58 protein-coding genes and 1 pseudogene (1 of these 59 running past the window's edge) are annotated in these 57671 nt (G+C 44.9%); 18 read left to right on the forward strand and 41 right to left on the reverse strand.

Annotated elements, in window-relative coordinates; all coding sequences use genetic code 11:
* A partial coding sequence (locus QMN38_RS21540) for a 3'-5' exonuclease (RefSeq protein WP_274597327.1) occupies positions 1-465 on the forward strand: 465 nt, incomplete at its 5' end.
* A gap of 2 nt (positions 466-467) precedes the next feature.
* Here the strand turns inward: QMN38_RS21540 and QMN38_RS21545 are convergent.
* On the reverse strand, positions 468-722 hold the full coding sequence (locus QMN38_RS21545; protein ID WP_000880375.1) for a hypothetical protein: 255 nt from the start codon (positions 720-722) through the stop codon (positions 468-470).
* Positions 723-862: 140 nt separating this feature from the next.
* Positions 863-1083 (reverse strand): annotated as a pseudogene (locus tag QMN38_RS21550) (type I restriction-modification system subunit M N-terminal domain-containing protein); the annotation flags it as partial.
* A gap of 625 nt (positions 1084-1708) precedes the next feature.
* Here QMN38_RS21550 and QMN38_RS21555 point away from each other — a divergent pair.
* Together QMN38_RS21555 and QMN38_RS21560 are read left to right on the forward strand one after the other, a co-directional pair.
* Positions 1709-2050: a hypothetical protein gene (locus QMN38_RS21555; RefSeq protein ID WP_001151572.1), complete on the forward strand. Its 342-nt coding sequence runs from the start codon at positions 1709-1711 to the stop codon at positions 2048-2050.
* 91 nt (positions 2051-2141) lie between these two features.
* Positions 2142-2333, forward strand: coding sequence for a DUF7706 family protein (locus tag QMN38_RS21560; protein ID WP_000398479.1), 192 nt, complete (start codon positions 2142-2144; stop codon positions 2331-2333).
* Between the two features lie 240 nt (positions 2334-2573).
* Here QMN38_RS21560 and QMN38_RS21565 read toward each other — a convergent pair whose 3' ends face one another.
* From QMN38_RS21565 to QMN38_RS21600, 8 genes are all read right to left on the reverse strand, one after another.
* Positions 2574-3029 (reverse strand): hypothetical protein, encoded by a 456-nt coding sequence (locus QMN38_RS21565; RefSeq protein ID WP_000374058.1) that lies wholly within the window; start codon positions 3027-3029, stop codon positions 2574-2576.
* A gap of 90 nt (positions 3030-3119) precedes the next feature.
* Positions 3120-4361 carry a vWA domain-containing protein gene (locus QMN38_RS21570; protein ID WP_001053340.1) on the reverse strand — a complete coding sequence of 414 codons (1242 nt, stop codon included), beginning with the start codon at positions 4359-4361 and terminating at the stop codon, positions 3120-3122.
* A 428-nt stretch (positions 4362-4789) separates the two neighbouring features.
* On the reverse strand, positions 4790-5365 hold the full coding sequence (locus QMN38_RS21575; RefSeq protein ID WP_000301247.1) for a TerD family protein: 576 nt from the start codon (positions 5363-5365) through the stop codon (positions 4790-4792).
* A 68-nt stretch (positions 5366-5433) separates the two neighbouring features.
* Positions 5434-6012 (reverse strand): tellurium resistance membrane protein TerD, encoded by a 579-nt coding sequence (gene terD, locus QMN38_RS21580; RefSeq protein ID WP_000116680.1) that lies wholly within the window; start codon positions 6010-6012, stop codon positions 5434-5436.
* A gap of 48 nt (positions 6013-6060) precedes the next feature.
* On the reverse strand, positions 6061-7101 hold the full coding sequence (terC, locus tag QMN38_RS21585) for a tellurium resistance membrane protein TerC (RefSeq protein WP_000255079.1): 1041 nt from the start codon (positions 7099-7101) through the stop codon (positions 6061-6063).
* Positions 7102-7123: 22 nt separating this feature from the next.
* Positions 7124-7579: a tellurite resistance TerB family protein gene (locus tag QMN38_RS21590; RefSeq protein WP_000007449.1), complete on the reverse strand. Its 456-nt coding sequence runs from the start codon at positions 7577-7579 to the stop codon at positions 7124-7126.
* Between the two features lie 22 nt (positions 7580-7601).
* A complete protein-coding gene (locus tag QMN38_RS21595) occupies positions 7602-8759 on the reverse strand; it encodes a TerD family protein (RefSeq protein ID WP_001054786.1) in 1158 nt (385 codons plus the stop codon).
* Positions 8759-9340, reverse strand: a complete 582-nt coding sequence (locus QMN38_RS21600) for a tellurium resistance-associated protein TerZ (protein WP_000254137.1) — start codon at positions 9338-9340, stop codon at positions 8759-8761. Before QMN38_RS21600 ends, QMN38_RS21595 begins: the two co-directional genes overlap by 1 nt.
* Before the next feature lie 320 nt (positions 9341-9660).
* Here QMN38_RS21600 and QMN38_RS21605 point away from each other — a divergent pair, with 320 nt between their 5' ends.
* The 13 genes from QMN38_RS21605 to QMN38_RS21665 all read left to right on the forward strand — a co-directional run bounded on the left by QMN38_RS21605 (position 9661) and on the right by QMN38_RS21665 (position 23068).
* Positions 9661-10719, forward strand: a complete 1059-nt coding sequence (locus QMN38_RS21605) for an ATP-grasp domain-containing protein (RefSeq protein ID WP_012695441.1) — start codon at positions 9661-9663, stop codon at positions 10717-10719.
* Positions 10720-10728: 9 nt separating this feature from the next.
* Complete coding sequence (locus QMN38_RS21610) at positions 10729-11871, forward strand: phosphoribosyltransferase domain-containing protein (RefSeq protein WP_001280115.1); 1143 nt, start codon at positions 10729-10731, stop codon at positions 11869-11871.
* Positions 11864-12637 carry an HAD family hydrolase gene (locus QMN38_RS21615; RefSeq protein ID WP_001040058.1) on the forward strand — a complete coding sequence of 258 codons (774 nt, stop codon included), beginning with the start codon at positions 11864-11866 and terminating at the stop codon, positions 12635-12637. Before QMN38_RS21610 ends, QMN38_RS21615 begins: the two co-directional genes overlap by 8 nt.
* Before the next feature lies 1 nt (position 12638).
* Positions 12639-13718, forward strand: a complete 1080-nt coding sequence (locus tag QMN38_RS21620; RefSeq protein ID WP_001585166.1) for a cysteine protease StiP family protein — start codon at positions 12639-12641, stop codon at positions 13716-13718.
* Complete coding sequence (locus QMN38_RS21625) at positions 13718-14674, forward strand: HpcH/HpaI aldolase/citrate lyase family protein (RefSeq protein ID WP_011152965.1); 957 nt, start codon at positions 13718-13720, stop codon at positions 14672-14674. Before QMN38_RS21620 ends, QMN38_RS21625 begins: the two co-directional genes overlap by 1 nt.
* A gap of 10 nt (positions 14675-14684) precedes the next feature.
* Complete coding sequence (locus QMN38_RS21630; protein WP_011152964.1) at positions 14685-15893, forward strand: DUF4236 domain-containing protein; 1209 nt, start codon at positions 14685-14687, stop codon at positions 15891-15893.
* 17 nt (positions 15894-15910) lie between these two features.
* A complete protein-coding gene (gene terW / locus QMN38_RS21635) occupies positions 15911-16378 on the forward strand; it encodes a tellurium resistance protein TerW (RefSeq protein ID WP_001176767.1) in 468 nt (155 codons plus the stop codon).
* A 462-nt stretch (positions 16379-16840) separates the two neighbouring features.
* A complete protein-coding gene (locus QMN38_RS21640; protein WP_001253657.1) occupies positions 16841-17479 on the forward strand; it encodes a vWA domain-containing protein in 639 nt (212 codons plus the stop codon).
* A gap of 22 nt (positions 17480-17501) precedes the next feature.
* Positions 17502-18143 carry a TerD family protein gene (locus tag QMN38_RS21645; protein WP_000116681.1) on the forward strand — a complete coding sequence of 214 codons (642 nt, stop codon included), beginning with the start codon at positions 17502-17504 and terminating at the stop codon, positions 18141-18143.
* The gene (locus tag QMN38_RS21650; protein ID WP_001253658.1) at positions 18143-18781 is read left to right on the forward strand and encodes a vWA domain-containing protein; all 639 of its coding nucleotides are present in this window, start codon (positions 18143-18145) and stop codon (positions 18779-18781) included. The genes QMN38_RS21645 and QMN38_RS21650 overlap by 1 nt, the downstream gene beginning before the upstream one ends.
* An 84-nt stretch (positions 18782-18865) precedes the next feature.
* The gene (locus tag QMN38_RS21655; RefSeq protein WP_001253656.1) at positions 18866-19906 is read left to right on the forward strand and encodes a TerY-C metal binding domain-containing protein; all 1041 of its coding nucleotides are present in this window, start codon (positions 18866-18868) and stop codon (positions 19904-19906) included.
* Positions 19906-21543, forward strand: a complete 1638-nt coding sequence (locus QMN38_RS21660) for a PP2C family serine/threonine-protein phosphatase (RefSeq protein ID WP_000081060.1) — start codon at positions 19906-19908, stop codon at positions 21541-21543. The genes QMN38_RS21655 and QMN38_RS21660 overlap by 1 nt, the downstream gene beginning before the upstream one ends.
* Positions 21544-21568: 25 nt before the next feature.
* Entirely contained in the window at positions 21569-23068 is a 1500-nt protein-coding gene (locus QMN38_RS21665) for a helix-hairpin-helix domain-containing protein (protein ID WP_001284318.1), read from the forward strand.
* 165 nt (positions 23069-23233) lie between these two features.
* Here QMN38_RS21665 and QMN38_RS21670 read toward each other — a convergent pair whose 3' ends face one another.
* Both QMN38_RS21670 and QMN38_RS21675 read right to left on the reverse strand, forming a co-directional pair.
* Positions 23234-24316 carry a competence protein CoiA family protein gene (locus tag QMN38_RS21670; RefSeq protein ID WP_001232447.1) on the reverse strand — a complete coding sequence of 361 codons (1083 nt, stop codon included), beginning with the start codon at positions 24314-24316 and terminating at the stop codon, positions 23234-23236.
* A gap of 360 nt (positions 24317-24676) precedes the next feature.
* Entirely contained in the window at positions 24677-24889 is a 213-nt protein-coding gene (locus tag QMN38_RS21675) for an Hha/YmoA family nucleoid-associated regulatory protein (protein WP_001285422.1), read from the reverse strand.
* A 169-nt stretch (positions 24890-25058) separates the two neighbouring features.
* Between QMN38_RS21675 and QMN38_RS21680 the strand changes: the two genes are divergently transcribed.
* The gene (locus tag QMN38_RS21680; RefSeq protein WP_000795949.1) at positions 25059-26234 is read left to right on the forward strand and encodes a tyrosine-type recombinase/integrase; all 1176 of its coding nucleotides are present in this window, start codon (positions 25059-25061) and stop codon (positions 26232-26234) included.
* 21 nt (positions 26235-26255) lie between these two features.
* Here the strand turns inward: QMN38_RS21680 and QMN38_RS21685 are convergent, their stop codons facing one another.
* From QMN38_RS21685 to trhI, 24 genes are all read right to left on the reverse strand, one after another.
* Complete coding sequence (locus QMN38_RS21685; RefSeq protein ID WP_001805195.1) at positions 26256-26600, reverse strand: hypothetical protein; 345 nt, start codon at positions 26598-26600, stop codon at positions 26256-26258.
* Positions 26536-27441, reverse strand: coding sequence for a hypothetical protein (locus tag QMN38_RS21690; RefSeq protein WP_001198595.1), 906 nt, complete (start codon positions 27439-27441; stop codon positions 26536-26538). The genes QMN38_RS21685 and QMN38_RS21690 overlap by 65 nt, the downstream gene beginning before the upstream one ends.
* A gap of 9 nt (positions 27442-27450) precedes the next feature.
* A complete protein-coding gene (locus QMN38_RS21695; RefSeq protein WP_000119428.1) occupies positions 27451-28413 on the reverse strand; it encodes a DNA replication terminus site-binding protein in 963 nt (320 codons plus the stop codon).
* A gap of 90 nt (positions 28414-28503) precedes the next feature.
* Complete coding sequence (locus QMN38_RS21700; protein ID WP_000549069.1) at positions 28504-28950, reverse strand: hypothetical protein; 447 nt, start codon at positions 28948-28950, stop codon at positions 28504-28506.
* 16 nt (positions 28951-28966) lie between these two features.
* The gene (locus QMN38_RS21705; RefSeq protein ID WP_000107167.1) at positions 28967-29503 is read right to left on the reverse strand and encodes a hypothetical protein; all 537 of its coding nucleotides are present in this window, start codon (positions 29501-29503) and stop codon (positions 28967-28969) included.
* Between the two features lie 73 nt (positions 29504-29576).
* Entirely contained in the window at positions 29577-29834 is a 258-nt protein-coding gene (locus QMN38_RS21710; protein WP_001371933.1) for a hypothetical protein, read from the reverse strand.
* A gap of 7 nt (positions 29835-29841) precedes the next feature.
* Positions 29842-30432 (reverse strand): hypothetical protein, encoded by a 591-nt coding sequence (locus QMN38_RS21715; RefSeq protein ID WP_000578891.1) that lies wholly within the window; start codon positions 30430-30432, stop codon positions 29842-29844.
* Positions 30433-30476: 44 nt separating this feature from the next.
* The gene (locus tag QMN38_RS21720) at positions 30477-30752 is read right to left on the reverse strand and encodes a hypothetical protein (RefSeq protein ID WP_001004201.1); all 276 of its coding nucleotides are present in this window, start codon (positions 30750-30752) and stop codon (positions 30477-30479) included.
* A 263-nt stretch (positions 30753-31015) separates the two neighbouring features.
* Positions 31016-31972: a hypothetical protein gene (locus QMN38_RS21725; RefSeq protein ID WP_000149830.1), complete on the reverse strand. Its 957-nt coding sequence runs from the start codon at positions 31970-31972 to the stop codon at positions 31016-31018.
* Positions 31973-32143: 171 nt separating this feature from the next.
* Positions 32144-33082 (reverse strand): hypothetical protein, encoded by a 939-nt coding sequence (locus tag QMN38_RS21730; RefSeq protein WP_000472041.1) that lies wholly within the window; start codon positions 33080-33082, stop codon positions 32144-32146.
* 66 nt (positions 33083-33148) lie between these two features.
* Complete coding sequence (locus tag QMN38_RS21735; protein WP_000991697.1) at positions 33149-34069, reverse strand: hypothetical protein; 921 nt, start codon at positions 34067-34069, stop codon at positions 33149-33151.
* A gap of 68 nt (positions 34070-34137) precedes the next feature.
* The gene (locus QMN38_RS21740) at positions 34138-35073 is read right to left on the reverse strand and encodes a hypothetical protein (RefSeq protein ID WP_000691119.1); all 936 of its coding nucleotides are present in this window, start codon (positions 35071-35073) and stop codon (positions 34138-34140) included.
* Positions 35074-35142: 69 nt separating this feature from the next.
* Positions 35143-36021 carry a hypothetical protein gene (locus QMN38_RS21745; RefSeq protein ID WP_000762003.1) on the reverse strand — a complete coding sequence of 293 codons (879 nt, stop codon included), beginning with the start codon at positions 36019-36021 and terminating at the stop codon, positions 35143-35145.
* A 78-nt stretch (positions 36022-36099) separates the two neighbouring features.
* Positions 36100-36621, reverse strand: coding sequence for a hypothetical protein (locus tag QMN38_RS21750; RefSeq protein WP_001011130.1), 522 nt, complete (start codon positions 36619-36621; stop codon positions 36100-36102).
* 269 nt (positions 36622-36890) lie between these two features.
* The gene (locus QMN38_RS21755) at positions 36891-38123 is read right to left on the reverse strand and encodes a DUF7146 domain-containing protein (RefSeq protein ID WP_000220379.1); all 1233 of its coding nucleotides are present in this window, start codon (positions 38121-38123) and stop codon (positions 36891-36893) included.
* 113 nt (positions 38124-38236) lie between these two features.
* Positions 38237-38458, reverse strand: a complete 222-nt coding sequence (locus QMN38_RS21760) for a hypothetical protein (protein ID WP_000192120.1) — start codon at positions 38456-38458, stop codon at positions 38237-38239.
* 72 nt (positions 38459-38530) lie between these two features.
* The gene (locus QMN38_RS21765) at positions 38531-40537 is read right to left on the reverse strand and encodes a VWA domain-containing protein (RefSeq protein WP_000762700.1); all 2007 of its coding nucleotides are present in this window, start codon (positions 40535-40537) and stop codon (positions 38531-38533) included.
* Between the two features lie 77 nt (positions 40538-40614).
* The gene (locus tag QMN38_RS21770; protein WP_000174396.1) at positions 40615-41742 is read right to left on the reverse strand and encodes a DUF3150 domain-containing protein; all 1128 of its coding nucleotides are present in this window, start codon (positions 41740-41742) and stop codon (positions 40615-40617) included.
* Between the two features lie 63 nt (positions 41743-41805).
* On the reverse strand, positions 41806-41979 hold the full coding sequence (locus QMN38_RS21775) for a hypothetical protein (RefSeq protein WP_001176645.1): 174 nt from the start codon (positions 41977-41979) through the stop codon (positions 41806-41808).
* Between the two features lie 131 nt (positions 41980-42110).
* Complete coding sequence (locus QMN38_RS21780; RefSeq protein ID WP_000063335.1) at positions 42111-43169, reverse strand: ATP-binding protein; 1059 nt, start codon at positions 43167-43169, stop codon at positions 42111-42113.
* Positions 43170-43226: 57 nt separating this feature from the next.
* On the reverse strand, positions 43227-44204 hold the full coding sequence (locus QMN38_RS21785; RefSeq protein ID WP_000810361.1) for a hypothetical protein: 978 nt from the start codon (positions 44202-44204) through the stop codon (positions 43227-43229).
* A 60-nt stretch (positions 44205-44264) separates the two neighbouring features.
* On the reverse strand, positions 44265-44642 hold the full coding sequence (locus QMN38_RS21790; protein ID WP_000120822.1) for a hypothetical protein: 378 nt from the start codon (positions 44640-44642) through the stop codon (positions 44265-44267).
* A gap of 57 nt (positions 44643-44699) precedes the next feature.
* Positions 44700-45572, reverse strand: a complete 873-nt coding sequence (locus QMN38_RS21795; RefSeq protein WP_000041927.1) for a hypothetical protein — start codon at positions 45570-45572, stop codon at positions 44700-44702.
* Between the two features lie 394 nt (positions 45573-45966).
* Positions 45967-47751, reverse strand: a complete 1785-nt coding sequence (gene trhI / locus QMN38_RS21800) for an IncHI-type conjugal transfer helicase TrhI (RefSeq protein ID WP_000517885.1) — start codon at positions 47749-47751, stop codon at positions 45967-45969.
* A 179-nt stretch (positions 47752-47930) separates the two neighbouring features.
* Here trhI and QMN38_RS21805 point away from each other — a divergent pair, with 179 nt between their 5' ends.
* Complete coding sequence (locus tag QMN38_RS21805; RefSeq protein WP_000771834.1) at positions 47931-48803, forward strand: hypothetical protein; 873 nt, start codon at positions 47931-47933, stop codon at positions 48801-48803.
* A 28-nt stretch (positions 48804-48831) separates the two neighbouring features.
* Here QMN38_RS21805 and trhN read toward each other — a convergent pair whose 3' ends face one another.
* From trhN to rsp, 5 genes are all read right to left on the reverse strand, one after another.
* Positions 48832-52020 (reverse strand): IncHI-type conjugal transfer protein TrhN, encoded by a 3189-nt coding sequence (gene trhN / locus QMN38_RS21810; protein ID WP_000776701.1) that lies wholly within the window; start codon positions 52018-52020, stop codon positions 48832-48834.
* An 18-nt stretch (positions 52021-52038) separates the two neighbouring features.
* Positions 52039-53094 (reverse strand): IncHI-type conjugal transfer protein TrhU, encoded by a 1056-nt coding sequence (trhU, locus tag QMN38_RS21815; RefSeq protein ID WP_181231580.1) that lies wholly within the window; start codon positions 53092-53094, stop codon positions 52039-52041.
* A gap of 144 nt (positions 53095-53238) precedes the next feature.
* Positions 53239-54750 carry a TrbC family F-type conjugative pilus assembly protein gene (locus tag QMN38_RS21820; protein WP_001256132.1) on the reverse strand — a complete coding sequence of 504 codons (1512 nt, stop codon included), beginning with the start codon at positions 54748-54750 and terminating at the stop codon, positions 53239-53241.
* Positions 54737-55249, reverse strand: a complete 513-nt coding sequence (gene trhF, locus QMN38_RS21825) for an IncHI-type conjugal transfer protein TrhF (RefSeq protein ID WP_001286760.1) — start codon at positions 55247-55249, stop codon at positions 54737-54739. Before trhF ends, QMN38_RS21820 begins: the two co-directional genes overlap by 14 nt.
* Positions 55250-55526: 277 nt before the next feature.
* A protein-coding gene (gene rsp, locus QMN38_RS21830; protein ID WP_001232109.1) for an IncHI-type conjugal transfer protein RSP crosses the window boundary here: on the reverse strand, positions 55527-57671 show its 3' portion. The gene runs 2160 nt beyond the window's last position; 2145 of the gene's 4305 nt are visible here — the last part of the coding sequence; the start codon falls outside the window, past its right edge — the gene reads right to left on this strand; its stop codon occupies positions 55527-55529.

A 57671-nucleotide genomic window follows, 5' to 3' on the forward strand; every position in this document is an offset into this window, starting at 1 on the left:
ATAGATTCAAGCAAGCCAACTTGTCGTCAAAATCGGTGTTGCAAAAACGGGAGTGACCATAGATTCCGTTTTCTGAGACGACCCCTGATCGGGCTGAATGAGCAGGAATTTCCTGGCGGCAAACCCGATGATGTTTACAGCGTTCGCACATCGATGAACACCCCTCCGGCCGAAGAGGAAATCGAGGAGGAACGTCGGCTGTTTTATGTCGGTATCACTCGCACAAAACAGCAGCTAAATCTGGTGGTCCCTCTTGATGAAGGGCTTGCGCGGTGGCTCAAAAACCGCTGGGATAGCACCCCGAAGAAGTCACCGATAGCTACTCGCTTCGTCTATGAGGCTGGCTGGACTGCTTGTGCGGTTACCAGTGATGCGATCTATAACAGCACGGTAGAGAAACAGAAGGCTGACTTCAGCAAGTTTCACCAATGGTATCTAAGAGATCTTCAGCGGCTAAAAGTCTAGGGCTACCGATACTTTTCGATTTCAGACAGGTGCTCGTTATCCAGATCAATTGTGGCTTTTCTTTCAGAAGCGAGCTTCTTCGCTCGCTTTGCATACTGAAGCCCCTTGGCTGGCTGCTCTCCGCGTAGGATCTGTTCAGCCTGCTTGCTCGTGCTGTGCCCCAGAAAGCGTTCGTACTGCTCGTCAGATACCTCAGTGCCGATCAGTCGTTCGATCCAGCCGCTTTTCGGCGGGTAACTTACGCCCAGCGCAAGCAACTGCCTTTTCTGTACCCACTATTTCCGGCGCGGCCGGCTTCAATCAAGGCTTTGGTTAGAACTACAGCCATTTGGGGACTCTCATACACAAACCTGAACCATGCGGGTCTGATTGGCGGTCAAGATAGCAGCGCATCGAAATCAACACTGAACTCTGCTTCTAAGAACTCAATCGTGGCTGGTTGGCTATCGAGCGATGCTTCCCGTGTAGACTCCAGTGCGCACTCCAATCGACGCAGCAGAGTAAACGGCAAAATGATCTTGCCGAAGTCGGTATGCTTGAAATCCCCCCCCACAGGTCTTCCGCGTTCTTCCAAATGAAATCAGCTTGCGAAGCAGCCGAACCTACGAACTCTGCCATCTTGGCCTCCAACCAACTTTTGCACGAAACGGCACATCTTCCAAAAGAGGGTTGTCAACCAAGTTTTGCACAAAACGGACTTTGATCCATTTCTAACTAAAATCTACAATCCAACCTCAGATTGCAAATAGCCTATGTTTATTACAGATGGTATGGTTCGTGTTTTTGTTTATTCGATGGCAACTGTACTCTTTCTGCCGCTTGGCTTGTTGAAAAGCACGTGGTGGTTTTCACCATTGTTTGCGATAGCTGCTATTGATTACTTAATGTTTCTGCGTCGACAAGGCTAGTTGCTGAACCTCATACCTCAGAGCAATCTGTATGTTTTTTACACCACTGGTTAAAAGGTCAGGCTACGTTCCTGACGTTTTTTAAAAAACAGTTTTATGTTTGATGCGTTACTGGTCTGTCTGGTAACCCAGTGGTACATTACCATTATTAAGGCTGGCTGGCGGTGGTGCATCATGCTTAAACGACCCTCTCTGAGCGTACTTTCCGACAGTCCTGTGCACCGCACCACTTACCCGGCAGGCCTATGTCTTGGTTATTCTTCGTTGTACCTTTTTCTTCAGCTTTATCCCTGACATGTCTGTCTGAACAGTTCTAAGCAAACCGGAATGTTGTCATGGCCAAAGTACAAGGGCTCTTTGTTGGATACCGAAAATTCGCTGTTGATCGCGACTGGCTTCGTCAGCAGGAAGAACAACGTTATCGGGATCGCCAGCGACAATTTGATGAATGGTCCAGGAAATGGGTCACTGTAACCAGGCTCAAAGAGACTCGTTTATGGACTGACGGAGCCATCAGGCGATGGTTGGGTGAACCTCAGCAGCAGGGTAAATATAAAGTTTTCCCCGTTGAAGCGGTTTTGGCTGCTGAGAAGTTGAATGAGTTTCGGCTCTGGCTTAAACCCCGACTGGAAAAGAAACGTGCCCAGCACCACCACTTTTTAATTCCATTTCTGTAAAGTAGAAACAACGGCAGTTCCGGCCGCATTCAAGGCTTCGGCATCTGGTCAGAAATAAAGCGCCATTTTTCAGTATAAGGGAGGTTAGATAGTGGAAGGTATTGAGACACTGAGTTTGCAGCTTGATGAGAATGAAACTATGGCCCTTGCTCAATTAGTTAAACGTCTGAGCTGGAGCGATCTTCGTGGCTGTGCTGTGAGTGACGAAGAAGCCTGGGTAATGAAAAGCGCAATTGAAAAATTACAACAGGCGTTAAGGGAAGAAGGTTATGCGCCTCGATGAGGCTGGCTTCGTTCTTTATTCCGATAACAAATTTGCTTAAGGACTAACTATGAGCCAGCACTGGTATGAGGTGAAAAGCAATCAGGGAATTGTTCAGGTGATTGTTGGGAGAAGATATTAATGTAATGCGTTTCTGCATTACATCAAGCAGATTAGCTTTTTCTGGTCAAAATAGACGATGTGATTTTTCTTTAGCCGAAGTCCATCCGCTCCCCACGCAACCGGTAAAGGTTCGCAGGTTTAATAAAGATAGGTTTCGTATCTCCCTAAGGGTGGGATAGGTAAACTCATAATGGCATCTGTGTTTACTATGTAAGTATTCGGGTAAAATTCATCTAATACAGTAAAGTTTAGTTTCTTACAAAAGCTTAATAAATATGGGTTTTTCACGTCTTCTATTACAACATCGCACCAGGGATTCGATTCACAGCAAAGCTTCAGAAAAGACTTAAACCATCCCTTGTTTTGTATTTCTTCCGGAAGCCGTACCACATGTATGGTCAGACAATCTCCATGATAACGATTAGTACTTTGTCTAAGCCCTACAACAATCCCCTTTTCTTGAATCTGTACACCTGCCTGATGCTCTTTCATGTCGGGCGTATAGTGCCTTGCTCTGTTTAACCAGGCCACCAGCTGCTGAGCCGTACTTGGTGATTCTTCAGCTATCCATTTCAGGTACTTGATGCGGTCCATATGCGCCTCCCTGTACGATTTCCAATGAACAAAGGCTCTACAGTATTAAGCTGCTGTAGAGCTCATTCAACCAAGCTCAAACTGTGCGTATTAAAGGATGCCTAACCTTTTTGTTTCATCGATCCACGGTCTGAATTCTTCCAGTAGATTATCATATAACTTTTCATCGCTAATCGAACCGAAATCATCCATGGCAAAGAAGTGGGTGTTATCAACCCGGCGGTCAGTAAAGTCATCCAGATTTTTGAGGATACCGTAGCTTGAACCACCCAGGCCGACAAACTTCCAGAAGATGGGGTAGTTGGCAGAACGCCGGATTGCATCTTTAATCGCCCGGGTCTTGCTGATCCCGCCATCGGTAATAAATACAACATACACCGGGATTTTCGAGTCCTTAAAGTAGTCGACTATTTCTTCCATCACAGGAGGCTCGTTGTTTGTCCCTCCGAGGCCCGGCAGGTTCTCCCAGGCTGAACGCTTTCCAGCCCCGCGAATGGACTGAATATATGTGTCCAGGTTGTCCAGTGTGACGTTTGGATACTTCTTATGCTTCTCTCCAAATCCCCAGACATCCATTTCACCGTCGTCGTCGAACTGGGCGGCAAGAACGGCGATGCGGTCCAGCACAGACTGAACGTTACCCTTACTGAACTGGCCACTCATTGAGCCGGATGCGTCAAGTACAAATGCAACCGCTGCCTCAAGGGTGTCCAGTTTATTTTTAGTAAGACTGACCGAGGCTTTTTTAGCGAGGCTTACAAGGCGCGGAGATCTGGTTTCCAGTTTCTTTTCCAGACTGATACGAGCAGGCTTTGCTGGCTGCGGAGCTGGCTGTGCGACATCAACGCCATAGCTAATGGCCAGAGGCTCAAGACCACCGTTGAAACCCTGCCCGAGCGCACGAAGCTTCCAGGCGCCATTGTGCCGATATACTTCACCCAGGATAATTGCTTTCTCACTGCGGCCCTGAGTCTCAGCCTGGAACTCAGCGATTCCTTGAGCCTGCATGCTCAACGAACTGAGCCCACTGATGGTATCTTCACCATCAATGACAACTGTGATTGCAATTTTACTGATGTTCGCAGGAACACGATCCAGTGCTATCTCAATGCTGGACTGCTGAGAACCGGTAACGAGCTTTACTGCCCCTTCAGGAGAAGACAGATTATTGTAAAAGATAAAGTCAGAATCGCCGCTGACCTTTCCCTGAGCATTAAGCAGGAACAGGCAGGTATCGGGTTCGCCTTTAAAGCCGGATTTGGTAGGGTACTGAAGATTCAGCCTGATCGCAGATTGCTGAAGTGGTATGTTTTGTCCGGATTGTAGATTCACATTAACTCTCCTGATTTTTGATTATTTTAAAGCGCAGCGTTTATATAGGTTCCCCTGGCTTAGTTCAGGACGCTGGATTTCTGGTGAGGCGTATATATGGTGTGACACCATATTTCATCACGTTGAAGTTTCTATACCTGTTGAATTGGAATTTCCATTGGTCGGGTATTTTATCTTCCAGAACCCGTGCCTTCATAAGTCGCAAACGTAACATATATCAGAGGGGCATGCTGTTGATATAAGGCACGGAATACAGGCTTTAACCAGCAACCAGAGAAAAATCCGTTTCCTGCCTTTAAAAGGCTCACGTCAGAATTAACATCTCTCTGCTTTCTGAGATTCCCGAACCCTTTCTGCCCCCCCCCTCCTGATAGCGGATCGCAACCAAAAAAAACCCCGGCATTGCCGGGGTATGATTCAGCGTTATTTTAGATGTTAACGCCGTGCTGGGAGGCAAGAGCCGCCAGGCCACCGGCAAAGCCCTGACCGACAGCTTTAAACTTCCACTCAGCGCCATGACGATACAGTTCACCGAAGACCATAGCGGTTTCGGTTGAGGCATCTTCAGACAGATCGAAACGGGCAATTTCCGTGCCGTTGTCGTTGTTGTAAACGCGCATGAAGCTGTTGCTCACCATGCCGAAGTTTTGTTTACGCGCTTCTGCATCATAGATGGTAACGGCAAACACCAGTTTTTTGATATCTGCTGAGACTTTGGTCAGATCGATTTTGACCTGCTCATCGTCGCCGTCGCCTTCACCGGTACGGTTGTCGCCCTGGTGCTCTACCGCGCCATCAGGGCTGGTTTTGTTATTGAAGAAAATGAAATGCGCATCTGACAACACTTTACCGTCTTCGCCTACTGCGAACACGGAAGCGTCCAGGTCAAAACCCTGACCATCGGTTACACGGGCATCCCAGCCTAGGCCAACCATAGCAACATTCATGGTTGGTGCTTCTTTGGTCAGAGATACATTGCCGCCTTTTACGAGAGAAACTGCCATTTTTAGCTCCTGCAAACAGTTGAATGAGGGCTGCATTAACAGCCCCGGGTAGAAAAGTTACTTTTTGATCAGGACGCGTTAATGCCGTACTGAGCACATACAGATGCCAGACCACCAGCATAACCCTGACCTACTGCGCGGAATTTCCACTCACCATTGTGGCGATACAGCTCGCCGAACAGCATGGCAGTCTCAGTGGACGCATCTTCGGTCAGATCGTAGCGAGCAACTTCAGTCTGGTTATCGTCATTAACCAGACGAATAAACGCACCGGATACCTGACCAAAGCTCTGGCGACGAGCCTGAGCATCGTGGATGGTCACAACGAAGATGATCTTGTCAACTTCAGACGGGACGGCGTCCAGTTTAATTTTCAGCGATTCATCATCACCATCGCCCTCACCGGTGCGGTTATCGCCGGTGTGCGTTACGGAACCGTCGGATGACGTCAGGTTGTTATAGAAGATGAAATCTGAATCGCCGCGCACTTTGCCGTTTGAGGCCAGCAGGAATGCTGAAGCATCCAGGTCAAAGTCCTGACCGTCTGTTGAACGCGCATCCCAGCCAAGGCCCACCAGGACGTTTTTCATTGACGGAGCTGCTTTACTTAGGGAGACGTTCCCGCCTTTGGAAAGAGAAACACTCATAAAATAACCTCTTCGATTAGTAATTGTTCAGGTTAACACTTAAGGGGATTAACTCCCCTTTTCCTCAGATTCAGGTTTGCCCGGGAACATGACGCTTGCGAGAATGCCCAGCGCCAGTACACCCAGTACAACATACAGGCTGGTTGTTGCCGCGATGCTGTAACCATGATGCCAGATGTGATCGGTCGCATTCAGGCCGAGTTTTGCCGCGATGAAGAACAGCAGCACGATAACGGCCTTCTCCAGATGAACCAGGTACTGTTTCAGTGCCTCAAGGACAAAGTACAGAGTACGCAGGCCCAGGATAGCAAACATCATGGCACTATAGACGATAAGCGGTTCACGACTGACGGCAATGATTGCCGGTACCGAGTCAAACGCGAACATTACGTCCGAGAGTTCAACCACAGCCACACACAGGAACAGCGGGGTCGCATACAGCGCCGCTTTTTTACCACGGCCAATGGTGACATCGCTGTTTTCTGGTTTCGCCAGTTCAGCATCCACTTCCTTCTGGTTAAGCAGGAAGGCATGCCCTCTGAGCTTCGGCCAGATAGGGAAGAAGCGTTTAACCATGCGGTAAGCCAGATGCTGGGAGTAATCCTCAATTTCATCATCGTCATCACCGCTTTTAAGCATCATGACCGCTGTCCAGGCAACGATAATAGCGAAGACAACTTCAACATACGGCCCCAGACTCAGCAGGCTCGTACCGATGGCGACAAAGATGCCCCTGAAGACAATGGCACCAATGATCCCCCAGTAGAGAACACGGTGGCGATAACGATCCGGAACGGCGAACCAGGAGAAGATGGCCATCATGACGAACAGGTTATCGACCGACAGCACTTTCTCCAGCGCATAACCCGTGACAAACAGACTGGCAACCTCAGCACCGTGGTGGATATAGAGGAAACCGGCAAATGCCATCGCAACCACAACCCAGAATACGGACCAGAGCGCCGCACTCTTCAGCGAAATAGGCTTGTCATCACGGTGCATAAACAGGTCAATAAAGATGGCACCGACTGAAAGCGCAATAAAAACAATGACCGTTTCAGTCGGGAAGCCGATGTGTGTGGAAACCATATTTTACCCTTAGGGATGTGGATCAGAGGCCAAATTCAGCCGGGTCGAAGCCCAACGCGATAGCGATCTCGCGGGAGGCCAGTTTCTCGTCCTGATCGAAGTTACCGTCACTTTTCGCAACGGCAATACCAACACGTAAGGCCAGCTGAGCGGCCTCAGGCTGATCTTTCAGCGCCAGGATGTATTTCATGGTTTCGCCCTTGCCGATTTCAACATCGAAATCGAAGCTTGAAACCAGTTTATTGAAGAACTCAATCACCTCATTGGTATCGAAGACCTTCAGCTCTTCTGAAGAGCGCAGAAAGCCCATCATTTTCTGCTTTTCTTCCGAACTTACGCCGTCACTCGATACGGCAATACGGGCACATACAGCAACGGTGCCCTGCATGAATTTTTTGTTTTTGAAACGGCCAACCTGGCGGGTCAGTTCGTCACGGCCTGAGTTAATGGCACCTTTAACTTTGTCGAAAAAGCTCATACCTGTTTCCTTTGTTGCTGTGTTATTTAGAACCGGCGCTCCAGCGAAATCCCCAGCCAAATGCCCGGTCCATTTCGTCCTGGCCTTTGAAGTACTGGTTAATTCGCTCGACTTTAATTGCGCCGTTTTCGTTTACGAGTCTGGCAATGGCGCACAATGTGCGACGGTTTTCACCTTCGGTCAGGCGGGTCTCAATGGGCGGTTGATCCGGCACATGAATGGTGACCACACCATCAGTCTTGTCCCAGCTGGGAACACCTTCATAAATAAAGGCGTAAATCAGCACTTCGCGGATATGCTTCCATTCACGTCCATTGATATGCAGCCACTCGCCGTCTGATACATCACCCGTCCGGTCATCGCCCTTGAGCTGAACATACGGTTCATCGCGATAATCACCGAATGCATTACCGAGCGCCTGAATGACCGATTTATACCCGTCCTGAAGCTCAACAAAGGCCCCCAGATCCAGGTCGATTCCTTTGGAGCCGAACATGCCTGCAAAGCCTGATTTGCCGCTGCCCCGGTGCCAGTTCAGGTTGATCCGGATTTCACCGAAGTTATCCCGTTTGGTCAGGCTGATTGCAGGCTTCTCTTTTGTCAGCGATACCTTGCTCAGGCTGATTTTTGTCTCAACTGGCGGAGGGGTTACAACCGGAGGAGTCGGGGCTGCGGGAGCCGGTTCGTCGGCAATATTTACGCCGAAATGCTCTGCCAGCGGTTTAAGTCCACCGTTGAACCCCTGCGCAACGAAGCGGAATTTCCAGTCATTATTACGACGGTAAAATTCACCCAGAATTAAGGCTGCTTCCTGACGGCCGCTCAGTTCGACACTGCCGCTAACCAGGCCGGTAGCCCCTTGCTCCACGTCGATGGAAAGATTACGAAGACCGGACACCGTCTGCCCACCGTCACAGGTCACGGTGAACGCAATTTTCTGGACATCAGGTTTCAGCCGGTTGAGCGCGACAGTAAAGGTTGAGTACTGGCCTTCACTGACCAGGCTGACGGTACCATCATCGTTACGTGGCTGACCATAAAACACCATGTCCGCATCACCCTGCACCTTCCCGTCGGCATACAGGCGAAACGCCGAAGCATCCACCTGGCCGCCCGAGGTGATCCGGACCCGCAACTCCTGGGCTGGAACGGGGGCATTGCCCCCCGGCGTCAGGTTCATTAGCGAATAACCGCTGAAACGATATCGGAGTGCATATCGTCAATTGTGCGGCCGCGACAGGCATGGCCAAGGGCGGTAAAGTCCCAGTTGCCGTTATTACGGCGCAGCGAAGAAATGACGATCCCGGTATGTGAGCCCTGCTCAGTCAGCTTGTAGCGAGCCAGCTCTTTGCCGGTTTGATCGACAACGCGGCAGAACGCGTTTTCGACGTCATTGAACGACTGACCACGGAAGCTGTTTACCGTAAACGCCAGGTATTCAACGTTTGCAGGCAGTCGGGAGAGGTTGACATTAATCACCTCATCGTCACCGTCACCTTCACCGGTCAGGTTATCGCCACTGTGCACAACAGCGCCGCAGGTGGATTCCAGTTTGCGGAACCAGATGGTGTCAATTGTTTTACCGGTGCTGTCCATTAATACGCAGCCAGCATCGAGATCGATTGAGTCGTTGCCTCCAAACAATCCTCCAAGAAGACCTTTTTTCTTAACCGGATCCCAACCGAGACCGAAATGAAGCTGGCTTAATGCAGATGATTCTTTGCTGAGTGATACCGTCTGGTTCTTAACTAATGAAACCATGTTTTATTCCTTAAAATGGTAATGACCGAGACAATCAAAGGTATATTTAGTAACTGACGAAGAAAATCATATCATGATGAAGTTCTCTGACAAGGGAAATTTTGGTAGTTTTCTGTAAAAACACAAAAAGAAATCCTTTTCAGGGTGTTAATTTTCTAAGTTTAATTTAAATATCAATGTGTTATCAGGAATCCAAAAAACCTGACGCACTCCATAACCACAGGAGTTATAAATCATATTATGATTGACATGTAGCTTAGACACTCATAGACTCACTTCTCAATCATAAATTTGCATGGCGTTCCGGATAATTAAAAAAAATGAACAAGAAAATTTGGTTTATGGAAGGTTTATCCTCCCAGCGAGATATTATTCAGGGGGTAAAATCATTTGCAAAAAAAAATAATTTTGCCATTACCGTTTTTGCCTCCCACCGTAACGAAAGAAATGAAATCCTTTCCGTTGCCGACTATTCTTTGACTGAACCTGAAGATCCTCAAAAACGTCTTCAGTTTATCCAGGAAACCATTCAGTCCTACGGCATCCACCATATTCATACTGGCCGTAACAGCCAGTGGTTTGAAGAACACCGTTCAGCCATTGAATCGACCGGTGCCACCCTTACTACCGGTGCAACGGGCGTCGACTGGTTAACTCTGGCTGACGAAAAAGTTACTTTTGCTCAGTTTATGGAGCAAAAGGGTCTCCCGGTCGTACCATCCTGGCGGGTGAATACGCTGGCAGAATTAAAAACACACCTCGCGGCCCCGCCGTTCACTGACAGCCCGGTATGCGTGAAGCCGGTGACGGGTATCTATGGCATGGGATTCTGGCGCTTTGATGACAGTGCTTCGCCTATGGCCGTCTTTAATCATCCCGAACATCGTCTGGTCAGTCCGCAACAGTATATTGCAGCAGCATCAGCTGCTGAGTCGTTTAAACCCCTTGTTTTGATGCCGTACCTGCCAGGCCCGGAATTTTCCGTCGATATCCTCGCGGATAAGGGCGAAATACTCGCAGCCGTGGGACGCCGTAAGGAAGGGGTTATCCAGTATCTGGTAAACGAAGGAAGCGCCTGGGAACTGGCGTGTGACTGCGCCAGGGTTATGAAGGCCGACGGGCTGGTGAATGTTCAGACGCGAAACGATGTGAATGGCAACCCGGTGCTGCTTGAAACCAACATGCGTCCGTCAGGGGGGGTGGGTTATACCCTTCACAGCGGGGTGAACCTTCCTGGGTTATTTGCTGCCTTTAAGCTCGGTCTGATGTCTGAAGATATGGTGCGCCAGAGCGCTAAAAACACCTTTTCTCCGGTTGCGGTGAGATCCATTACGGATGTAATTGCATACCCGGAATCACTCTCTAACCTTCTGAATTAAGGCGTATTTATGTCTGATATCCTCGAAGATATGATTTATCGCCGTACCCTCTCATGCGGTACGATTCAGGTAACCCGCGACCAGGGTGAAGTTTCGCTCGATGACCTGTTTGACATCGCTGAAAGACGTAACCCGAAACGCGCCTTTCTGTTTGTCAGCAAAGTACTCGGCAGGCACATTCCCGTGCCACCCTCAGTCATGCGGCAGGCCTACAGACAGCTTGCCAGCCAGTTCCCCTCGACACTGACAGGACCCGTACTGTTTATCGGTATGGCTGAAACCGCCGTTGGGCTTGGGGCCGGTGTATTTGATGAAGTGCGCCACCAGCATCCTGAATCTGTCTATCTGACCTCTACCCGTCACCCGGTTGATGGCACGTTGCTTTGCGAGTTCAAGGAAGAACACAGCCACGCCACCGATCATCTGATCTATCTGCCAGATGATGAAGAGAAAAGACGTCGTGTTACCAACGCACGAACGCTGGTTTTGATTGATGACGAGGCAACCACCGGTAATACCTTTATTAACCTGCTTTCAGCCCTGCGTAATACCGGCAAGCTTCAACATATTGAACAGGTTATAGCCGTTACGCTTACCGACTGGAGTGGCAAAGCCTTGTCCGAGCGCAGCACCTTACCAGTCACTTCGGTTTCTCTTGTAAGCGGTAAGTGGGGATGGACCCCATTACCTGATGCACCTGTCCCGGACATGCCGAAAGTCAACGTAACTTCACGAGGAGAATGGGACATCCAGGGAAAACAGTCCTGGGGCCGACTGGGGATGCTCGCACCTGCGGCCGATCTCGGCCATGAGGTCTCCGTCCACAAGGGGGAACGTATTCTGGTTCTCGGGACCGGGGAATTCGTCTGGGAGCCGTTCCTGCTTGCTGAACGGCTCGAAGCTGCCGGAGCACAGGCATTTTATGGATCGACCACCCGCTCCCCTATCGCCGTTGGTTATGCCATTGAGTCCGCCATTTCCTTTACGGATAACTACGGGCTGGGCATCCCCAATTTTGTCTATAACGTCGCCCACCAGCAGTTTGACCGCATTCTTGTGTGTACTGAGACACCCGCAGAAAGTATTGACACGCAGCTTCTTAAAGCGCTGGCTGAGGTTGCGGCCGTCGTGGAGATTGTTACCTATGAATAAACCCGTTGTTCTGAGCGACCTTGACGACACGCTCTTTCAGACCCGTCGTAAAATGGTGGACGAGCTGGCCCTGGAGCCATTCCGTACCGGTGCCGTTGATCGCACCCTGAATCCACGAAGCTTTATGACGGAAGAACAGTCCATGTTGGTGGACTGGCTCCTGGAGCAGGCTGAACTCATACCCGTTACCGCACGGGGAACTGAAGAAATCAGCCGCGTACGGATCCCTTTCCACTCCTGGGCAATCACCACTCACGGGGCCGTCATTCTCACGCCAGAAGGCAAACCCGACGAGGAGTGGAAGGCCCATATGCTCGGCCAGCTGGCTCCCTATCAGGAAAAGCTGACATCGATGCAGCGTCTGATCACTGAAATGATGGACGCAAAAGGGATCAATGCCTGGGCAAGGCTGAACTTCGAATACGGTGAAACGGCGGTTTATATGGTGATGAAGCACCGCGACAGCACCCGCCTTGACGAGCTCAATGCCATTGCAGATGAGATAGAAACGGTGTTTCCGACCGAGGGCTTCTACATCCACCGCAACAGTAATAACGTGGCCTGGCTTCCCACCGCGGTTGAGAAAGGGCTGGCAGTCAGATGGCTTCTTGAAAAACTTCGGGCTGAACGCGGAGTCTTCCCCGTAATTGGTCTGGGCGACAGCCTGAGCGATCATCGTTTTATGAAACTGTGCAGCTGGTTTGGCATCCCGCGTCAGAGTCAGTTTGCAGATGCCATTTCACAGCGAATTTTTGGAGAAAATTAAAATGCAGCCACATGACACATTTACCGGCTCATACCAGCCCGGTGACGTGGAATTTCTGCTAAAGCCGGTAGTCATTGAGATGACGCCGGTTGAGCAAAAAGAAGAGCTGATTCAGTCAGGGAAGAAACATTATTCGGACATGCTCAGTCAGGAGCCAGCGCCAACACAATGGCATCTTGATTTGTTTCACCGGGCGCTGGATCGGGGCGCAGAGAGACTTGCAAAAGAAGTCACACAGCTCGCTATTGCTCTGGCCGAACGCTTCGGTGATGAGCCCATTGTACTGGCCAGTCTCGTCAGAGCTGGCGTGCCGCTCGGCGTTATGCTGCACCAGGCCCTGCGTGACATGGGGAAAACCTCATGGCATTACGGTATCAGCATTATCCGGGATCGTGGAATTGACGGTGCAGCCCTCGACGTCATTGAAGAGCGCCATGGTACCAGCGGTATTGTCTTTGTTGACGGATGGACAGGTAAAGGCGCAATTACCGGAGAGCTTGTACGCGCACTGAAAGATCGCCCGGGCTATCCTGAGCAGCCGCGACTGGTTGTCCTGGCCGATCCCTGTGGCTGCTCCTGGCTTGCAGCCAGTGATGATGACTGGCTCATTCCTTTTGGCATCATGGGTGCGCCGGTATCAGGCCTGATCTCCCGGTCAGTATGGTCCTCTGAAGGATTACATGGGTGCATGGTTTGCGAGCATCTCAGTGAATTCGAATGCAGCCGGATGCTTGTCGATACCGTCGCCCATTTCCGTAAGAAGTTAACCCCGTCATCCCTCGCTACCCTGAGCTGGAATATGGAGTCAGCCCGGGTCTTATGGCAGACAAGTCGCGACGTTATCGCGTTCCTGGCCGATGAATTTAAAGTGGACAGCGTCAATCGTATTAAACCCGGTATTGCTGAAGCAACCCGGGCTGTATTACGTCGGGTACCGGACCATGTATTTGTGCGTTCTATTGACGACCCGGACGTTGCCTTGCTTGTAGGGCTTGCTCGTGAAAAGGGAATAGTTGTTACAGAAATGGGGGGAACCCTCGGCCAGTATCGGGCTGTAACCATTATCAAGAAGGTACTCTGATGAAAAATCGTCTTTCTCCCTGGAATCTGGGAGCCACGCTATACATGCCTGCAACACGGGAAGATATTGCTGATGCCGTCCTGCACGGGAAAATCCCGGGTTTGCGCTCTCTGGTGATTTGCCTGGAGGATGCTGTCAGTGAAGCAGACATCCCCATCGCCCTCAAAAATCTGGAGCACCTGCTGCACGAGCTCAGTAACAGCATGCGTAGCCTGGGTAAAAATGACTGGCCTCTGGTGTTCATTCGCCCTCGGCATGCCGAAATGGGCAGATGGTTAAAAGCGCATTATGATCTTTCCGCTGTCGATGGGTTTGTGTTGCCGAAATTTACCCTCAGTTCGTTAGCTGAATGGTGGGATATCATGGGCGGGACTCACCTGTGCATGATGCCAACGCTGGAAACAGAAGACGTCTTTGACGTGGTTCAGATGCGCGAGCTGGCCACTCGCCTGGTGGAACATCCCTGCCACGACCGCATTATTGCGCTTCGAATCGGCGGCAACGATCTTATGAACGTTGTGTCGCTTCGCCGCCCCCGGGACCTGACGCTGTATGACAGCCCGATGGGCTACGTCATCAAAATGCTCGTTTCAGTCTTCGGCCCGCGTGATTTTGCCCTGACCGCGCCCGTATGTGAGCATATTGACGATCATGCCGTTATGGCCAGAGAGCTGGCTCTTGATATGGCACATGGGCTTGTTGGGAAAACGGCCATTCACCCGGGTCAGATAGAGGTCATTCAAAACGCGCTGATGGTCACTCAGGGTGAGTATTCTGACGCTCTGCGGATCCTGAACTCTACCCAGGCCGTGTTTAAGTCGCAGGGAGCAATGTGTGAACCCGCCACACATCGCCGCTGGGCGGCTGGCATTCTGGACAGAGCTCGTTTTTATGGGTTACAGAACGAGCAAAGCGCTGATGGAATCAGATTACTTACCGTGACCCAGCATCATTAAGGAAATCATAATGGGGTTCAGGTTCAGAAAGTCGATCAACATTATTCCTGGCGTTCGCCTCAACCTGAGTAACGGTGCACCGAGCCTGAGTGTCGGGCCGAGAGGTGCTTCCGTTTCTTTTGGTAGCCGGGGGACCTATGCCAATCTGGGCTTGCCCGGTACCGGGCTGAGTTACCGTACCCGGCTTGACCGGGCCGCGCGTTCCGGAGGTGGAAACCGGACGGCAACCGACCCGGGGCTCAGACAGGCGCTTGAGCAGGAAGCCGCTGAACTCATGTCAGCGGTAACCGCAATCCGTAATATTCACGAGCTGACGCCGGATCCAAAAACAGGCATCAGCTGGGCAGAGCTGGAAGCAGTATACCTGCATAACAGAACGTCGCCTTTTCAGGTTCCGGCACCGGTGCGTCCAGAAAAGCCAGACTACCTTGCATTGCCGGAAAAGCCTGCCGAGAGCGAAGGCATTAGTTTTCTGGGTAAATGGTTTGAATCGGAATCAGCTAAAGCTGAGCGCCACGCCGAAAATCTTCGCCGGTGGCAGCAGGAGCTGATTGATGTGGAGCGTGAGAATACCCTTCGACAGCACCGGTACCAGCAACAACGGACGGCCTGGGCCGAACAGTATGCAAACTGGAAGTTTGAAGCAGAAGAACATGAAAAACGGCTCGCCACGGCTCAGGCAGATGCCCGGCAGCAGTTCCGGACAGACGCCGCGTTTTTCGAATCATACCTGGCGGGTGTGCTGGCAGAAACTGAATGGCCGCGTGAAACGATTGTTGCATTTGAAGTAAAGCCGGAGCTATCAGCAGTCCTGCTGGACGTTGATTTAGCTGAGATTGAAGATTTCCCTGATAAGATTTACGGCGTTAATGCCCGGGGCACGGAGCTGACGGAAAAAGCCATGACGCAAAAAGCCGTACGCGAAAACTATGCCCGCCACGTCCATGGCTGCTTGTTCCGCCTGGTCGGTATCGTTTTACATACGCTACCTTTCGACAACGTGATTGTGTCAGGCTTTACGCAACGGGTCAGTAAGCGGACCGGCTATCTGGAGGATGAGTATATCCTGTCCTGCAAATGCACTCGCAGCCAGATGTCGTCAGTAAATTTTGCAGGCATAGAACACATTGATCCGGTTGAAGCGTTAGGCGATCACCCGGTTATTCGAAAGATGAGCAGTACCTTCATTTTTCAGCCTATTGAACCACTAACCCTTTAAGCAGGCTAAATCTTACGATGCAATTAAATACCAGACAGGCCCGGATTTTTAAGCTTGCCAACTTACTGGGCACCGGCAAGCCCGTTTCCGCTGCCGACATTATAACCAGTCTGGAATGCTCAGAGCCGACATTAACCCGGGCCCTCAAAGAGCTACGCGAGTCATATTCTGCGGAGATCAAATACAGCAAGGCAGGTCATTCCTACCATCTCGTTAATCCGGGCCAGCTGGATAAAAAGACCCTTCGCCGGATGAATGAAGCGCTCGCACAGAATGCTGAACTGAAAACCGGTGAGTCTACAGGGAAGGTCGTACTCGATAAGGATAAAAAAACAGCCGTGTCCTTATCGCTACGCATGCGGATCTTAAGAAAAATTGACCGTCTGGCTGCGCTGAGTGGCTCGACCCGAAGTGAAGCGGTAGAGAAGCTGGCTCTGCACTCCGTTGACGAACTGATAAAAGAATACAGCGCTAAAAAGTCCTGACGCTAAATCTCAGACCGGGGTGAAAACCCCGGTTTTGTCATATTTTACCTCTGTATTGGCGTGACGTAGTTTTGATCTATTCTCCTCCCGCAATGCCAGCAGCGCCTTACTGACTACAAAACCTGGTGTCTTGACATCCTCTTGTGCTACACATCAATCTTTGGGCGTTTTACACTCCATTCATGCAGATCTGTGATGTATGATGAATTTCATACATAAGACAGTTTATTTGTCCGAGTTTTTTCAGAAATCTTATATTCCAGTCCGGTCTGAATTATTTTTCTGTTGATAAGAGGCCATTCACATGTCGGTAATTCTATGGTGGTTAACTTATTTCTTTAATGCCGCTTCTGAGTATTTAATCTCCACCCGACAGATGTCGTGCCGTTTTATCAAATCAACAAACCCTGGCCTCTTCCTGAAACTACTCTCCTCTTCCGATCTCTTAAGAAGGAATTACATTTGAGACGCTTACCCGTATATCTGCTACTCGACACGTCCGGCTCTATGCACGGAGAGCCTATCGAAGCGGTTAAAAATGGCGTTCAGACGCTGCTTACCACGCTGAAACAGGATCCGTATGCACTCGAAACGGCTCACGTGTCAGTGATCACCTTTGATTCTTCAGCCCGACAGGCAGTCCCCCTGACAGACCTCCTGAGTTTCCAGATGCCAGCACTAACAGCCAGCGGCACCACGTCTCTTGGCGAAGCGCTTTCCCTCACGGCCAGCTCCATTGCCAAAGAAGTACAGAAAACGACGGCTGACACTAAAGGTGACTGGCGTCCCCTTGTATTCCTGATGACGGATGGAAGTCCGAATGATGACTGGCGTAAAGGCCTGAATGACTTTAAAGCGGCCAGAACCGGCGTTGTTGTGGCATGTGCAGCCGGGCATGATGCCGATACCAGCGTCCTCAAAGAAATCACTGAAATCGTGGTTCAGCTCGATACAGCTGACAGTTCGACGATTAAAGCTTTCTTTAAATGGGTCAGTGCGAGCATTTCGGTAGGCAGTCAGAAAGTGGAGTCCAGCAAAAAAGAAGTGATCGGTCTTGAAGACCTGCCACCGCCGCCGCCAGAAGTAAATGTGGTCTTATAATTTTATTGATTAAGGGGATATCATGTCTGTCAGTCTGAGCAAAGGCCAGGGCGTAAGCCTGAAAAAAAATGAATACGATCTCTCGTCCGTTACTATCGGCCTCGGTTGGGATATTAATGAGGAAAAGAAAGGTTTTCTCGGCGGGATCTTTGGTAAAAAAGAAGAAGAATACGACCTTGATGTGATCGCTTTCCTGTGTAATTCAGCCGGAAAGGTGACCGATCTCGGCAATGTGGAAAATGGTAAACCAACGCTTGTGAATGGCGATATCATCTTTTTCAACAGCCTTCGCCATAAGTCAGGCAATATCTGGCTGACGGGCGATAACCGAACCGGAGCCGGTGACGGTGACGATGAGCAAATTATTGTGCGCCTGAATTCCCTTGACGCTCAGTACGAGAAAATTGTGTTCATCGTTCAGATCTACAATGGTGAAAAGCTCCAGCAGCACTTTGGTAAAGTTCAGAATGCCTTCATCCGGGCAGTAGATGCCCGTAATATTGAAATGGCACGATTCGATCTTTCTGGCGGACCCGCCTTCGCCAGCCAGCGCTCCATGGTCTTTGCCGAGCTGATACGCGAGGCTACAGGCTGGAAACTCAGGGCAATTGGTGAGCCTTCAGAATCAGATTCGTTTGTCTCGCACCTGAGGAATTACATGTGATGCGCCGCCTGCCTGTTTACCTTGTTATCGACACATCCGGCTCGATGCGCGGTGAGTCAATCCATTCCGTTAACGTTGGAATTCAGGCGATGCTTAGCGCTCTTCGCCAGGATCCCTACGCCCTCGAAAGCGTTCATATCTCCATTATCACCTATGACAATGAGGCGCGTGAGTTCATTCCTCTCACGCCGCTGGAAGACTTCCAGTTTTCTGACATCGTTGTGCCAAGCGCAGGCGGGACGTTCACCGGTGCTGCCCTTGAATGTCTGATGCAGTGTGTTGAACGGGATGTACGTCGCTCAGATGGTGATACCAAAGGAGACTGGCGTCCTCTGGTATTCCTGATGACTGATGGAACCCCTTCTGATGCCCTGGCGTACGGTGAAGCGGTAAAAGCGATTCGCGGCCGGGGATTCGGATCCATCATTGCCTGCGCCGTTGGTCCTAAAGCAGGCCATGAGCACTTAAAACAGCTCACCGATAAGGTTGTGTCTCTGGAGACGCTAGATTCAACCGCGTTTGCAGGTTTCTTTAAATGGGTATCGGCCAGCGTGTCTTCCGGCAGCACAAGCGCGGGGATTAATAACGGAACTGATACCCTTCCCCCTCCTCCACCAGAAATCCAGCTGGTGCTCTGACAGACAGAAAGGTGCTGTTTCCGGGCAGCACCTTTCTGTACAGCAACGTTTTCTGCTGGCCGTACCAGCCGTACGAGGAAAATTATGAGACGCCTTCCCGTGTTTTTTGTCCTGGACTGTTCAGAGTCCATGATTGGTGAAAACCTGAAAAAAATGACTGATGGTCTGCAAATGATCGTCGGAGATTTAAGAAAGGATCCACACGCACTTGAAACAGCCTGGGTCTCGGTAATCGCATTTGCCGGTGTAGCCCGTACGATTGTACCTCTTCACGAAATTGCCTCGTTCTACCCTCCCCGCCTTCCCGTTGGCGGCGGTACGAGCCTTGGAGCTGCATTGCGTGAGCTGACCGTGCAAATTGATACCCAGGTCAGAAAAACCACTCATGAGGCTAAAGGCGACTGGAAACCCGTCGTGTATCTCCTTACCGACGGACGTCCGACTGACGACACAACCGCAGAAGTGAAGCGCTGGAAGGATCACTACGCGAGTAAAGTGAATCTCATTGCCGTTGGCCTGGGGCCGTCAGCGGACCTGAATATCCTGCGGCAACTGACAGAGAATGTCATGCTGTTCACCGAATCTCAGGAAGGGGACTTTACCCGCTTCATCAAATGGATCACGGCCTCGGTTACGGCGCACAGCCGCAGCGTCGGGGACGACAAACAACCTGAGCTCAGCCAGACTGAATACATAGTCCGGCTGGCCAAGGACGAGCCAGTAAAAGCGTACGACGAAAACTGCGTTACGCTTACCGGCCGTTGCAGCAAGACCCGTCGTCCGTACCTGATGAAGTATGAACGGCCACCAGCAAGGGTTTCCGGGCTCGATTTCAGTCTGAACCTGAACAGCTTTAATATTGCCGGATGCTATCCCATCGATGAGGACTATTTTGCGTGGTCAGATGCCACCGCTACCGGTTTGCAGGTAAATACCAGCGAACTGCATGGCGTACCGGGTTGCCCCCACTGCGGTAATGCCAGTGCGTTTGCCCTGTGCTCATGCGGAAAGTTGCTGTGTATTGACGGCCCGGATGACGTGATCTGCCCGTGGTGTGAAACAGGCCTGTCATTCAGCAATGATGGCGGAAACACTAACTTCGACGTAAACAGAGGGAGAGGTTGATGTCGCAAAATGCTTTACTTGAAGAGAAGATTATCCGCTTAGTTCTGTCTGAGCTGGGCCACCCTGTTGAAGGTGAGCGGCTTTTACTTCTATCGCAGGACCCATCCCTTACCGAAGAAATTATGCGGCTTAAAGAGCGGATTGAGAGCCTTGCACAGGGTTTATCTGCGCGGGTTAGCGAAGGTGATAACGACGCAGAGATTGCCGCCTCGTCAGCATCCAGTCTTTCCGATCAGCAACAAACGGTCGTAAGTGTTGCTGATAACCCGGGCATTGACGCTACCGATACATCAGCACTGCAACCCCTGCCAGAAAATGAGCCTCATCCTCCGTTCTGGAAGCTGATGCCTTATTACGAATTTGATAAACCAGCACAGAGGGAAGACGAAAACCTGTCTTCCCTGGTATTAAAACCCGGGCAGATACCGACAGGCCAGCAGCGGGCCAGCTTAGCTGTGCCACCTGCCGTTCCCCCGAGAGCTAAAATAACGATCCCCAACGCCCGCGCAGGCGAACGTTTCTCTTCGCCGGTTGCTATCGTTCTGGGTGAGGGCCAGCAGGCTACTGTCAGGGACGTTGTCTTTCCCCGGAACATTGGCCTGTCTTTTGACAAAGAACAGGAGTTGCTGACAGGTACTCCCACCGAAAGCGGCGATATAGAGCTTTCAGTAATCTGGTCATGCACGTCGCACGACGAATGTGAAACAAAACAGCTATTTATAATCAATCCCGATCCGAGAAGCCTGTGGAAGGTGGTAGAGCCACCAGCAGACGCTCCCTACCCTAAGTCCCATCTGGACGCTGCTGGCCTGGTCAGGGGTGATATACGTATTGCTGCCGCCAGTCGCCGGGGACGCTCTCATGAGCATGCCGGAAGCTTCAGAGATGACGACTTCTACATCAACCACTGCCAGGAAACAGGATGGTCTGTCATGCTGGTCGCAGACGGAGCCGGTAGTGCGGTAAATTCCCGGGAAGGCTCCCGGATTGCAGTCAAAACGGCTGGCGATTACCTTTTAAATCAGCTCAGTGGTGTGAAAGGCGTCCATTTAAAGCAGCACATCACGGCGTGGGAAGGGAGCGATCAGCAGGCAACAATAAACGCCATGCTTCATCATTTTAAACAGGCAGCTACGCTCGCGGTCAACAGTATCCAGAACGAAGCCATTTGTGCAGAACAACCTGTGAAATCCTATTCAACAACCCTTCTGGCAACTGTAGCGCTACGAACTGATAACGAGCTGTTTGCGACTGCATTCTGGCTTGGTGATGGTGCGATAGGTGCATACAGCCCTTCCGGTAAAGTCAGGATACTGGGAAATCCCGATAGCGGAGAATACGCAGGACAAACCCGTTTCCTTGACCAGAGCATTATCGCAGACCCCTCGTTTAGCGGCCGCATCAGCGTGGGTAAATGGAATGATGTATCTCACTTGATCCTCATGACAGACGGCGTCTCAGACCCTCTGTTTGAGACGGATAATGGGCTTCGCAGTGACGAAAAATGGACCCGTCTCGTTGATGAGCTCAACCCTGTCCTTACAGACGCCAGTATTGCGCCTGAGAGGTTAGGCGACTGGCTTAACTTTTTCTCCACAGGGAACCATGATGACCGCACTATTGCGGTGTTGTGGTAAGGGATACGCTTTTTCGGTGATCAATATGGCAAATATCGTTACGTGCAAAACAAAGGACGGCGAAACAGTCCAGTATGTTGACGAGGTAATTGGTTCGGGCTCGATGAAGGATGTTTACTTTTCGCCTGATAAATCATACGTCGTCGCTTTTTATCATAAACCGCAGAACGAGCAGGCCCGGGATCGGATTGATATGATCACCGGACGCTACAGGCAAAACATTTTTGGCCAGTCCGGAGGTGAATACTGGAAGGACCTGTTTTGCTGGCCGACCCATGTTGTTGAGCATGGGCATAAAATCGGCATCGTGGTTCCAACCTACAAAAGCTACTTTTTCTTTAAATACGGCTCTAAAAACGATGATTTTCTTGGCATAAAAGGTCGTGAAAAGGAAGGCAAATGGTTTGCCAGCGCCAGCAACCAGAACAAATTTCTCGACCCACGTGAACGAGGCAATACGCTTACCTATCTCAAGGTCTGTCTGCTGCTGACAAGAGCCGTCAGAAGGATGCATGCGGCAGGTCTCTGTCACAGCGATCTAAGCTATAAAAACGTGCTTATCGATCCAGAAATGGGACATGCCTGCATCATTGACGTAGACGGCCTGGTTGTCCCTGGAAAGTATCCTCCCGACGTGGTGGGCACCCCGGATTTTATCGCTCCGGAAGTGGTGAAAACCAGTCATCTTTCCAAAGAGGATCCGAACCGCGTATTGCCAAGCATTACTACTGACCGTCATGCGCTGTCGGTGCTTATCTACATGTATCTGTTCTTCCGTCATCCGCTACGTGGCGGAAAAATACATGACATGTCGGATGAAGTACGTGATGAGACCTTATCTATGGGTGAGAAGGCACTCTTCATTGAACATCCGACAGACAAAAGCAATGCAGTCAAAGTCAGTCAGCTATCGTCCTTTTCACTGCCCTGGGCTGACCCGGAGAAAATTCCTTACACCATCATGGGCCCTTATCTGACACCTTTGTTTGAGCGCGCCTTTATAGATGGCTTACACGATGCCACTAAACGCCCGACCGCCGATGAGTGGGAAAGCGCCCTGGTTAAAACAGTCGATCTGATACAGCCCTGCCAGAACAAGGCGTGTGAACAGAAATGGTACGTTTTCTCGGGTAAGACAAAGCCGGTTTGTCCCTACTGCGGTACGCCATACAAGGGTAAATTACCGGTTCTAAATTTATATTCTTCCCGAAAGGAAGGCAGTTATCGTCCTGACGACCACCGGTTGATGGTGTGGAGCGGGCAGTCAATCTATGCGTGGCATGTGAATCGCCTCATTGCGCCAAATGAGCGTACAACCGATTTGCAAAGGAAACGAGTTGGGTATTTTGTTTTCCATAACGATCAGTGGTGGTTAGTAAATGAAGGCATAAATGGGCTTATGTCATTACCGGATAAACGACAGATTGCCATTGGGGAAAAAATTGAACTGACGAATAACGCTCAGTTTGTTCTGTCAAAGGAGGAAGGCGGCAGGCTGGTCGTCGTTCAGTTAGTAGAAAACTAACGGACGCCCATAACGACTAAAACGTTCTGGCAGCATACTGAACCTGTTTAATGAATCACTATATTAAGCTGTGTCAAATTTAAGCTGCCAGAAAAACTGACTGTCTGTGCCGGATATGCGGTACACCTCCTGCGGCAAGGGTTTAATGCGCAAAGCCCAATTTATTTATAAGAGTGAATAGTTTTGTGGCTCTACCCTGCCGCTCTCCTTTCCTGTGTCATGGTTTTTAACATCTGAAATACTGACATTGTTAAGCCGGTGATTGTATAAGGCGATGCGGACAATCTCATGAAGATATTCAAGTTCGTTTTGTGTCAAGGACTGGCCTTCCTGGGTTTTTGAAATCATTTCCTGCCAGCAGATCAGTCTTTCGTAACTGACATGTTCGCTGTTTTCCAGGCAGTGCAACCTGAAATAGCGAAGGAACAAAGGAAATTCATCGGTCTGAGCGATGTCATAAGCCCGAACCGTTAACCGACACAGACATACAATCGTATCCTGCTGTAACCTGACTAACGCGTTATGACTGCCCGGAAGGATATCAGGCAATTTCATCTTACAGTCAGCAAGGCGCTGAAGAAGAGGCCCTTCCTCTGAAGGCTCCCGTCCCCGATACTCCTGAAGAGGTTCAGATTCAAGTTCATGCATTAATGGATGATATAGCCATTCCCGGGAACTGGTCTCATCAATGATCAGGCTTTCAATGCACTCACTGTATGTTGTTTTACGTCGCCCGAGCTGCACCTGACTGATTTCATATTCAATATCTGGAAGATCGATACGCAATGCGGCAACTCTTTCGGAAGGATGAAGGTGGTCAAAGGTTAACTTCGCAGAAATGCTACGATCCCTGTCCAGAAAGACGGCCACACATAAATCATTAACCTTTACGAACAGATCAGCTGTGCCTCCGAACATACTGCCGCTTCCAATAACCTCATTCAGTGAAACCGGCCCACCATCGTCGCCAGCGAGAAGATTTGGGAAACCAAGAACCTGGTGCTCGTTGATGACTTCAATAATTTTTCCCCGGATGGCTTCCATCAGACCATCACAGTCACCGGCTACAGCAGTACTGTGTGAGAAATGCCAAAGCTTGACCTCCCCCTGCTTTGCTAACAGATCAGTTTTGCAAGCGGGGCAGATGCAGTTACAGTCGATACCCCGGCTGACCTCTGTAATATCTAAAAAGAGTCCTGATTCTCTCTGGAGTCCAAATGGAATACCAAATGTGTAACTCTTACGCATGGCTGCACCCCGTTTTTGATAATTATTCAAACTATATCCGAAATAACGGAGGAGGATTTCTGTAAAACGAATTAAAAGAAATGATTTTTTAGTTTTCCAGATTAATGTTTGACAAGAATCAAATGAGAGCCTTACAAATATGGAGAGAGAAGTTTAGGTAAAGTAACTTTTATCACAACTTCTAAAATTAAGGAGAATATCGGATGTATTTAGCAGTGGGCTTGGCTTATGATTAAAGTCTTTCTCCGAACTTAATAAGAAAGTTAAAAAGACAGGCTATTACAGTGCCTTTAGCCCCGAAAGGGGCATAAACTATTTTCAAATCCAGACACAGTCTTTTTGTTGTGCCAATATCAATAATTACTCGCGAACAAAGGTCCACACACTCGCAGGAACTTTGTCATATAACTTTTTCATTGTCAGTTCAGCTTTACGATGATCATAAGCACCAGAAATTTCAAGAGAGGCGACACCCGAGTTTTTTTCACATAACCTTTCAAATACTTTTTCGAGCGTTTCGAACGAACTACACTTACGGAATTTCATTAAATAAGACTGCTTTGTGTCAGACATAATCAACCTTCTTTAGACAGGCCTCAACTGGCCAGGGATAATCTTAATATCATTTTTCACTTAAGCCTAACGATTTCACAACCTTTTTCGTTGTTTCCACCCTGTTCATAACCAGGTACATGAGTGCTAAAATGACTGTAAATAAAACCAGTGTATCCCGGTGAGCAGGATGAAGAATCAATCAGTGATCAGACAGTTTTCGGAAAGCGAATTGCATCAGCAGCTGGAAACGTTCGGCAACCATGATAAACAGCTTTCACGCTTGATCCGTTACTTTTCCCATCTGAGATACAACACAGCTAAAACCTATCTGCACTGGCTACGAGTATGGAACGAATGGTATCAGGCGAATGCCCGGTTGCATACAGACTGGCCAGTAAGTTCGCTCCCCGTGTCTGAGGAAGCTCTGCTGGCGTTTATGGGGCATCTTGAAGGCAAATTGTCACGAAGCAGCATAAACAGCTGTCTTCAGGCCTTAAACAGTATCCATAAAAAAGGGCTTAACCTGCCCGGGATTATTACGTCTGAAGCATGGTACATGCTGGAAGCCTTAAAACAATCGGAAGCCCGGAAGCGAAAGACGACTAAACAGGCAACTCCCTTTCTTATTGGCGATCTCAAGGCTCTGATAAAGTTACGCAGTACTACAAACTCAGTTCGTAAGCTTCGTGACCTGTGCCTGATCTGGACAGGCTTTGAAACACTGCTCCGTTCATCCGAAATTCGCCGTATACGTCTGAAAGATCTGTCTCTGGATAGTATGACCGGTGAATTTAACCTGACGGTATACCGTACAAAAACGAACATCAGTACACTTCTTACCTACCGGCTGACACGTCAGTTAACTAACTGCCTCTTGAGATTGATGAACCTTGTGAAAATGGATCAGCACAGTCATCCAGATGAATACCTTTTCCAGGCCGTAAATTTCCATGATACAGGCTATATGCCACCCGGCTGGAAGCTTCGGAGTAAAGGGAATGAGCTATCTGAGCTTCTTAAACGGCATAACCTGCCCTACCGTGCTAAACAAAGTCTTCTGAACGATGAAGATGAGGAAGACACTGTGGACGATGCCGGTATGCTCAGCAAAAATTCCCTTTTACGGGCATTTAAAGAAATGTGGAATGAGCTTTATCCAAATGAGACTAAAACCCGTTACTGGACAGGGCACAGCGTTCGTGTAGGCGGTGCGATACAGCTGGATATTGAAGGTTACTCGCTACCACAGATTATGGAAATGGGGAACTGGTCGAATGAAGAAATGGTTATGCGCTACATTCGCAATATTGAAGCTGGTAAAAAAGCCATGATCAAGCTTATGCGAAATGCCTTTGATGAATAGCGCCCTCACGGGCGCATAACTTTATTTTTTCTTGAACGGGTTAAGTCTGGTGAGATTAGAGAGTGCCCCTCCCGGAGGCAAAATTCCCGTCCTTTTATATTTGTACACGCCATTTAATTTCATTGTCTGGATTCCAAGATTAATAAGCGTGACAAGTTTAAGGGTATACAGGAGTGTAAATTGGGGAGCAACCTGAATAAAAACTAATAACAAGCCTGCACACATTACACGTAGCCATGCCGCGTACTCCATGCTCAGCGGACGCTTGAAATAGAATCTTTCGAGCAAATCAACTGTCTTATTACTGATCCACGCCGCCGCCACTGAGAGTAACAACACGATGCACACCATAATGCCCAGTTCCATTTTCACTCCCTTCTCTTTTAGTCTGTTTAAGTTGAGGCTTAGCCACAGTAGTTTTGTTTTTTGCTTTTTTCTTAGGTTTGGTATGGTGAAACAGAAAACAATCCACCATTACCCAACCATTTTTATATCGAGCCACCAGCATCTTCTGGCTGGGGTAATGAGCATGAAACAGCATTTTCACGTCCATGGTGCCCATCAACGACTGTTTGCGCTTTAGCTCATCCTCAGCCATCTGAAATTCTTGTAAGAATTCTGAAGACAGACGCTGACGCAGAATTCTTATGGCACTGGAGTTTTCATCATTCTTTGCCAGGTGCCCGAAGCGTACAAGTGCCTTGTGGGTTATCTGGATGGGTCCCAGATGAGAGCTGAGCTGTTCGTACTGCCAGAAGTAGGTCAAATCCACCTTAACCCAGCTGATGCTGTCCAGCAGAGCCTCGTTCATGATGGTTCCGGACATAGGTACCATTGTCAGCCTGGCCAGACGCATATGTATGTAGTCCGTAAGCAACCTCAGCGACTCAGGAACGTTTTTATTGAGTAGGAGATGCTGAAGCACCGGGGTTGCGGTCTGCCAACACAGATTGCGCCCGTCAGGCAGGAAAGCAAACTTTTGATCGTCAGGCGCAGAGTTCGAAGCGTTTTCCTTACGAAGCAAAAAATAATGGCCGCACAGCAGCTCTGCTCTTACCTGGTCCTCGTCAGGGTCATGTCGGGCTTTACTTAGATCAACGGTTAGCACAACGCGGTTAATCGCATCAGCGTGATATTTTTTTACCCAGACGCAGACACGATAGAGACGCTCATCGATTTTCTGGCTGGCTGTGGAAATCCATTGCATTGTTGTTCCTTAATTTTCGGGGCTGACAATGAAAATGCCCAGCTCAGCCCCCGGCACGAGTTCTGTATATTTCAGGCTCAGCTTCCGTTGGTTGGACGGACCCTGGCTGTTTTCAGGAGCCCAGTCAGAGAGCGTTTTTAATTGAGGTATGTTGCCTGCTGCGAAAATGGGCAAGGATGCTTTTACTACTGAATAATCAGTCTCAGCATATTTATTCCCGTTTCGTTCCTGCCCTTCAGGCCTAAATGCAAAAATGTGAGCAATCGGAACAGGGAAAGAGTTAGTTCGACAAAGGCGATAAGATTCGCCCTGCTTCAGTGGGTGAAATTCAAGACGGTGTAAAGCCTTATCGATATTAGACACGACATTCAAATTGGTAGTTGCTACATTTTTTACTTCTGAGGCTCTCCTGCGCTCCAACAAACTCACAAGTTGCTCTGCTGTTTTAACTTCCTGGTTTCGGTTTAGCCGCCATGAAAAAGTAACTTTTTTAAGCTGGGACTTGATGAAAAGGATATTTCTTGTTGAGTGCATAGCGACAAGGCCCGGGAGCTTCTTGTGCACTTTATCAAAACGGACATTCTTTTTATTATCGATACGCCTCATTGCCGCAGCAAAATCATTTTTTGCTTCGTTTATAGAAGTGATCAAGCTTTCGAGAAGATCTGCTCTTTCGGGGACAATGATTAGACCCGGGTATTTAGTGGTTACTTTGGTGGAATCATGACTTAATGACTCTATGTCATCCACACAGATGTCAGTAAGTGCCTGAATAATTTCCTCAACCGAAGCATCGTCTTTAATACTAACCCTGATGGGTTTAACCTGCTTCAAGCGCTCTTCTGTTCTAGATACGGTGGAGACAGTCATCAGGTTTGCCATCATCGGGGGGGTGTTCGAAAGAAAACACTTGAGCGAGTCGATGCGTTCCAGAATCTGGTCACGAAAATAGGGCAAATCGTCATAACTCATACGTTTCTCCAGGCTCATGTTATTTCCAATCAATTTTGCTGCCCAGGCTGACCTTGCAGAACATAAATGTCATGTAAACCTCTAAAGAAGTCATTTTGAAACAGCTTTCACAGCATGCGATTTATGTTCGATAGGGCTCATGAACAAAGGATGATAATGGAGACGCCATGGATAGTGGATAGTCTTACCCACCTGGGTGATCCGATTGAGGCGAAAACGACCATTTATACAGTCAACTGACCAAAGCCCGGGAGAAACTAACCTCTTCCAGCGGTAAAAAGAGAAACCTGCAACACAGAGGTCATGCTCCAGGAAATGTTGAGTTTCGACGACGCGAACTTTTATCAAAAACCCCAGCATTGGCGAAAACCAGATCAACAACCATGTTGGCGGCAGGATGACTTTGTTCAGGAGATGATCTGTCATAAGCAAGGCAGATAACATCAGAAAACTGATAGTCAACCACAGGGCCATCCAACCGGCCCATACGCGGCTCTGACAGGGTTTCCATTCGAGAAGAAAAAGTTTTTTATGCATTCTGCCCCGCCTAATTTTAATGTATTGCCGAAGTATGCTGCATCATGATGGTGGTGCGGGGAAAGATTTCAAACTTCCACAATTCTGAAGCCGTGTTCCAACCATGAAAGATCCCGTCTCCACAGCGAGTGTTAAAAGCAAGAATTTCATCCCTGACCTGGTAAGCGAGCACTTCTGGCATATCAATAAACTCAGGTAAGGAAAGAAGAATTCCATGGATAACTTCTCCGGTTAACTTACTCATAACCTCTTCCTCAGACAGGGCAGCGTCCGGGAACAAACACAACGGAAGTGAAAAACAACATAGGTCAAGACCAATAGCAGCCCTTCCTGCGTCGTAGCCTTCTTCATTAACGACAAAACGAAAGAATTTTTCTGTCTCACCCCGTAATGATGACGGTCCTTCAGACGGAACTTCAATACCACTGAAGACTTTATCGGTCCAGTTGGTAAAAGGACTGGTGAAAACCCAACAAATTAAGGATAACGCCAGCTCTTCCTTAAACATACGTTCAGTGCCGGTAGTTCTGGAAAGTTGCTTTTGAGTACTCATGTTTTACCTGTTGCATGAAATTATTGATGTTATATAAACACAACCGGCATTTTATCTAATAGGTTTGAAAACACTAAAAATCGCAAATGCTGGTACCTTTCTGTTTTAAGAGATTTTCAAGGTAAAGTGAGGCTAGATCAATTGGCTGGTTCTCTTCAAGACAGGCTCGCACAAGATCTTCAATAGAGACCGAATCAACCCCCCTTCCCTGTAAAATTTCTTTAGCAGATGCCAGCGTTTTATGAACGCTTCGACTTAGTTGTAATCTGACTTGTGTGCGGGTATCAAAAAGACAATCTTCTGTGACACTTTGTGAAACGGTTCTACTCATTGAAAAATCACTCCATTTCTGGGATCGAATGAAAATTAACAGCTATAGATGTATCAGGTTTCCCATTTTCTACGATACTCAACCACGTACGCGCTGAGATTTGTTGTTCACAGACGAGTATGTAACCTGTTCCCTGTTGATGATGTAGCTCAAGAGCTTTTAGGATAGGCTCTGAATGAGGTCCGAGAGCATCACGCGTGTGAATAAGCGTTTGCTCTGGCAATACGTTGCTAAGCATAGACAGCAGAACATTACGCTCATCCTCATTATCCGACAAAACAAGAATTATACGAAAACCCGTTTTTATACGAAATCTGATTTCTGAAACTAACTTTCTTAATCTTAATTTATATATGACCAGGCGGAATCGAGTCATCAGTAAAGAGACCACTGTGAAGATAACGATTACTGCGCCATATTTTGACCTGTAGAACCACCAGTTAAGGCCTCCAGCAACTATCAGGATTAACATTAAAATTAAACTCCCATAGAAAAAAAGTGCTGGGTAGCGAGTTGTCTTTCCTTCAATTAGTGCTGAGGCAAATATCAAAATGGATATTCCGTAAATTACCCAGTCAAAAATACTTTCTCCAATCATTCTTTAGTGAACATCCTTAAAAGTGGAAATGTAGGTTTATGGGTTTATGCATTTTCCTGATGGCCTTGACAACCAAGGATTTCACAGAAATTGTCACAGTGTGAAGCTGTAACAAAGCGCTCTCCACGTTCGAATCGCTCAACCAAATCCTTTCTTACTTCACTTCCAGGTTTCTGGAAGATGTACTCAAGCTGGAGATCCTCGGCCGTTGAAAGTAGTCGTTCTATGCTGAAATCAACATGGTAAAAGCAAAACTGATTATCAACCGGGGGAAAGTTGCTTTTGGTACTGTTCTCGTTTTTGGATTTTAGTTCATTCATGAGCTCTCCTTGGTTGAGAACAGTATACAAATCTCTTTAGGGATTTTTTTTCGTTAATAGCACTTTTTTGAGTTTAAAGAGTATGTTCATACCAGAGCATTAGAGGCTACGAAAAGGATAATGGAATTAGAAAGATAGATTTTAAGTGGTGATGTAAGGTGGGATAGGTAGAAGAGGAGTAGACGCTTGTAAGCGAGGCAAAAAAAAGGCACGGAAACCGTGCCATAAGAGTATGTGAGAAAAAATCAAAATCAGGGAAAGAATCAAGCAGCTTGTGAAACTGAATCTCCAACTGCAAGATTTAAATTTCTTAGGTTATCGAAAACTTCAGATACTAAGTCATTACGGTCGTGGATTTTAATCCGCCCACCGGTTAACTCTGAAACATAAACGGTATGGCAGAGGTCAGTAACCACTTCGCCGTATTCATCAACGACTTCCAAAGATGCAATCATCGGAATATAAGAAGCCGCAGCATAGCTCTCATAAATACTTATTATGGAGTCATTGTTGCGTCGAGAAATTACCCTACCAGAAGGTAAAGCCTCATCTTCCATATAGCAATCAGATAGGTCCTCACAGAAGTCATTTTCTTTAAGTGAAATATTAAGGGTCAATTCACTGTTGATAGAGCGTGAATAAGAATATTCACTCAGTTTATAGCAAGCCAAACTTATATCACTAAAAGTTTCATAAGCTTTATAGAGGCTCGATGTTATAGACTCAGATACAAATGTTATTAGTCCAATAAAATGAGTATCCCAGAACTGTTGCAAAGCAAAACGGGCAATCATAACCTGACCATCAACCTGCATCAGTCTGTTATATTCATCCCGGTCATAACCTTTCGACTGAGAAACATCATTAGACATGCTAAGAACTTCACTACAAACATCATCATATTCAAAACGGCTAGTTGCAAAGTGTTTTCCTGAAATCTCAAGGTACTGACCAGAGACTGCGTCAAACACCTCAAGAAAGTAACAGAGTCGAGATTTTAAAGATTCTCTGTTTAAAGCTTCTATTTCATTCTCAGAGATACTATCGACATATAAATCAACAGCATTCTTGAGTTCAATAGCTTTGATATTACAGGTAAAAGAAAGCTCGTCACTTTGACAATGGCAAACACTTAATACTATATCCGCCTCATCAAAATCTATGCCAAGATAGCTCAGAACTGCTCGGACATAGTTTTTATCATCAGATGAATGTGTCATATACACTACCTCAAATTTGAGAGGAAGTGCCCCAGAAGGGAAGCGACTTCCCCACTGGGTTAGATAAAAGTTTGGTTAAGCTAAAAGAAGATGCCAGCGACAGATTTTACATTGTCATAGACAAGTGTCTTCAGCCAACCAAAGTTACTTTTTTGGACTGAAGCAAAAGGATCATTGAGACGCGTTACGAAAATCGTCAAAAGCTTCAGTTATTAGTAATGTGCGATCAGTTACTCTGTATCGGTCATTACTTTCGAGAGATACGTAAGTTGAATGCGAAGAATCACAGACAACACGCCCTCTTTTATTGATCAATCTTACTTCCATCATCACCGGCACATTGATAATTGAAGCAACATCGGTATAGAGGGATATGAGGGCATCATTGTCACAATATAACGCCCCGTTCCCATCAAATGTATCGTTAAACTTAATATATATATCTGGCATATTTGCCGGATAATCATCAGTATTGAAATCAATGCATAACTTTAAGTCATCATTAATACGGCGATTAATCTTATGCTGCCCAACACGTACAAAGCCATGTTCAACAGCTTTGATAATCCTTAAAGTTTCATTAAGACAATCTGTAATTCTTTTCTCGACAAATGAGATAAAGTCACCAAAGTCGGAATGAAAAAACTGTTTAAGTGCAAATTTCGCAACTAACACTTTCCCATCCACCTTCATTTTATCGAGATAAAGATTTCTTATAGCATCAGTAGAAGAATTAGCTTTAGATAACTCTTCACAGTCATTAATAATCATTGAAACAATATCAATAACTTTAACTGGGCTTAAAGTATTACTATATCCGCGAATATCAAACGTAAAAAATCCGAAATTCTTAAATACTCCAAGAAAATAAATTATTTTTTGTTTCAAAAGAATAGAATCGGAGTAAGATGCGTTGTGCTTTATTAGTTCAGATATGTAGAGATCCAACATACAATTTAAATTATCGATATCTACATCGTAATCAAAGGTTACTTTGTCGAACGAAGTATCAGATAATTGAACGGTTATATCGTCAGCGGGAACATTAAGGCCTAAATTTTGATAAAGAAAGGCACTAACAAATTCCACGTGGTCAGATTCTTTAAACATTTACACTACCTCATGACTAAAAAGGAAGTGCTTCCCACCGGGAAGCAAGTTCCCGGATGGGTTAGATTAATTATAAAAGAGTTCTTCAGAAGGTACATGCATTTCTGGTTTGAACTGTTTTAAGGAGTTGTTTATAGCTTTTCGATATAACCCTGAAGAGTGTGGCTTAAACATTTGATATTCCGTAACGAGCAGAGGAGACGTAAAGCATCCTAAGTTCACTAGTGAAATATTTGATGTTTCTTCACAAACATCTAATTCAGCGTATATCCGCCTCTTCATTACCCTGCCTGCTAAATAGCGACGAACATGATTTATAAACTTGTCCGCATCTGATATAGAATTAACTATATAATCAGATGTGACTATCTGATTAGATACAGTTTCAGGTATAGCTTCGGCTATTATTTTTACGTTCATTTCATAATCAACACTATGGAAGCAAGCAAGAATTTGTGGCTTCGCGCTTTCTAAAATCTTTTCAAGAACAGAAAAAATCAGAGAGAACTCGTTTAAAATTCGCTTTTGTATAAGTCCATGTAGATGTTTTATGAAAGGAGAACCGTGTTCAACAAGGCCTAGTATAAGATCCTTAGAGGCCAAATCTGAGCGGTAATAAACGTATTCTAGATTATCCCGGTTAAATCCTTTGATAAGCAAATCAGGCTGCTCTGAGACCAGTCGTAAATGAGTTGAAGCTATAGAAACTTCAAAACGAAAGTTCGCGAGATTTACAGGGCCTGCTTTTAATGTAGCCGCTTCGGAAAAATAAATGAAAAGAGGATGCAAATCATCGTTACCACAGTAAAGATGGTCTGCGCCCTTAAGATATTTCACCAAATGAGGTAGAAAAGATATTACTGGAATATCAGCCACAAATCGAATATGCCGAAATGGTTTTGAATCCAAATATATATTTTCCACTACAGCGCCAACAAAACCCATTTTAACAAGAATAGATTCAACTAACTTTTGTATCGCATTCATTTAAATACCCTCTTAATAGAGGGATTTCTCCCAAAGGGAGAAATCCCTATGGGAGAAAATAATTTTAATTAATAATTGTAGCGAAGCGCATGTTCTTTTTCACTAAGATGGTTTTCATATTCCGACTTACCAGAACTTAAACACTCTTTGAAAAAGACCTTTGAAAAATTCTTCAAGTCACTTCGGTTGTTAATTTCTTTGTCAGACATCAACTTAGCTGAGTGTGAGGTATCCACAGGCCCCAACCACCATTCATATTTAATATAAACACAATTGGTTTTTGTATGTCCATTTAGAAATCGTTTTGCATTTCTAAGTATTTTTCTACAACCGTTAAGGTCTGAAAGTAAGATATCTGGAGCAATGAGCTCTTCCAGAATATGACCAGGTAAGCCTTTCCTAAAAAGCTCAACATCGTAACTACAATACCAGTCACGATAATTAAAAGCTTTAATAAGTCTTTCAGGTGTATCCAAAGATATCTTATTCAGGATTTTTAATGCAAAGCATACAGCATCTTTTAACAACTCGTGCACCTCAACATTGATAAATGAGAAAAACGAGCTTAATTCTTTCTCTAAGGAATTATACAACTTACCGTAAATATCCTGAGAAAAAAGATACTGCAATCTTTCTTTATTATAAGTGCAATTCGAAATTGAATAGACTTCTCCTCTTTCGATTTTGCACCCTTCCCTTAAAACTATAGGAAACCTCAAATGGTTAACAATGAAAGAATGATTCTTTCTTTGCTTCAAAGCATCTAATTGAAATTTCGTAATTTCCTCCAGATTTGCATCTTCAAAACCTGGAAAGGGAATATCACAGAAACAAGAACTATATGCTTTTGCTGATTCATACATAAACTCCAGTGAAACATCAGCATCAAAAGACATACCAGAGAACATGCCCTGCCCATTGTCTAAAAATGTAATGTTTTTAACCTGTATTTTTTTATGTTGAACAACCAAAAAGGCATTAATGATTTTTTCGATAATTTTCATGTGATCCTCTCTCAATAAAAAAGGGATCACTCCCATATGGGGTGTGATCCCCACATGGGTATAATTTAATTAAAAATCTGTAAGACCTAAATCTTTATTTCTACCACAAACTGTAGAAGATATAAGACGTTTTACTCGCTTTCGAGCACTTCGGCCTGACGTATCTTTCAAGTACATCGGTAATGACAATGATGAGATTTGATTACTTCGCTTATGATGGCAGACTATATAGCCCTGCCTCCACCCCGAACGCACAAACTCACGGATGCGGTTAATATATGCCGAAGCTTGAGATTTTGTACTTATCGATTCAGAACACTTTAAGTTCTGTTCGATAGAGTAAAGCTCAGCCGCCATTAATTTCACCTCATACAGGTCATCCCCATAACTTATAGTTTTCAACAGCTCTTCCTTTTCCCGAATGAAAAATACTTGCTGCATTCCAAGGATCAGGTCATAGGCCTCTCGAAAGAGGTCGATAAGCTTATTACGAACATAAATCATAAACTCCTCAAAGTGCTGAAGCCAGAAATAAGCCGCATTACTTATTTGTGAATTGTGAGAACAAACAAGCCCTTTAGCAAGCTCGACCTCTTCCTCCCGAAAAGTAAAGTTACTTTTCTTAAACCGACTTTGTTCAAAAATGCTTTGATGCATTTCTATCCATACAGAAACAAAACCGAGGGATTCAAATTCTTCGTTTAACAAATGTAAACTTTCGAAGATTTTCTGAATTTCGATCCCGATGTCATATGACAGTGGACATTCTTTTATAGAATAAACATAACCGGGTAGGAAGTGAGATAAATGCTCAGTTCGCAAATATAAACTGAATTTAAGTTCTGTCAGTGGTTGTTTCAAAGATAATTTAGATGATTCGCTTATATTTACTGGTTCAACACCATTTCTAATCAAAATAGCTTTTACCAGGTCCGTAGCTAACTTCATACAGCCTCCAGTCGTTATTGAGGCCTCCCTGATGCAGGTTGGCCATCAGGGAAAATATGTAAATCAATTAGCAACCAATCAGACCGTTGCCATTACATTGTCAATGTATCTGACAAGGGATGGGCGGTCGTCCTGTAAGGCAAAACGGCGAAGGTCATCAAGATTATACGCAGGAAGATAATCAGCGTAACCTCGAATACGAAGGTCCTCAACCACAACTTTTATATACTCAAATCGTCCAAGATTTCCTTTTAATGGGGGTTTTCCTGGACTAGACAGCATATCGTCTGCTTGCTCCCATGTGATTTCTTTAGCTTCACCACTATGTAGATCAAGATGGACATATATGAATGACTTATAATCTCCACGGCAACGAAGATAATATTTCGGATAGAAATATTTGTCACAACGCAACAAACACGTTCCTGAAGGACGAACTACGTACAACAGGTTTCTGTCATTTTCTAATATGCCATGTTTCAAAATCGTTATATCTATCTCATTATCATGCAGCAAATAGCATGACGATGGTTCATTGACGATGCGCGATTTTATAACAGCAGCAAATTTATTAAAAACTTCGTTAGTTTGAAAATTCATTAAAATGCTCTCCGATGTAAAACGACGAGCATCACCATAACGGTAATACTCCCGTTATGGGTTTTAATAGTTTATGGAATAACCATGTCATACAACCGACCATAGCCAGTAGTACCGCACATTTATTTAACTGAGCAAGCATCTCAGCCGTGAAAAGACCTTAAAGGCAGGTAATTATCACGAAGGAAAGCGGTTATCTTATCAATACAATTTAAAAAATAATATTGATAAGATAACCCCCCCCGCAAAATGCGGGGGAGTTATCGTTGTTACAGCTGATTAAGACATTCAGGAGCCCAGTGAATCGGGAATCCATCCTGCCCTGTTAACTGGAGAACATCGTTCCAGTCGATACCCTTTTTCCCATCAGGAATATCTTGTGCTGGTTCGAAGACTTCAATTGTCAGCTTTGATGCGGGATATCGTTTAGCCAAAAACTCAACCATGCGGCTTTGAAGTCGCTGAGCAGCTTCGATACCGGCACGAGTGCCTTGTGAGTTAGCAATATCCTTATCCGCCCAGATATAAAAGTTTATATATTTTACATCCGGCGGAGGCAGTAAAAAATCAGGAACAGTAACGTTTTCAAGGCACCATGCGGAGCTGGCTGCCCAGCATGGTGTTGAAGTCGCTTCTACAACAGAAAGCGCATTCTCGATCCCTTCAGCCACTCCCAGTGTCCAGGTCGAACTACCTGAATCATAGTGAGGGTCAAACAACTGAATTGAGCCACCTGTCATATCGGCAGGAGGCTTCATCATCAGCTTTGGATTTTCTACAGGTGCCTTATCACCGTTTTTGTCTACGTATGTTCTATGGATAGTCAGAGGCCGACCTCGGGTGTCACGATAGATTGCAATCATTCCCGGATAGATAATCGATTTCTGCTTATCTTTATCCCAATAGTAGATCCGGTTATTAAAGCCTAAATCCTTTGGTAAGTGACTCAGTAAGCGGGAGATCCCACGATTACGGAGGTACAAAGCAACAGGAGTATTAGGCTTTATTTCACCGGTATAGTGATACATCACATCAAGTTTTCGCATTCGCTTTGCCACTTCCTCTCGGTCAAGAGTTTCTGTGGCACGAACTGCTGATTTATAGCGTCGTTCATTTTCAATGTCGGCGTCAGTTAACGGAGCATGCAGATCCATCCCGAAAAAATCTGAGAGAATCTTTTTGCAAGTCTGCGTTTTACTTAATTCATAATATTTCGCCAGAACATCAATTCCGTCGCAAAACTCATTTACCGGAAAGTCATTATGGATCGCACATCCGGTATAAAGGTCTTTTTGCCGGAAACGAAACTTCGATTTCCCTGCGCCAGTAAACGGGCAAGGAACCTGGCTCGGGGCTTTTGCACAAGCGTCTTTGAAAGCAGGTATTCTTTCGAATATATACTTCCAGCCAGACACTTCAGCAATTCGAGCATGAACGAGTTTAATAAAGTGTTCAGATACTTCCTGTGGTTTACGACGAAGAGCCGGGGATGCATAAGTCATGATGATCTCTCTTATCTGGCATTGTGAGTTTCTCAATGCCTTCTGCGGTGCAGAAGACAGGGAGAAACCCACAACGCAGAATTTAAGAAAGAGGGCCCGGGGGCCCTCAACATTTATGCTTCAGTCGTGAAGCCATTATTCTCAAGACGCTGTATGTAGTTATCTACAAGTAACGCAGCCTGCTGGCTATTACCCTCCGCTATAGTGACTTCGCGGAAGATTCTTTCCTGAGGGCTATCATTGCTTATAACTTCACCAACACGTCCGAAAATACGGACTTTATGCATCGCACCGACTTTTTCATGTTCTACACGGTAAGTTTTTATCTGAGTCATATTTTGCTCCTTATTCCTTCATGGAGCAAAAAGACCCACCGGGGCCTTTTTGCCCCGATTGGGTAGAGTTTATTAAGAAAGTATTTGATGAACTAGCTTACTGACTTCAATAGACAATAAAGAAGTATCATCAACTGTTACGAAAGTGTCCGTTTCAAAACCAATTATTTCATCAGTCTTAATACCAACACCAACGATTTCTATTCCATTACATTTAGCCTTTTCCATAACTTCGACGATAGTAAATTCCGATTTATTCGGATAACCATCAGTTATAAGAAAAATTATTTTCCTATCGAATTGGCTGTCAAGTAACAGATCAACAGCTGCCATTAAAGCAGATCCCGTAGGGGTATAATAACCCTTACATCCAAGAGTGAATTTCGATAGAGATTCCTCAACGCTTTGATCAAACGTTTTGATAATCTCAAATTCACTTTCCTTGAAGGGAAAAACTATATTGGAGACATGCATTTTTGACAAACTTTCAGCGGCCATCGATAAAGCAAGATCTGACTTAATGGCATGAATATATCTTTCATCATTAGCCATTGACGCTGAAATATCACGAACTAATACGAGGCCAACATGCCCTCTATTTTTAGATTCGCTTTGAGCTCTGAAGACATCACGAACTCCCATTTGTGACAGAATTAATCGATTTCCATCGAAGGTAATTCCACGCTCATGAGTTTTGTTTCGGCCACGCATTTTAACCTGCTGTAAAACAGACAAGTCGCTACCGATTGAATGACTCAGAGACAAAGCCTCATTGTAAACATTCAAATCGATAAGGAGATCAGGGATATCCCATTCAGAAGCACCGAATTCGGCTTTCACGTCATCGGATACTTTTGATGCAATACCTTCAATCTCTTTAGCCAAAGCATCGTGATAATCTTCGCTATCCTCATCACTGCTAAGAAAGGCATCCAACAAATCTGCCAGTATCTCCCATTGAGCCGATGAAAAGTTACTTTCATCTTCAACGTTAGTCGAACTGGCTTCATCTGATTCACTCTCGGAAGGGTTAATCGCATCAGTATCGTCTTCAATAATGTTATCACCCGTGGGATTGCCACCGGTGGGTTCATTATTTCCCTCGTTATCTTCAGCAAGTTCTGAAGGCTCAGAACATCCCTCTTGAGCAAGATCAGCGTTATCGGAAGTATCTGCCTGACCTTCACTATCGTCCTCAGAATCATCCTCACGACTATCAGTCGACGTAAGCGATTTATCTTCTGATTCGGTATCGGTATCGGTCTCGGATTCATCATATGCCTCCTGCTCCTCCTGCTCTGTCTGCTGCTGTTGTTCCTTTGCCTCATCCCGCAGTCTCTCTAAAAGAGCCAGGGTCTTACGAGCAAGGGATTCACAGCCCTGAGTATTTTCACAACCAAGAGCATCATGAAAAATTTCCTCAACATCAGAAATTACTGGAGAAAGTATCTTTTGGGCATAGTCAAAAAACGGATCGAGGGTTTCTTTGTGACCTACCTGCTGAAGGACTTTTACTCGCAATGAGTTAAGCAGATACCACTCAATAAATAGGACAGGATTTTCCGGACGAGAAGATATATCAGGAGTCATCCTTCCGGCTTTAACCATCAGTGCGTAAGTGGCTGCAAGCCGCCGCTTTGCATCCGGATAATCGTTACCAACCTTCTCTTCCATCTGTACATCATCGAACAGATTTATAAGCCCGGTAAGACGTTTTGCCCTGCTATAAGCTTTACGTTTCTCAGCGAGGCTCTCAAACTCTGCATTCATTCCGTCATCGAAGCGTGTAAACCCTTCAGATGACATGAGAACACTATTAAAGGCGTCACTGTAAACCTCACTGACGGTATAGCGACCATGACCAGCTTCATGACAGGTAAAACCTTCAATCAGACTGACAAAGTCATCATCGCTATAATCGCCGTTTGGTAAAACACAAACTTTATTGACAGGATCAAAATACGGTCCTTTGGTATTGTCGTCTATTACAACTCTTACATCGCCTAAGCCGCTAATGACTTTTGCTATATTCTGTAAACGCTTAATATGGCGCGGCGATGATTTAAGATCTAATTTCATAGAATACCTCTTTATAAAAAAGGGGTACTCACCCAGATGGTGAAGTACCCATCTGGGGTTTTTAATAAAGCAAACAGTTACCAGCCTTTGAGCTCGATATCAAAACCATTTTCAGCATTGTCTTCCTGTTGCGAAACTGATTTCTCAGGTTCAGCTACAGAATCAGTGTTTGAAAACGTGCTGTTTTTTATATCGTTCTCTACGACAGGTTCAACCTGAAACACATTTGTTGAATCTAAAATAGCTTCAATACCTGTGTTCTGTAGCGCGTTCGGTTCTGTTTGTGAGCTTTGATTAAATGATCTGGTAATAGATTCCAACCAGTCAGTAACCTTTTGCTCTCCTGAAATAATACGCTTTAACATTGAAGCATCACTCATGAAATAAAACCACTGCTGTAACACCGCAACGTCGCGAGGTTCAGAAATGGCACCTTTAGGTAAATTATTCATTATGTGTTTTATAGCTTCTGCAAGTACTGCCGCCTCTTTATGTATAAACATGAAGCTAATGATCTTATTTTGCATTTGCTTCAGTCGGTCAATAGTACTTGAGCGCAAATTATTATTTTTACTAATTTTTTCATAAACCCTCATTGCTTCTTCTGCCAGATCTGTTATCAATTGTTCCTGATAGTAGTCCTGGGTTTCATCACCTTCAACGCTAATAGGCGTAAAAGGAATAAAGTGAGCAATATTAAATCTAAAGGATTTTATGAAATCATCTTTAGTTAATTTCAACTGATCAATCAAAGAAGACATTCTTGGGCTTCTATTTTTTTCAGCCTCAATATGCATCTCATAATTGTCTACAACGTTTTGAATACCTGCCTGAAACTCTCGTTCAATCTCTTGGGCCCCTTCCAGAAACTCTTCCATACTGGAAACTGGTAAAATCCACATATTGCTATAGCGGATGCACAAGCGTGAGCAAAGGGTTGATATTCTGCTGGTAATCGTACTTTTGAAGCTAAGGGCTTTTATGTCAATCCAACGTACTTCGCTTTTAGATACGCTTTTTTGATCCGTAATATCATCTCCATCATAAGACAAATCGATTTTATCGGTTCGACGCGATCCTTGACAGCCACTTATTTCAATTTTTGTTATAACTGCACCTTCCAGTAAATCTGGATATGATTTTGCAAAATTCTCAGAGATTTGTTTTGCAGATACTTTGTTAAGCATTGAAGTATTTAAAGTCATGGGTTTCTCCAAAAAAAAGGGGAAACCCTCCCCAACGGGAAAGATTTCCCGATAGGGTTGATATTAAAGCTTCTCTGGTGCAATTAAAAGAATACCGGGAAACTCAGCGGCAACATCATCATTGCCCATTGCTCCCTGATACATATAACCTTTTAATTCCATTTCTTTAATTAGACCTTCCATATTTATTTTACCATCATGATAAAACAATAAAGAATAGTCGTTATTCAGTTGCATAAGTCCAGTAAAATTAGTTCCGTTTTTTGCTATAGCAATGGTAGCAGCACCATCCGTACTTAAAAACGCACTAAATTCAAGATGGGATAACTCTGAGATACAAATATCAGAGGTTTCATAACAAATCCCATCTAACTCGACTTTTTTGCTGTGAAATACTCCAGCGATTTATCCTTGTCTTCGCCAAGAGAAAGATCTATAGCTTGAAGAACAAGATCGACCACATGTAAAGGTAAAGCAGAAGCAAAAGCTATTTTGAAAGTGTCAAGAAGACTAAAGGTTTTTAACGTCATCGACGTGCCAACCCAAGCTACTAATTGACGAATATCCATCACACTGTCTTCTGTACCAGAGTCATTTACTGCAATCGCTACTCTTACGAACTTCTCAATGACCTGAAAAGGCAAAGAGCTATATCGTTTAGTAAGCACATTGGTTAAAGCAACTTTGTCGGGCTTCTCCATTTCAACTATCAAGAACCGCTTTATAAAAGCTGCATCTTGACGTTGAGAAGAAACGAACCGGCGAGCGCCTCCACTCATGTTTGTGTTTGCAGTACCAATAAATCGCGTGTAGCCATTAGCAGTTATAACCTCACCACCATTAGCACTGAGTGACCAGGGCTTACGTTCAATGGGCATGTGAAGTTTTGCTGCCGTATCAGGATCGATTTTGTCCACTTCATCCAGAAGAATGAGGTGACCATTACGAAATCCCGTTACCAAATCGCTGTGTACAAAACCTGTATTACCACCATTAAGACTGCGCTCACCTTCAAGCTCATCAACTCGAATATTGCTGTTGATCTGCTTAATTGTCAGCGGCCAATTCATCATGTGGCTAATGTACATTACCATTTCAGTCTTGCCAGAACCGGACTCACCTTTAAGACACACACTTAAATCTATATCCGGACTGATAAGCAGTTTAACCACTTGTTCAAGTATTCGGGGATTTGGTATGTAGTCTTTGTTCAGCGGAGCTCGATACGAGGTTTTAGTTTTGAAAACAGGCACAGCCATCTTTGGATCCATTTCTGGAATACCAAAAAGGTCCTTTGCTAGAACTAAAAGATACTCACCTTTATCCACATAATGTTTTAACTTTATAACATCCGGGGAAAGAAGAGCTTCTAATTTTTCATAAGCATCAGAAGATGTTTCATTTAACTTCATAGCGGCATTAGACATTTTTAACTCCGGTAAAATGCAAACACCGCCCTCTGGCAGATGTTTGCCAGTGGCATTTTATTTGAGATTCATTTGGCAAATAGTTGCCATCAGTTTCCTGATTTGAGGCACATTATAACCAAGATGATTTCCCACTATTTCAAAAGCTTCAGACATGATCCATTCAAAATGATTTTCGAATATTGGATTTATTTCTAACTTGCCAAAAGCGTTTCGTTTAGTTAACAGATCACATGAAACAAGCTCGTCAAACAACTCTAATGTGGATTTAAAAGCTTTTATGTAAACATCCATAATTTCCCTGTCAGTCCATTTAACAGCCAGTTTTTTTTCTGACATTAAATAATCCTGATCAAAGAAGATGTCCCAGCCCATATCGTCATTGCAATCATGCAAAATGATTTCATCATCATTCCTGCATTCAGCTAATTTCGTGTTTTCACTAATCGAACGATGCGAATGATAATAGAGCCATGATTTTAATTCCGCTCTAAATTCACATGCATCAAGTCCATGAGATAAACAAGTGTATTCAAATGATTTTGACATATACCACCGTGTTTCAGCTTCTAAAAGTGGATTCACTGTGATATTACCATTGTCATCTTTGAAGAATAACTTTCTCCTCAACACTAGTTCTTTAATGATTTCCAAAGACTCTTCCATAGCGGATAGAAAAACAACATACACATCCTCAGGGGTCCATTCTATTACCAGACCACCCAAATCTGGGTTATATTCTTCAACCGAATATAGATAATCTGTTTCTGCTGCAAAATTAATTGTATGCAAAATCTGATTTTTAAGTAATTTGGATTTTTCATAAAGGTGATTTTCACGCCTTTCAGAATCATAATTTATCTCAGAAATGTTACTTTCATCTGATTTAAAGTTTAATCCGGACGTGTATGCATCATTTAAATGCTCTTTGGGTGAATCAACTATTTGCGTTATTTCATCTTCATCTATATCGAATATAGAAAAAAAACTAAGTTGATTACTACTTATTGCAGTAGCCCTAAATTTTTGTTTCATGGGGACTCCAAAAGGAGAAATCCCATGAAGGGATTTCTCCCCTTTAGGGTGGGTTTAATGTCAGATCTGATTAAAGCTACTTTGTCCAAAACCTTTTAGAGGTTTAGGTATGTGAGCCAACTTACTTGTTGCTACCACTCTCATGTAGTCAAGAGGATGTTCTCTCCCTTCAATCATAATAGTATCGACAACAATATAACCGGAGACCATCAACTCATCACCCTGATTTATACCAGTGAAACAGGTTGAATACATTTCAGGCGACACCTTGATTTGAACTGAAAATTCTCTCTCAGTGATTTCACCATCAACTTCTGTCTTCATCCTATTTTTGAGCTTTATTAACAAACCTATACTCTGGTCAGTCATTTTTTTCTCCACAGCACTGATAACTATCCCGGACACTTTTACTTCATTGATATATTCAAGATATGACATTTTCCGCTCCTCGATTTGTTCAAAGAGAAGCCCCGTTAGGGTTCCCCCTTAACAGGATTAAATAAATTTATTAGTTACATACATGAACGTGCAGACTACCAAACAGGCAATTCCGGCAATATGTAACCAATTTCTTGTTGGTTTAGTTGGTGCAATCGCTAAAGAGTTCTCCAACTTCTCTGTTACAAGACGTCGATTCTCTGCTTTAGCCGCATCATCTAAATATTGAGTTTCACGCTTAGCGAGAGTCTCAATTTTCGATTTTATTGCATGGTCCCATCCTTTAGTTTCAAAAACGCTTAACTCACTAAAGGTGTGCGTCATGAGATCTTCTGGGAAACCCAGTTTTTTCATTAACGGACGAATGGTATCATACATTTTTTCTACATTTTCGTAGTGGGCCTTTACTGCGACATCAAAACGCTTACGTAAAGTTAATTTTTCACGTTTGCAAATGATGTCCGAAACCCAATTTATTAACTGCTCATTTTTGAGTTCACTGGCTTTTTCAAGTGAGTAATCCAGATTATCCACGTCAAGAAATGAATTTAATCCGTATTTTTCAAACTCCTCAACAAGATATTTATCCAGTTCAGTTAAGCTTTTAAAAAGTGGTACATCTGGGGAAGCTTTAAGAAGCTTATAAGCTCCTTCGAAATCAATTTTCTTGACCACGAGCTCCACAACATCCACATGATAATAGCTTGAATAAGCAGAAAGCTTTTCGGCCAACAAAGACACAGGCTTAAGAGACTTAAGTTCAATGATATTTGGGCCGTCCTCATTCAAAATAACAATCAGTTCATTATCACGTTCTGTATATTTCATCAGAACTTCTAAGAGCTGTTTGTTTAGCGCCTTATCCATCTCTGGAATAATTTCACTAAAGGTTTGATGAAGGGCTTTACTGCGAGCTTTATTTTTAGACATTTGGGGTCACCTATATATAGTAAGAAGGAAGAAACAAATTTTTGTTTCAACACGAAGGCAAAGCCTGTCATTCATCTCCCGTAAGCTATGAACCGCCTGATTTATACTATCTGGCATTAGAAGTACGCAACAAAAATAGCCCCAGGAGGAGCTAAATTAGTTACGGTTTGGTAAATTCAGATTGCCTTTTGCAGGCATGGGAAGTGCACCAGCGACAAAGGTGACATTTTGCCGGTGGTGTCTTACAGCTTGTTTAAGCTGGCCGCTTTTCACGGCTAAATCAACGCTTAACGCGAAAGTAACTTTAAGCAAAGTTACTCAAATTTGGGAGCTGATATTTAAGCTCATTGTTTTTATACTATAGCTTTAAGCATAAGTAAATGCCCATATCGAATTATTCTGTATAAAGTGGAGAAATTCGAATATTAGCTGCTTCTTTTATCTTTTCTTCACTGCATTCTCTTAAAAAGAAAGAAGGATCACCATACCACATTACAAAAAGTTGCTTTTCTGCACGCGTAAATCCAACATAAAGCAAACGTCTTTCTTCTTCTATTGCCTCCTCCCCAACTGATCTTTTACTTGGTATCTGATCCGCATTACAACTCATTATTATTACTTTATTCCACTCAAGACCCTTTGAACCATGCAAGGTTGATAGGACTACTTTCTCTGGGCTGTATTCCTCGTCCTTCTTCCTAGGGCCTAATGACATTGCAGCAGCACGATTTATCATATTCATCCAACCAGTCTTTTCTGCCCACTGTTTACAAGTGTCTAAAGCAATTTTTGTTAAGGTTGCTGTACCTTTATTACTCCTCATCTTGATTGACGACGATTCCATCCATTTCGTAAGGTTGGCGAAACGTTTTGCTATCTCAACTTTATCAGAACTTTCCTGGGTAAAGCGCACGAAGTTTGAATGTAATGTTTTTGTTTCGAGAGAACTGTCCTCCGGGATGGCAAGGTCGCCAAAAGTAACTTTTCTTCCTCTCATACTCAATGCCACTTCATCCAAAACTGATTCCTGTTCTCCAAACAATGCCAATACTCTCTTCATTAAGCGAGGATCATTTGATTGTCGGAAAAAGGCCATAAGGCTTAACACATCGCTTGTTTCTTTTTCATCCCAGAATGATTTACCTCCGTAACGAATTACTGGCTGTTCGATCAAACTTTCTAGCTCATCCAAGTGAGCATTATTGCGGCTTAGAATTGCCCATCCATGTGGATCCTGATTTATAAGGCTTAAAATACCCTGTATCTGTTCCTCCATATCTACATATGAACGAAAAGTGACCTTTCCCCCTCCCTTTTTTGCCGAGCGTAACTCTTTGGCATAACGGTAAACATTCTTTCCTATCAGTGCTCCGGCCACCTCTAAAATTTCAGGTTCACACCTAAAGCATGTGTTTAAGTAAAATATGTTAGGTCTGAAGTGTTTTTCAAACTGTTGAAATATTTTGACTCCTCCTGAGGATCTGAAGGAGTAGATGGCCTGATCATCGTCTCCAACTATACTCGTATAGACTCCAGCTCTTGTATGCAATGCTATCCATGAGAATTGTATAGAGTCAGTATCCTGAACTTCGTCTACTATCAAATGTGTCAAATCTAACGTGCGCATTTTTCCCGAATGCATTTGACCGACAACAAATTTTGAAAGAGCATTGAGGTCCGCCACATGGTCTTTCTGGCATAACGCCTGATAGGTATTAAACAAATGGATCTGTTGTCTGTTATGCCGAACTGAAATCACATCCGTATCCATTTCTCTGCCGATAGCATCAATAACGAATTCAGCTTCAGCAAACTTCATCGTTACACCGGATTCTTTCAAAGCCCGGTGAATGACAGATCTCTGTGCTGGCCCTATCAACATCTTTCCCGGCCAGCGAATCATGTCCAGTTGCTTCTTAACGAGTCCGTGAAAAGTATCCACCAGCACCCGGTCAAGATCCTTCTTGCTCAATCGCTTTTGTAACTTTGCTGCAAGTGCGTTTGTTGCAGCGCGAGTAAAGGTCACCATCCCGATTCTTGCATATGGATACTTTTTGAGAATCGATATAACCGCTTCTATCATGGTGAACGATTTGCCTGATCCAGGCGCTGCTATCACCATATTGTTTGCGCTAGCATTCTCGATAACAGGTCTTTGCTCTTCTGTTGGCTTACCCATTTCAACCTCATTACTTCGTTTTAATAATTATACATTTTTATAAAAGCGCTTTTCTTGTGTACTGCTGGTTCTACTGGAAATCACTTTTTTTCCTTTTTTATGCAATCAGGTTGTTTGTGAAACGCGTGACTATGGAATAATGGTTCCATCTCCAAAAGACATTACAAAAAGGGCTTTAAATGAAACTTTTACGTTTAGTATCTCTGGTCTCTTCTGTCGTCATTGGTTTTTCCCTATCGGGTTGTGCCGGTGACACCGGCACTACGCCAGGCACCGCTCTGAATGCGTACAGTCACGGCCAGTACTGGCATGCTAATGCAAATGATTCTGTCGCCAAGAATGCCTATTCGTTTGCTGGTTTCGACGTTAATTTTAAGGAGCAAGAGGTTACTCCTGGAGGGGATGCCGACAACTTTCTTTCTAAGTATCTCATCAATAGTTCGATGGGCTACGTAACAGGCGGTCTAAAAGGTTTTGGGATCATGAGCCTCAGCTCTTTGTACAGTTCTTCTGACGCCGAATACATCCAGGTCAATCAATACCTAGTGTTCGTCCCCAATCCAAAAAAATTGCCTTACAATGATGAAAGTTTGGTACGTGAGGGAGCTAAGTATGTTTTTGAGCATACAAAAGCAACTCAGGCCTCATTTGGATACAACCCTGAAAAACAGAAAGCAGCTCTGGCCACATGTAAAATTGATATGGCAGTCGTCAATAAATGGAGTACCTGTGATCTGCCCTCTAAGCCTGATGCTGATGTTTTCCCTACAGATTCAATGTACAGCTTTCAGGCGATTCGCCCCGCAACAGGAACCGAAATTCCTGAGCTAAACCTTCCCGCTGGTGATTACGCTGTAATTCGTTATGTGTTCATCCCATTTAAAGGAAACGAAACAAGCGCTGATTTTTCGGGTATCATTTTCCGTTCTGATAGCCCAAATACAACAACTCCAGGGGGTGTTGCAGCCTCCATCAACGGAAAAGATTATTACCTCTTTACCGGTGAATACGGTAAAAAAGGCTTCCCAGAAAAAACATTGAAAGCCAAGTAATTAAAAAAGGGGCCTAACGGCCCCTTCTTCAATATTTCGGCAACTGCTTGCCCGTAACCGGATCCAGCGTAGTTGAACCTACCTCACATATGGCCGGTCGAGGTAAATAGCTACAATCTACATTTTCCTCTTTTATAGCCTGAGCATTTTCTTGTCTGGCCTTTATCATATTTTCTTCACCGCCCATTGCTTCCTTGGTACGTTCTGATGGAAGTTGATAGTTCTCATTCTGGAATGGTAAGTTTTCCACAATTGATTCTTCGGAGAATTTTGAATATTGATCAGGAACTTCTCCTACCTGAACTGCATCATTAATCCACTCCGTCAGATCAATTTTATCGAAATCCAGTTGCTGTATTTGCTTTATTGATAGCCCCACGCAATTAGAGGCGACAGGGTCTATTCCTAATTGCGGATAAGCTTGTTGCATAATAACGCGTGACAACATGGAATTATAACAGCACATGTCTGTTGCTTTTTTAACGCATTTCTTTGTGAAACCAACATTCAGATATTTGACGCATCGTTCCGTATCTAATGTAAAACAGGATTTTTGATTCTTATGAATAGAAGCTTCCATCTCTTTCTGGTCGCATGCTACCAACATTTCTAAAAGCATTTTAGTGACCTGATAGGCTGTATAAATCCAACCGATCACGTTTAATGCAAGCATAAAGTTTTGAACCGCAGCCGAGAAGACAACCTCTCCTCCGGTAGTAGCAACGTTCTTAAAGACAAAGTCACGAACTGTATCTGGTAGCAATTCGTAGGCTTTCTTCATTGCCATCTGCTTAAGCTGACCTATACCGAAGCTGGACATTGTTTCCTGTGCCAACTGGCCAGCACCTCCTGCCCCTCCAGAAGTTGCGGAAGACCCAACTGCCCTGCTTAGATTACCAGCGACGTTTTCATATACGCTCGTTAAGGAGCTCGTGACGTTGTTCCACATTTGCCCTACTGTTTTACCAGCTGATGCAGTCCACTCTCCGACCGCATTAGACATAGAAGCCCATGTACCTGTATCACCGCCGGTCCATTTTATTAGCTGAGCATTAACTCTGGTCCAGTTTGTGTTTCTGATCATAGATCCGGCAAGCATGATACCTTCAAGTGCTCCTGCGGTTCCCTGTGGTGCTTCGCAGCAGTCCGTCTTTGCCAGGCCATTTACAAAGCCTACTGAACGACCACACCATTCAGGTTTTCCTTCAAAGACGGAACATGAATTGGCATCGTTAGGGTCTTCGCATTTGGCTTCGCCCTGCATGTACTGAACCATGTTTGAATAAGCCGCAACTTTTCCAAAATCGTTGTTCTCTTCCTTTGGCCCAGTTTCGCATGTTCCACCTGAACATGGGATCATGCCAACACAGGCATTTGTAGAAGATTCAACCTCCCGAACTACATCCTTCCCTCTGTCACAGGTGTATTTCTGTTCATACATGTAGCAACTGTTAGTGCCCTCATCGAACCAACCCTCTGCACATGTTTGTTTATCGAGTACACATGCTGCATCATTTTTATAAGCACTACATGCATCAGGCATACTCTTTATTTCTTCATAGTTGTAACAGAGGTCCTTTCCATTAGCGTCTTTCATAATTTTTCCACTAGCGTCATAAGAGCAAATTTTGTCTTTGGCCAATGGATCACAAAAGTAGCCTTCAAGGTTTGTCTTCCAGGTAAGAAATCCTTTATCACCTTCATACAGAGGCTTTGCCAATGAAAGCACGCTTTCCGGAAGCCGTTTTGTGCCAACATCCATATCTTTAAACCGATCGAAACGGCAGAATGTATTCGGAGCTTGTACAGCATCGTAACAACCAGCTGGTTCCTGGACGTGCTTATCTTCGAGCTTCATATTTTCAAAAGTCAGCTCAACCTCAAAATACCCTTCACCCTTCCCACCAACCCATACTCTGGATGCCATTGTCACTTCTCGATCAGGCTCCTCATACACCGATTTTCTGACCTTATCAGTCACATCGTAAACCTTGTCGAGTTTCCACGATTTTTTTAACTCCCAAGATCCCTTAGGAGCCGGATAGTCACTTTCTCGATATGCACCATCTATGTGAGCAAAAATCTGCGTGCCATCAAGTGTTACCCGCATGTGGTCATCCCACTCCGCGTTAACAATCTTTGCTGAGGCCAATTTTGCATCCGGATGGAATTTTAATGTCAGTTCGTTATCATATACCCCGTCACTCCAGTAGTTGTCATCACGGCGACCAAACCATATACGCACACAATTATCGCCGCACATCGACATGTCTCCGTTTCCGCCTGAAATGTAAACAGGGACTGAAAAATCACGGGTTATCGTGCAGCTGCTGAAGTTATCTTGCTTAGGCGAGTTACAGTAGAACTCTTTGTAATCAGGATAGTGTGTGGTTACTGTTTTTTTAGAGGTCTCAACATTACAGTTCTGAAGCCAGTTTCCAGTACCAGCAACAGCATTTGTTATCTCATTTCTCCCCGCAGTAAACATGGGATCGTTAGGCTTTATAGATGATGCCGGGTTGTCCTTGTTAGCATTTACGAGGGTGCGGTAGGCAACGCCATCATAACTTTGAGCATCAAATAACTGGCTTTTCCGATTCTTTATATCGTTTACAAAGCCATCCTCATCCCCATAACGATCTGCGGCATTGAACTTAATATCGCTGTGCTTTTGCTCTGAGCTGAAAATCTCTCCGGTATTTGTTTTGGTTCCAGGAGTAGTATTGGGATTACTGCTTATACCAATGTTGCCATTAGCATCCCGAGAGAGCAGCTTTGCCCCTTCCTTGGTATAGTTTGAATTGATTGTCCCTCCAGACATACTCGGCAGTTGTACGGCGCTACCAATGGACTTTCCATCGGATGCGGCATTTTTCATGACACTTTCATTTGAGTTCCCTGCCCCATACTTTCCGAGATTAAGATTAGCGGATTCGGCTTTACCCACGTATTTCTCGGTGATCTTCCCACTGACATTCTCGCCTGAATCCGCATTCTTGTACTTCTCAACAATGTCCTGAGCACTGGTTGTCGCATTGCGATTTGCGTTAGGATTAGCAAGATTAAAGTTACTTTCGAGCTGGTCAAATATAGCGTCTGCCGCATAAATACGAGGAGTCATTACCATATTTATGAGAGAGATATAAAAAGCCCAACTCATAGTATTGGCAATCATTGATGCAATAATAGTTGAAGCTATCGTTTTTCTAAGTTTCATTATTTTTACCCTTAGAAATCAAGCGCCTGGTATATATCTGACGCAACAGTCATTGTAACGCCACAACATATAGACATAATTATCATTGCCTATTTTTTTGCGCCCACCTTTAAGGGTTGACCAGTCATGTACCGAATCACCAAGACGATGACAGCAATCCGGCCCTTTCGCCTCAGGAGTTGGGAAAAGCATTGAAAGCCGATACTGGGAACGAGGTGTAAAGTATTCCCACGTTTTCTCACACATTGCGTCTGCTCCCATCGTTCGCATCAGCATTCCCTGGCGATGTAGTTTAGTCAGAAGACGCTGGGTTATCAGTGAACTCGTCCTTACAGCGTCATCATTTGCGTAAATGTGGCCGGTTAATGGATAAAGGTTGCCATCGCATCCGGCACAAAAGTATGCAGCGAGATTATCCTTTCCTGCTGTTACTGCTACACAGTCAGCAGCGCACACCATTGAGGCAATTGGGTTTGCAAAAACTACTGCCTCTGGATTCAGGACGAGTGTAAGCAGATCACTTTCCCACATAGGGTCCACTTCGCTTATATAGGTCAGGCTGGCATCTATATAGGGTTCAGCAGTGCACTCGCCAATAATCAGTAATTTGAGCATTGTCATGATTGGGAACTCCCAAAGATGAACATCGTAAAATCCGGCTTCAGTTGCTGTCATTGGCTGATTTGTGTTGCTTTTACCAATATCAAACTGCGATTTTTGAAGCATCGTGCCTTCAAGAAAGGGGCTGCACCAGGGGCTCTTTACAACTTCAACAATCTTCACCGGCTGAAAGAAGCTCAATTGCCAACCTATTTCCGGTACGCCGTTCTGATCTGTGCAGTAGCAACCCGGACGTGAAGGAGCAGCGCCTTCTGGAGCTGCCCCTATGCCCATTATCCTCATGGGAAAAATGCAGCTCCAACAGATATTCTTAATCAAGCCCTGCCACACTCCAGCTGACTGACACATAGCCCCAGGGACTCCAGCATCTGCTGCCATAGCCATACCCGGTATAGAAAGCGAAAGCATAACTGCTACAATGAACTCTAAAAGTAACTTTTTGAATTTTTTCACCATCATGCTCACTTGGATGTAATAAATGTTGCAACACTTTCGATATAGTCGACGGCTTTGGTAAAATAACTTCTCATCTGGTCCGGATAATTTAGCGTCAGCCATGTTGCAAAGAGAGCGCCTATAATAAATCCGAGTTTCATCTTATTTTTCCTCTGAAAGATTTGGGGCTCCGATACCACGGACTTCTGCCTCGCTAAACAGGGTGATCCGGAATTTATCTTGGTCAGTAGTTATAAGCGCAGGTGTGTTTTTAATCTGAAAGCGTGAGATGATCTGTTCGTTAACTTTAAACACCTTACCGTTAAATTTTTCACGTAAATCATTTAGGTGATCCCATCCATTATCTTTTTGGATACGGGTAAACATTGGCATTACTTTTCCACTACCCAGACGTTGTCGATACTGCTGCTCAGCCCATACCAGCTGGCCCGGATTGAGTGGATCGAAAATTATCATCGTCAGGTTTTGAGGAAATCTCGAAAGTGGATTAATCAACTCACCGGCGGAAGCTATTACACGGCCCTGCTTATCTTTTACGTCCTGAGTGACCCTCACTGTAGGGTCAATTAAAAATTCTTTGTGTTCCTGGGCAGGAGGGAGGTCGACCATCCATTGATTTTTCCATGTGTCAGAAACGGCCCTTTTTTTTGCACCTTCCCAGTCATATTTTTGTGCACGTTCTTCCAGTTCTTTAATGATGCTCTTTTCTTCAACGGGATAAGTGGTACCAGCAACCGGGAAAATATCCTGATCGGGTTTTTTAGCAAGTTCTCGCTGAAAAAACTCAACGTTGAAGGAGCCTACCATTTTTGCAAAACGAGCTTGCTCCCTAGAAATAATTGTCGGTACTTGAGTTACTTGATACTGACTGAAGCTATCAGGATCAATTGTAATCAAAGGAGATTCAAATTTTCCTTTGACAATCATTTGGTTTATTGCTGCCTGTGTCTCTGGTAGCCGAGTAGTTCCTTTCTTTAGACCATTGAAAACTACACGAGCTTTATGCTCTGAGGCCGTACGTAGAAGGTCTTCCAGTACATAATCCGGCAAGCTAAATGAAGCAAAGATCGTTATTCCATTTTCAGTTGATAGTGCTTCTTCACGTGTGCTATCCATTTTTCTTTCGAAGTCAGCAGCTGTGATGCCCGAGGAACCAAACAATTTTTCGATATTTTTAGATTGTCCTCGCATGACTTCCGGCTTATTTTCCACAGCTTTCAGAGCCGCTTCATTAAGGCTGGCGTTTTCTTGAATTTCATCACGTCTTCTAATTATATCGTTGACAGCTTCAGAGTTATTACTTTGGGCCCTGATAGCCTGGGTATGGTCTATAACTGCTTGAACACTATCCGCATTCATACCGGGGACGTAACCACGGTTTATTTGCTTGCTCAGGTCCTGGTTTTTTTGGAGTGCTTCAGCTTGCGCTATGTACTTCTGCACATCTGGTGATTTTAGCGTAGCATCAAGGCTAAGAGCCCCATCTGGCTGCTGTGCACCTTTAGCCTGTGCCCCAAGCCCTTTTGCTTGCTGAGCGATTAGGTCAGCATCATGTTGATACTCAGTGCTTGCATTTGTATTACTTAAAACTGCACATAACGCAAGTCCAGGAAGTATTGGTAAATATTTTTTATTTACATTAAAAGATCGCATATGTTTTCCCAATTACTGAATTCAGCTTTACTGTTCCCCAAAAACGGGAATCCCATGAGTGATCGGTTTGCCCAATTAGGAAAACTTCGCCTTCAGGAATTATCAATTCTTTTTCAATCAAAATGGACGGAATATTGTATTTCTTCGAAATACGACGTGCATTAGCTTCAAAAAATTTGTCCCCGTTATAAACCCCATCCATTGTTACTTTAAGTTTGTCACCGCCCACACCGGCAACAATTTTTATGACTCGTTCATTTTCTGGGATAAAACGTACCGATTTCGGCATGTTAAATGCTATGAGTTCACCAGTTTTAATACTTTTATCCGAATGATCAATCATATAAAAATCAGCAGGCAGGCACCCATTCAATAAACCGTATCCAAATGTATAACGGGTGAAAAAGACACACATAACGAGAATCAGCAATAAAATATTAAGGGGGACATACCAATCCAGTATAAGCAGCCCTCTCTTTTTAGGTATGTAGTCGCTCATATTTTTCTCACTGGCACTGAAGAATATTTTTACTAGGCAGATGCACCTCTATCCAAGTAACTATTATCCATGTTTTTCAACGCTCGGAAGTCTGCAAACTAACCTAATATTCACCTATAAGAATGTTAATTCCTCAGCATGTATACGCAGCTTTGTTAGCGGCCATGAAAGATGCCTTTGGAGCAAAGTTACTTTCCGACATTAATTTTTCAAAGGTCCAATTATTGGGTATAAAAAAGCCGGGACATAATGTCCCGGCTTTATATTTAAAAATTAACTACTCACTGCTTGGTATTGATACAGTGTTTTCAGACTTACTTGCCTCTTCAGCCGGTCCGAAAACTGTCACGTGCTGTGTTGCAAAGTCTCCACTATCATCATAAGCAATTACTTTTATGTCCTGCTTACCACGGTTAAGGTTTTTAGAAAGTGTAGCCGTACTACCGAAAACGTTCCTTAATTCGCCGTTGATGAACCATTCATATCTAACCATTTTTCCATCAGTATCATCACATTTATTGGTAAAGCTCCAGCTTAGGTTGGTTTCCGTGTAGCTCAATGTACAATTAGGCACTGCGTTTTTAACGACATCAAACTCAACAGATGCTGAACCTCTCTGTCCAAGTTTACTAACAACATCAATTGTAATCTCGTATTTCTTTTCTTTTAAACCCGAGATCAGTTGAGCCCAATAATTTTTGCCGCTGGGTATTACTTCACCGTTCACCTTGTATGTGACCGTATCTATCGAGTCCGCCGAATGAGATAGCTTGATGTTTGACCTTAAGGTTACATCGAGTGGAGCTCTCATATATTTGTTAGAGAACTTGGGTGTCATCTCAACGTTCATTGGCGTTTGTTCATCGACAACAAAGGTATTTTCGATACGCTGTTCATTGTTTCGGTTATCTTTGAAAACAACCATCAATGTATATTTGCCAGGATTTTCAATTGTAAATTCTTTGGTGTCACCTTCATCTTTAGTGATTACCAGATTCTCTTTGTCGTAGATCCATTCACGGGAATAAGTAACACCAGGATAGTCTCCATCCTTAATACCGCTCAACGCAACGCGTAGGGTGGTCGGTGCCATGTCGTATTTAAGTTTGGAGCTTATTTTCATCTCGGGAAATTTATAAACCCACGATTTGACAGAAACTCTACGGGTAGAAACCGTATTCTCCTTATTGTCCGCTAACCATGCACTGTATTCAAAAGCAGCATATCCCTGTTTATCCAACATTTGCTCAGTAAGGGTAACAGACAGTGAAGAGCCCTTAAATGTCTGGCCATCCGGTGTTTTCCATTCTTCAACTACGTTATTACCATTCTGGTACTTACTGTTAGGGTTCGTGAACTTACCTTCCAAAGTAACTTTTTGACCAACCTCTACCTTTGAAACCCCCGTTACCGAGACAGAAAGGCGCTTGGGTTTTGCGGCTGCCAACCGAGCAGACGTTTCCTTCCATGAAGACTCCTCTGCCAGTTCATCGGAATCAAGGTAACGCATCCGGGCATAAATCGTAGACGGTAGGGTATCAGCTGAAGCCACAGTGTAAGTTGTATCTCCCTGCACCCAGTTGACTTTATCCTCTGACCAGAGAACCTCAGCGGTGCCTGCTGGTATAGGTTCATCGTTATCAAGCAGGGTTACAGGTATATCTGAGCCCTGAAGAATGTCTGTAACATCTATACTGAGCTTAGGCTGCTTGTAGGTAACTACCGTTAAGGCATCTGTGTAGGAAATCTTGGATGTGAATTTATTAGTCATTTTTGCCCTATAAAGCCACTTTCCTACTTCTGTCTTTTTGATACTTACACTTCTCTTTCCGGTCATGTCGGAAAGCATGGTCCAGGTTTGACCATTATCAGAGGACTGCTGCCATTCGGTGGGGGCGAGTGCATCAGAGTTAGCCGTACTGGCAGATTTGAAGCTTACCAGAGTACTAAGTGGGATCCTTCCGATAATAAGGCTTTTCGACAGGTTACCCTCCAGTTCCTCACCTTTATAGATTCGAATGCCTACAGCACTGGTCTCACGTTTCATTTCAAAATCAGAGAATGGCGATCTGACCTTAGCCACACCAACCAGACGCATATTACCCAGATCCATATTTTCAATTTTAATCTTGGTTTCGACAATGCCCGCATCATTGACCGGCAATGCTTCAGTCAGCGCAGTTCTTTCGTATGTAGTTTTATAACGGCCTGTTTCTGGATCTTTGCCGTATACACTTTTTTGAGAGTATATCGTGACGTCCCATTCTCCCATTGTTTTACGGTCAAATGCACTTTTACGTGTGGAGTTGTTATAACGCCCCACTGTTACCTTTAAGGGCACTTCAAGAGATGTGGCTGTTTTTTTGTCATCCACTTCCATCGATGCTCGAATATTGAAATCAGGCACCGTATATACGTTGAG

The organism is Citrobacter sp. R-1.5.2, assembly GCF_035064245.1.
Classification (GTDB): Bacteria; Pseudomonadota; Gammaproteobacteria; order Enterobacterales; family Enterobacteriaceae; genus Citrobacter.

What these genes read in the sequence shown, in the direction of transcription:
- QMN38_RS21555 (WP_001151572.1), top strand. Translation starts at nt 1,709, where the DNA reads ATGGCCAAAGTACAAGGGCTCTTTGTTGGATACCGAAAATTCGCTGTT.
- QMN38_RS21565 (WP_000374058.1), bottom strand. Translation starts at nt 3,029, where the DNA reads ATGGACCGCATCAAGTACCTGAAATGGATAGCTGAAGAATCACCAAGT.
- QMN38_RS21575 (WP_000301247.1), bottom strand. Translation starts at nt 5,365, where the DNA reads ATGGCAGTTTCTCTCGTAAAAGGCGGCAATGTATCTCTGACCAAAGAA.
- terD (WP_000116680.1), bottom strand. Translation starts at nt 6,012, where the DNA reads ATGAGTGTTTCTCTTTCCAAAGGCGGGAACGTCTCCCTAAGTAAAGCA.
- terC (WP_000255079.1), bottom strand. Translation starts at nt 7,101, where the DNA reads ATGGTTTCCACACACATCGGCTTCCCGACTGAAACGGTCATTGTTTTT.
- QMN38_RS21590 (WP_000007449.1), bottom strand. Translation starts at nt 7,579, where the DNA reads ATGAGCTTTTTCGACAAAGTTAAAGGTGCCATTAACTCAGGCCGTGAC.
- QMN38_RS21595 (WP_001054786.1), bottom strand. Translation starts at nt 8,759, where the DNA reads ATGAACCTGACGCCGGGGGGCAATGCCCCCGTTCCAGCCCAGGAGTTG.
- QMN38_RS21600 (WP_000254137.1), bottom strand. Translation starts at nt 9,340, where the DNA reads ATGGTTTCATTAGTTAAGAACCAGACGGTATCACTCAGCAAAGAATCA.
- QMN38_RS21605 (WP_012695441.1), top strand. Translation starts at nt 9,661, where the DNA reads ATGAACAAGAAAATTTGGTTTATGGAAGGTTTATCCTCCCAGCGAGAT.
- QMN38_RS21610 (WP_001280115.1), top strand. Translation starts at nt 10,729, where the DNA reads ATGTCTGATATCCTCGAAGATATGATTTATCGCCGTACCCTCTCATGC.
- QMN38_RS21615 (WP_001040058.1), top strand. Translation starts at nt 11,864, where the DNA reads ATGAATAAACCCGTTGTTCTGAGCGACCTTGACGACACGCTCTTTCAG.
- QMN38_RS21620 (WP_001585166.1), top strand. Translation starts at nt 12,639, where the DNA reads ATGCAGCCACATGACACATTTACCGGCTCATACCAGCCCGGTGACGTG.
- QMN38_RS21625 (WP_011152965.1), top strand. Translation starts at nt 13,718, where the DNA reads ATGAAAAATCGTCTTTCTCCCTGGAATCTGGGAGCCACGCTATACATG.
- QMN38_RS21630 (WP_011152964.1), top strand. Translation starts at nt 14,685, where the DNA reads ATGGGGTTCAGGTTCAGAAAGTCGATCAACATTATTCCTGGCGTTCGC.
- terW (WP_001176767.1), top strand. Translation starts at nt 15,911, where the DNA reads ATGCAATTAAATACCAGACAGGCCCGGATTTTTAAGCTTGCCAACTTA.
- QMN38_RS21645 (WP_000116681.1), top strand. Translation starts at nt 17,502, where the DNA reads ATGTCTGTCAGTCTGAGCAAAGGCCAGGGCGTAAGCCTGAAAAAAAAT.
- QMN38_RS21650 (WP_001253658.1), top strand. Translation starts at nt 18,143, where the DNA reads ATGCGCCGCCTGCCTGTTTACCTTGTTATCGACACATCCGGCTCGATG.
- QMN38_RS21655 (WP_001253656.1), top strand. Translation starts at nt 18,866, where the DNA reads ATGAGACGCCTTCCCGTGTTTTTTGTCCTGGACTGTTCAGAGTCCATG.
- QMN38_RS21660 (WP_000081060.1), top strand. Translation starts at nt 19,906, where the DNA reads ATGTCGCAAAATGCTTTACTTGAAGAGAAGATTATCCGCTTAGTTCTG.
- QMN38_RS21665 (WP_001284318.1), top strand. Translation starts at nt 21,569, where the DNA reads ATGGCAAATATCGTTACGTGCAAAACAAAGGACGGCGAAACAGTCCAG.
- QMN38_RS21670 (WP_001232447.1), bottom strand. Translation starts at nt 24,316, where the DNA reads ATGCGTAAGAGTTACACATTTGGTATTCCATTTGGACTCCAGAGAGAA.
- QMN38_RS21675 (WP_001285422.1), bottom strand. Translation starts at nt 24,889, where the DNA reads ATGTCTGACACAAAGCAGTCTTATTTAATGAAATTCCGTAAGTGTAGT.
- QMN38_RS21680 (WP_000795949.1), top strand. Translation starts at nt 25,059, where the DNA reads ATGAAGAATCAATCAGTGATCAGACAGTTTTCGGAAAGCGAATTGCAT.
- QMN38_RS21685 (WP_001805195.1), bottom strand. Translation starts at nt 26,600, where the DNA reads ATGGAACTGGGCATTATGGTGTGCATCGTGTTGTTACTCTCAGTGGCG.
- QMN38_RS21690 (WP_001198595.1), bottom strand. Translation starts at nt 27,441, where the DNA reads ATGCAATGGATTTCCACAGCCAGCCAGAAAATCGATGAGCGTCTCTAT.
- QMN38_RS21695 (WP_000119428.1), bottom strand. Translation starts at nt 28,413, where the DNA reads ATGAGTTATGACGATTTGCCCTATTTTCGTGACCAGATTCTGGAACGC.
- QMN38_RS21700 (WP_000549069.1), bottom strand. Translation starts at nt 28,950, where the DNA reads ATGCATAAAAAACTTTTTCTTCTCGAATGGAAACCCTGTCAGAGCCGC.
- QMN38_RS21705 (WP_000107167.1), bottom strand. Translation starts at nt 29,503, where the DNA reads ATGAGTACTCAAAAGCAACTTTCCAGAACTACCGGCACTGAACGTATG.
- QMN38_RS21710 (WP_001371933.1), bottom strand. Translation starts at nt 29,834, where the DNA reads ATGAGTAGAACCGTTTCACAAAGTGTCACAGAAGATTGTCTTTTTGAT.
- QMN38_RS21715 (WP_000578891.1), bottom strand. Translation starts at nt 30,432, where the DNA reads ATGATTGGAGAAAGTATTTTTGACTGGGTAATTTACGGAATATCCATT.
- QMN38_RS21720 (WP_001004201.1), bottom strand. Translation starts at nt 30,752, where the DNA reads ATGAATGAACTAAAATCCAAAAACGAGAACAGTACCAAAAGCAACTTT.
- QMN38_RS21725 (WP_000149830.1), bottom strand. Translation starts at nt 31,972, where the DNA reads ATGACACATTCATCTGATGATAAAAACTATGTCCGAGCAGTTCTGAGC.
- QMN38_RS21730 (WP_000472041.1), bottom strand. Translation starts at nt 33,082, where the DNA reads ATGTTTAAAGAATCTGACCACGTGGAATTTGTTAGTGCCTTTCTTTAT.
- QMN38_RS21735 (WP_000991697.1), bottom strand. Translation starts at nt 34,069, where the DNA reads ATGAATGCGATACAAAAGTTAGTTGAATCTATTCTTGTTAAAATGGGT.
- QMN38_RS21740 (WP_000691119.1), bottom strand. Translation starts at nt 35,073, where the DNA reads ATGAAAATTATCGAAAAAATCATTAATGCCTTTTTGGTTGTTCAACAT.
- QMN38_RS21745 (WP_000762003.1), bottom strand. Translation starts at nt 36,021, where the DNA reads ATGAAGTTAGCTACGGACCTGGTAAAAGCTATTTTGATTAGAAATGGT.
- QMN38_RS21750 (WP_001011130.1), bottom strand. Translation starts at nt 36,621, where the DNA reads ATGAATTTTCAAACTAACGAAGTTTTTAATAAATTTGCTGCTGTTATA.
- QMN38_RS21755 (WP_000220379.1), bottom strand. Translation starts at nt 38,123, where the DNA reads ATGACTTATGCATCCCCGGCTCTTCGTCGTAAACCACAGGAAGTATCT.
- QMN38_RS21760 (WP_000192120.1), bottom strand. Translation starts at nt 38,458, where the DNA reads ATGACTCAGATAAAAACTTACCGTGTAGAACATGAAAAAGTCGGTGCG.
- QMN38_RS21765 (WP_000762700.1), bottom strand. Translation starts at nt 40,537, where the DNA reads ATGAAATTAGATCTTAAATCATCGCCGCGCCATATTAAGCGTTTACAG.
- QMN38_RS21770 (WP_000174396.1), bottom strand. Translation starts at nt 41,742, where the DNA reads ATGACTTTAAATACTTCAATGCTTAACAAAGTATCTGCAAAACAAATC.
- QMN38_RS21775 (WP_001176645.1), bottom strand. Translation starts at nt 41,979, where the DNA reads ATGCAACTGAATAACGACTATTCTTTATTGTTTTATCATGATGGTAAA.
- QMN38_RS21780 (WP_000063335.1), bottom strand. Translation starts at nt 43,169, where the DNA reads ATGTCTAATGCCGCTATGAAGTTAAATGAAACATCTTCTGATGCTTAT.
- QMN38_RS21785 (WP_000810361.1), bottom strand. Translation starts at nt 44,204, where the DNA reads ATGAAACAAAAATTTAGGGCTACTGCAATAAGTAGTAATCAACTTAGT.
- QMN38_RS21790 (WP_000120822.1), bottom strand. Translation starts at nt 44,642, where the DNA reads ATGTCATATCTTGAATATATCAATGAAGTAAAAGTGTCCGGGATAGTT.
- QMN38_RS21795 (WP_000041927.1), bottom strand. Translation starts at nt 45,572, where the DNA reads ATGTCTAAAAATAAAGCTCGCAGTAAAGCCCTTCATCAAACCTTTAGT.
- trhI (WP_000517885.1), bottom strand. Translation starts at nt 47,751, where the DNA reads ATGGGTAAGCCAACAGAAGAGCAAAGACCTGTTATCGAGAATGCTAGC.
- QMN38_RS21805 (WP_000771834.1), top strand. Translation starts at nt 47,931, where the DNA reads ATGAAACTTTTACGTTTAGTATCTCTGGTCTCTTCTGTCGTCATTGGT.
- trhN (WP_000776701.1), bottom strand. Translation starts at nt 52,020, where the DNA reads ATGAAACTTAGAAAAACGATAGCTTCAACTATTATTGCATCAATGATT.
- QMN38_RS21820 (WP_001256132.1), bottom strand. Translation starts at nt 54,750, where the DNA reads ATGCGATCTTTTAATGTAAATAAAAAATATTTACCAATACTTCCTGGA.
- trhF (WP_001286760.1), bottom strand. Translation starts at nt 55,249, where the DNA reads ATGAGCGACTACATACCTAAAAAGAGAGGGCTGCTTATACTGGATTGG.